This is a genomic window from Bradyrhizobium sp. (assembly GCF_027451485.1).
Lineage (GTDB): Bacteria > Pseudomonadota > Alphaproteobacteria > Rhizobiales > Xanthobacteraceae > Bradyrhizobium.
The window spans coordinates 1-56,771 of sequence record NZ_DAIDJE010000089.1 but is presented as its reverse complement, the minus strand read 5'-3'; the positions used below and the strand labels follow the sequence as shown (position 1 = coordinate 56,771).

Below are 56,771 nucleotides of genomic sequence, written 5' to 3'. Positions count from 1 at the left end.
AACTGCCGCGACGTATAGTCGTTGAAATCCTTGCCCGAGCGCGCCTTGAACATCTCGTTGATGATACCGACCATGGGTCGCTTTTCGGCAAGGTCGAGCGAGAAGCTGCCGCGCGAGATCACGCCTTCCAGCTTGTCGCCGACCGCATCGTAGAGCGCTTTCTCGGAGAAGCCGGCATCCTGCGCCATGATGTTCTTCGGCTTGTAGCCGAGTTCGGCCATGGTCTTGACCAGGAGGATCGCGTCCGTTGTGTAGCTCGAGGGCATCAGCACGTCGGCGTTCGCGGCCTTGAGCTGCTGCACTTCAGCGGTCAGCGATGGCGAGTTTGCGCGATATTTGATGTCCGCAACAATCTTGTATCCGCGCTCGGAAGCAAGCTTGGTCTGGGCGTTGGCCGAATCGGTGCCGAAGATCGTGTCCTCGTGGAACAGCGACAGCGTTTCGATCTTGGTGCCCTTCTTGCGCATGGCATCAAAGAAATCGAACATCGCTTTCGAGAACATCTCGTCATGAGGCGAGGCGCGGAAATAGAATTTCAGGCCGCGGCGATGAAGGCTGGGCGAGGAATTGTCAGCCGACAGGAACGGGATCTGGTAGCGCTCGCAAGTCTGGCTGACGGTTACGGCCACGGCGCTCTGGTAGGTGCCGATCACAGCGCAAACCTTCTCCTGGGTGATCAGGCGCTCGGTCTCGGCGCGTCCCTTCTGCGGGTCGGCCTGGTGGTCGGCGAATACCAGCTTCACCTTGGCGCCGCCCAGCCCTGGCAGGCCCTCGCCCTTGGCGAGCGGCAGCTTGAAATCGTAATTCTTGTTGATGATATCGGCGGCGGTTTCGAACGCCTTCTGCGCATCGACGCCGATCTGGGCACTCGAACCGGAGAGCGGATAGATCACCCCGATCACCACTTCGGAAGTCTGCGCGCGCGCGGCAACCGGCAACAATGCGGCGCTCGCGGTGGCTCCTAACAATACGTCACGGCGGGAGATGCTCATCGTAAAATCCTCGTCTGTCGGCAGCTATCGGTGAAACGATTGACGGTAAAGCCTCAAAGAACGGCATGCGCTGCCTATTACAGCACCGCAAGGTCCCTGTTCTGCAGATCCGTGACCAACATCAGGCCTGGCGCGTGGGTAATGGCAAACGGCACTTTCGCCGCAGCGATCACCGCCTGCGGGGTGACGCCGCAGGCCCAGAAAACCGGAATCTCATCAGACTCCACCGGTACGGCATCGCCGTAATCCGGCTTTGTGATATCGGCGATGCCGATCGAATGCGGGAGACCGAGATGAACCGGCGCGCCATGCACCGAGGGAAAACGCGACGTGATCTGCACGGCGCGGATCGCCTGAGCTGGCTTGAACGGACGCATCGACACCACCATCGGGCCGGCAAACGGTCCGGCGGCAGCGCATTGAATACTGGTGCGGTACATCGGCACGCGAACCTTGTGCTCGATATGGCGGATCGGCAGGCCCTCCGCCATCAGTGCCTCTTCGAACGAGAATGAGCAGCCGAGCACGAATGCGACGAGATCCTCGCGCCAGTGCGCCATGATGTCGGTCGGCTCCTCAATCACCTCGCCGTCGCGCCAGACCCGGTAGCGCGGCACATCGGTGCGGATATCGAGATCAAGGCCAAGTGAGGGAATCCTGGGATCACCGACATCCGACATGCCGATGATGGGGCAAGGCTTGGGATTGAGTTGGCAGAAGCGGTGAAATGATGCGGCGTACTTCTCGGGCAAGATCGCCAGGTTTCCCTGGACGAAGCCATTGGCGAGGCCGGCGGTGGATGCAGCCATCCCGCTGCGGCAGGCAAGTCTCGCCTGCCGGCTGGGAAGTCGATCATCATCCTTTCGAGGAGGCGCAACTGCCGCTGAAATACTCATGATGTCGCCCTGCCTAATATCTCGACATCAGTGAAACCTACACGTACTATAATGTCTAATCGTAGTTTCTAATCAGTTTGGATAATTCTATCTTATTGATCAGGGCGCGCCGAATGGTGGACTTCAAGTCGATCGAAACATTCCTCTGGGTTGTAACGCTCGGCAGTTTCCGAGGCGCCGGCCAACATCTCAACACCACCCAGCCCGCGATCTCGCAGCGGATCGCCCAACTCGAACGCGAGATGGGGGTCAAACTTCTGAACCGCGACCATCGGGCGGTGTCGCCGACGGCGAGTGGCCGGCAGTTGATGCTTTACGCCGAAAAGCTGATCGGCTTGCGCTCGGAGATGATGGCCGAGGTGGGCGATCGCTCGGCCATGCGCGGCGTGCTGCGGCTCGGTGCCGCCGAAACCATCGTTCACACCTGGCTGCCGCGGCTGATCAAGAGCGTCAACAATACCTATCCGAATTTGTCGATCGAGGTCGAAGTCGATATCACGACAAATCTCAGCGCGCGTCTGCTTGCACAGGAGATCGAGCTCGCCTTCGTGCTCGGCCCGCTATCGGACCCAAGTGTCCGCAACCGCGTGCTGCGCGACTACCCTGTCAGCTTCGTCACCAGTCCCTCGCTGGGCCTCGGGGATGGCCCCTTCTCACTTCGCGAGCTGGCCAAATTCCCGATCATCACCTTTGCGCGCAAAACGCAACCTTACGAGACGGTGCGCTCGCTGTTCAACCGCCCTGATCTGCCGCCGATCCGGCTGCACGCCAGCGCTTCGCTTGCCACCGTGATCCACATGGCAATGGAAGGCCTGGGGATTGCCGTCATTCCTGCGGCGATCGTGGAAAACGAGCTTGCAGACGGCCGGCTTGTCGAGCTCAAGACCGATTGCAATATCCAGCCGCTGACCTTTTGTGCAGCCTGGCTCACCTCACCCGAACAAATTGCCGTCGAACGCGTGGCCGATCTGGCCGCCAAGATCGCGCAGGGTCGTGCCGCGGTTATGGATGCGCCTGACATTGACGCGCCGCGGCTGGTGGTTCAATCCTGACATTCGCACCCTTTGCAGCGGGCACTTTGCGAATGTTAGGATTAAAGGGCCACTGGCAAATCCAAGATCTGCAACGGAGTTCAGGATTTGACATTCGCTTTTGCGCGGTTGCGGCCGGGTGGGTAACGAGTGTCAAATCCACGCCGCCAGCGCGCAATCAAAAGCTGCTCACCATCGTTCCCGGACACGCCTCATGACCCAAGTCGCATCCAACCTGCAAATCGATTCCGCAAGACTCTGGGGAACGATCCACGAAACCGCGAAATTCGGCGCCACCCCCAAGGGCGGCGTCCGGCGCCTGACGCTGGGACCCGAGGACAAGCAGGTTCGAGACTGGTTTCGCAAGGCATGCGAGGCTGCCGGCCTTGAAGTACACGTCGACGCCCTCGGCTCGATGTTTGCACTTCGCCGGGGCCGCGACATGTCGAAGCCGCCGATCGGGCTCGGTTCGCACCTCGATACCCAGCCGACCGGCGGCAAATTCGACGGCGTGCTCGGCACGCTGGCTGCACTCGAAGTCGTCCGTACGCTCAACGATGCCGGCATCGAGACAGAAATTCCGCTCTGCATCGTCAACTGGACCAACGAAGAAGGCTCCCGCTTTGCGCCGGCGATGATGGCCTCTGCGGCCTACGTCGGCGACTTCACCACTGAAGACATCTTGTCGCGCAGGGATGCCGACGGCGTTTCAGTTGCCGAGGCACTCGACGGCATCGGCTATCGCGGCGACAAGCCGGTCGGCTTTCAGAAATTGTCCGGATTCATCGAACTCCACATCGAACAAGGGCCCATACTCGAGGCTGAAGGCAAGACCATCGGCGTCGTCGATTCCGGCCAGGGCGTTTTGTGGTACGATGGCAGGATCACGGGCTTTGAAAGCCATGCCGGCTCGACGCCCATGCCACTCCGGCGCGACGCACTGGCAACGCTTGCGGAGATCGTGCTGGCCATGGAAGCGACCGCACGACAGTACGGACCCAAGGCGGTCGGGACTATCGGCGAAGCGGTGATTGCCAATCCCTCGCGCAATGTCATTCCCGGCGAGATCGCCTTCACCGTCGACTGTCGCAGCGCGGATGCCGCGATCATGGACGCGCTCGATTCCGGTTTGCGCGCCGCTATCAAGGAGATCTCGGCGCGCCGCAAGGTCGATGTGAAGCTGGACCTTGTCTGGCGTAAGCCGCCGACGCATTTCGATCCGAAGCTCGTGAATGCCGTGGAAGAGGCCGCCAAGAAACTCGGCTTCTCCCATCGCCGCATCACGTCCGGCGCAGGCCACGACGCCTGCAATCTCAATACGAAGATCCCGGCGGCAATGGTATTCGTGCCCTGCAAGGACGGCATCAGTCACAACGAACTCGAAGATGCCACGCAGGCCGATTGCAGCGCCGGCGCCAACGTGTTGATGCACACCGTTTTGGCGCTCGCAGGCGTCGCATCCTAGGCGCGGCAGGGTTCTCAAAACAAACGGGGAGACTTCGGTGCGCGGTGTTTTTGTCGATGCCAATGGATCGCTCGCCGACGTTTTCGAGCGGCAAAGAAAATCCGGCGACCCGGCCGTGCGGATCAACCGTAATGCCGACATCAAGTCTGAAGATATCCCGGGGCTGCTCGACGGCGCAGAGATCGTGGTGATCGATCACACCGCGTTGCCGACCGACATTGCCAAGCGCTGCACCGGGCTTAAACACGTCGTGTTTTTAGGGACGGGCGCGCGCAGCTACATGAATCCGGAAGAGCTGGCCGATCTCGGCATTGCCGTTCACCTGATCAAGGGCTACGGCGACACAGCAGTCGCCGAATGCGCGATCGCGCTGATGTGGACGGCCGCGCGCGGGATTGCGAAAATGGACCGCGAGATGCGCGCCGGCAATTGGCTGCGCGAAGACGCTATGCAGCTCACCGGCAAGACGCTTGGCCTGATCGGCTTCGGCGGGATTGCCGCGGAAGTCGCCCGGATCGCGCTCGGCAGCGGCATGAAGGTGATCGCCTGGAACCGGTCACCGAAGCAATTCCCCGGCGTCGAATTCGTTTCGATCGATCGATTGCTGGCGCAAAGCGACGTCGCCTCGCTGCACCTTCTGCTCAACGACGAGACACGCGGCTTTCTTTCGCGCGAGCGTATCCAGGTGATGCGGCCCGGCGTCATCCTCATCAACACTGCACGTGGAGCCGTGGTCGATGAAGCGGCCATGATCGAAGCGCTGAAGTCGGCCCATATCCGGCATGCCGGGCTCGATGTCTTCAACACCGAGCCGCTGCCGGTTGACCATCCGCTCACAAATATCCCGAACGTGACGCTGTCCGCACACTCGGCGTTCCGCACACCCGAGGCGAGCGAAAACCTGATCCACGCGGCGTGGGAACATTGCCGGCGGCTTGCGGGGGGCGGATAGCTCCTGTTTTGTCGTCCCGGCCAAAGCCCGACGGGTGGCGCGAATGCGCGCCCGATGACAGGCTCCGCGCGAGCCGGGAGCCCTAACCACCGCCCTCGGTTTCGTTGGGGCTATCCGAGCCCTTCTACCGAAATATTGCGCGGCATGGGTCCCGGCGTGCGCAGGAAGAGATATTCCGGAGAAACAGACCCTACTCGACCATCTCCGCGACCGCCTTGCCGCACGCCGTGGTGTCGGCATTGCCGCCGAGATCGCGGGTGCGCAAGGTCCGTTCGCCGAGCGTGCGCTCGATCGCGGACACGATGGCGCTGGCCGCCTGCTTCTCGCCGAGATGCTCCAGCATCATCGCGCCCGACCAGATCATGCCGATCGGGTTCGCAATGCCCTGCCCCGCAATGTCCGGCGCCGAGCCGTGCACCGGCTCGAACACCGAAGGGTAATCGCCTTCCGGATTGATGTTGCCTGACGGCGCGATGCCGATGGTGCCGGTGCAGGCCGGACCCAGATCGGAGAGAATGTCGCCGAACAGGTTCGAGCCGACCACGACGTCGAACCAGTCGGGATGCAGCACGAAGTTTGCGGTCAGAATATCGATGTGGAACTTGTCCCACTTCACTTTCGGATAGTTCTTCGCCATCGCCTCCACGCGCTCGTCCCAATAGGGCATGGTGATCGATATGCCGTTGGATTTCGTCGCGGAGGTCAGGTGCTTCTTTGGCCGCGAGGCCGCGAGCTCAAACGCGAATTTCAGGATACGATCGACGCCCGTGCGCGTCATCACCGTTTGCTGGGTCACGAACTCGCGATCGGTGTCCGGAAACATCCGCCCGCCGACGGACGAATATTCGCCTTCGGTGTTTTCCCGTACCACCCAGAAATCGATGTCACCGGGTTTTCGGCCGGCAAGAGGCGACGGCACGCCCGGCATCAGCCGCACGGGACGCAGGTTGGCGTATTGATCGAACTCTCGCCGGAATTTGATCAGCGAGCCCCACAAGGAAACGTGGTCGGGGATTTTTGCAGGCCAGCCGACCGCGCCGAAATAGATCGCATCGTGCTTGCCGATCTTGTCCTTCCAGTCGTCCGGCATCATCTGGCCGTGCTTTTCGTAATAGTCGTAGGAGGCGAAATCGAAATGATCGAAATGCACCGCAACCCCGTGTTTTTTCGCCGCTGCCTCGATCACGCGCAATCCCTCCGGCATCACCTCCTTGCCGATCCCGTCGCCGGGAATGACCGCGATCCGGTATTGCTTTGTTCCGCTGCTCATTGAGAAAATCCTTGGAGGGTCAGCCGACCGATGTGTGACGGGATTGCAATGGACCAAACTTCAGCCGCGCGCAACGGTACAGTGAAGGTGCAGTGCAAGATTGACTGCGTCGATCGAGCCGGCCTAATTGACAACCTCCTCGGTTTTTCAAGCACCCTGTTAGCGAGCAGCCCCATGGATCTTCACCTGCGCGGCAAACGCGTTCTCATCACCGGCGCCTCGAAGGGCATTGGCGCGGCCGCCGCCGAAGCCTTTGCCGAGGAAGGCTGCAACCTGCTGCTGGCGGCCCGTAGCGGCGAGCAGTTGAAAGCCCTCGCGCAGCGTCTGCGCTCGGCACATCAGATCGACGCCGCGACCATCGTGACGGACCTGCGAAAGCAGGAAGACATCTCGCGCCTCGTCAAGGAGGCCGCCGACATCGATATTCTCGTCAACAATGCCGGCGACATTCCCGGCGGCTCGATCGACAAGATCGACGAAGCCACTTGGCGCCATGCCTGGGAGCTGAAGGTGTTCGGCTATATCAACATCACCCGCGCTATCTATGCCCGGATGAAAGCGCGCGGCGGCGGCGTGATCGTCAACGATATCGGGGTCGCCGGCGAGAAATTTGACGCCAATTATATCTGCGGCTCGACCGGCAACGCGGCGATCATGTCGTTCACGCGCGCCCTCGGCAGCAAGAGCCTTGCCGACAACATCCGCGTGGTCGGCATCAATCCGGGTCCGGTCGGCACCGATCGCCACGTCACGCTTCTGAAGACCCGCGCCAAAAACCAGTTCGGCGACGAGAACCGCTACACGGAGTTCCAGAAGGGCCTGCCGCTCGGCCGCCCGGCGCATGCGCGCGAGATCGGCGATCTGATGGCATTCCTGGCGTCTGACCGCTCCGCCTATACTTCGGGCGTGATCTTCACGGTCGACGGCGGCATCGCGGCCGGTTGGGGATAGATTGCCATTCGGGGATGGTCCGCAGAACCGGACGCGGAATCTCGATATTCTCGGCTCTTCGCATCTCCGGAATGACGGCTACGCCCGTTCCAGCACCTCGCGGATCATCCTGGTGATCCGCCCGTTAGGCGAAGCCATTTCATCCATGATGGTGAAATGATTGGCACCGGGAATTTCCTCGTAGATCACCGGCAATCCGTGCGCGACGCGGTAGCCGGCGAAATCAGCTGTCTGCCGGCGCAGCAACGGCAATTCCGCGCCGCCGACCGTCAGGGCCATCGGCTTGGCGGGGTGCGTCAGCAACAGCGGCGAATTGCGCCTGGACATTGCTTCATCCAGCCCCAGCTTGACGTTGAGATAGGAATGTCGGATCGGCTCAAGGTCATAGATGCCGCTGATCGCGACGCCGCCCTTGATGTGGGGGTTCAGCATCGCCATCGCCGTCAAATGGCCGCCGGCGGACCAGCCGGAGGCGATCAGCCGGCTGGCATCGGCGCCCAGTTCCGGCAAACGCCCGGCAAGATCATCGATCCCGGCGTGGATTTCAGAAACGATCTGGTCCAGCGTCGCATCGGGCGCAAGCGTATAGCCAATCAGCGCGACATTGATGCCATGCGCCATCGCTGCCGCCGCGAACATCGTAAACGTGTCCTTTGATCGCATCTGCCAGTAACCGCCGTGAATGAAGAGCAGCGTCGGCGCGTTTGCCGCCGGGGTTTTCAGGAAATCGATGCGGTTGCGCTCGCGCGGACCGTAAGGAAGATCAAGATGGGCGCCATGTTGCGCCCGCATCTCCGCCGAGCGCTTCTCCCAGCCGGCCACCATCTCGGCACTGCCGGCCACGGCCGCGGAGTTGTTGAGGCCATTGTCGAGCGCTTGCTGGCTGAGCTTATGCCAATCCGGCGCGGCGAACGGCGAGGTCATGTCTTTTCCCCTGAGGTCATCTCGCGTTTGTTGCTTGTCGTAAGGCGTTTTACAGGGTTACACAATCCAGCATCAGGAAGCGCACTCGCGGGGGAACACTCGATGCCATCGGATCAGGCACTTATTCGATCAACGGCGTGCACAATCGTTGGTCAGCTCAATTCCAGCGAGGTCACGCCGCTCGATCTGCTGGATGCGCTGGAAAAGCGGATCGCCGAGGTCGACCGCAAGACCAACGCGCTGCCGATCCTCTGCTTCGACCGCGCCCGGAGCCACGCCAAGGCGCTGATGCAGAAACCGCCGGGAGAACGCGGCCTGCTCGCTGGTCTGCCGATTCCGATCAAGGACCTCACCAACGTCGCCGGCGTGCGCACCACGCAGGGTTCACCCATCTACAAGGACAACATTCCGGCAAATTCCGACATTCTTGTCGACTTGATCGAAAGTAACGGCGGCGTTGTATTCGCCAAGTCGAACACCCCGGAATTCGGCGCCGGCGCCAACACCTTCAACGAGGTGTTTGGACCGACGCGCAATCCGTGGGACTTGTCGCGGTCGGCCGCAGGCTCCTCCGGTGGCGCAGCCGTTGCGCTCGCAACGGGAATGGCCTGGCTTGCGCACGGCTCCGACATGGGCGGCTCGCTGCGCAATCCCGCAAGCTTCTGCGGCGTCGTCGGCCTGCGCCCCAGCATCGGCCGCGTTCCGCACACGCCCGCAGCCAAGATCGATCGCACCCTCGGTGTGCAAGGACCGATGGCGCGCAACGTCGAGGACCTTGCGCTGTTTCTCGACGCGATGAGCGGCGAACACCCCGCCGATCCGCTGTCGCTGCCGCGTTTGCCGACATCGTTCCTGTCGGCGGCACGCTCGGGCAACAAGCCGAAGCGGATCGCCTATTCCGCCGATCTCGGCATCACGCCGGTCGATCCCGAGGTCGCCGCGATCACGCGCAAGGCGGCCTCGCGTTTCGCCGAGGCCGGCGTCCTCGTCGAGGAAGCCCATCCTGACCTGCGCGAGGCCCATGAATGTTTTCATGTGCTGCGCGCCTTCGATTTTGCCATCTCCAAGGCCGCGCTGTTGCGCAACAAGCGCGAATATCTCAAGCCGGAAGTGATCTGGAACATCGAGGAAGGCTTGAAACTGTCGGTCGAGCAGCTCGAGCGGGCGGAGGCCCAGCGCCTCGCCATGACGACCCGGACACTCGAATTCTTCAAAAACTACGACCTGCTTTTGACACCGGCGACCATCGTTCCGCCCTTCCCGATCGAACATCGCTATGTCGGCGAATGCGCGGGCAAGAAGTTCGACAATTACGTCGAATGGCTTGGCATCGTTTATGCCATCACGCTTGTCTGCTGCCCGGCGCTCTCCCTGCCGTGCGGGTTTACCGCTTCCGGCTTGCCGGTCGGACTGCAGATAGTCGCGCCGTCACGCGGCGAAGCTGCGCTTTTCGCCGGCGCCAAGGTGTTGGAAGACGTTCTGGGCATGCGCCATGCAACGCCGATCGATCCCAGGGGATCGGCGCGATAAATCTGCCATCAGGGCGCTGGTGAACAGCGCGTAGCCCGCTATAATCGCCCCAGGAAAAGAGCGCGTGCGCCGGCTTCAATGGCGCCGGCGGTGGGAGGAGCCTGAATGGCAGGAAAGCTGCGAGTTCGCGTCGACCAGGAGAAATGTCAGGGGCATGCCCGCTGCAGATCGCTCGCTCCGGAGCTTTTCGAACTCGATAGCTTTGGCAATGCCCATGAGGCAGGCGACGGCTCGGTGCCTCCGGGACTGGAAGACAAAGCGTGGCTCGCGCAGTCCAACTGTCCCGAAATGGCGATCGAGGTGATCGAGGAATAATCCGTTCACCGGTCGTTTCACCTTTGCCCGATCCAAGGAGCTGTCTCATGTCCGATCATGCCCCCGTTACCGATTGGGTTCACGACTTCGACCACACTGACCCGCGCTGGACCGAAAACCCCTATCCGATCTGGGAGACGCTTCGTGCAGCAGGCCCGGTGGTCCACACCGAGCGCTTTCTCGGCTGCTACATGCCCACCACCTTCGATGCCGTGAAGCAGGTCGCCTATGACACTGAACATTTTTCCTCACGCCGCGTCGTCGTGCGCGACGTGAGGCCCGAGACCGTTCCGGCGCCGCCGATCACTTCCGATCCGCCGGAACACAAGCCTGCCAAGCAATTGCTGCTGCCCTCCTTCACGCCCGATGCGATCAAGAAGCTTGAGCCGCGGGTTCGCGCCATCTGCAACGAACTGATCGACGGCTTCATCGACGAGCGCGGATGCGACGCCGCGGCCCGCTACAGCCGTCATATCCCTGTTCGCACAATCGCCCACATGCTCGGCATTCCGGAAAGCGACGGCGACCAGTTCATCAAATGGATTCACGAAATCCTGGAACTTGGCATCAAGGAGCAGGCCATCCTGATGAAGGCGGTCCAGGAAATGATCGCCTACTTCGCCGGCCATATCGAACGCCGCAAGAAAGCGCCGACGGACGATCTGATCACGACGCTGATGAACGCGCGGGACAAGGATGGCCAGCCGCTGTCCGACCTCCACGTACAGGGGACGTTGCGGCTGCTGTTGATCGCCGGCATCGATACCACCTGGAGCGCGATCGGCTCCTCGCTCTGGCACCTGGCAAGAATGCCGGCCGACCGCGAGCGCCTGCTCGCCGAACCGGAGCTACTGCCTACCGCCATCGAGGAGTTCCTGCGGGCCTACGCGCCGGTGACGATGGCACGCGAGGTCATGAAGGAGACAGAGATCGGCGGCTGCCCGGTCAAGCCCGGCAATATGCTGCTGCTGTCCTTTCCCGCCGCCAACCGCGACCCGGCCGTGTTTCCCGATGCCGATAAGGTGGTGATCGACCGCAAACAGAACCCGCACGCCGCCTTTGGCCTCGGGATTCACCGCTGCATCGGCTCCAACCTCGCCCGCATGGAAATGACGGTCGCAGTCGAGGAATGGCTCAGGCGAATTCCCGACTTCAGGCTCGATCCGGCCGGCAAGGTCACCTGGTCGGAAGGCACCGTGCGCGGGCCGCGGCAGCTTCCCATGCTGTTCGGAAAAGCCTAAGCAGGCTTCCTTCGTTTTCGAATATCCTTCAGGGGACTCGACGTGACTGAGCAAGCTATAGGCGTGGGCAGCGATCGTCTCGACGCCCGCGATGTCGAGCGCCGGGTGAAAGCCATCTTCATCGGCTCAGTCGGCAATCTGGTCGAGTGGTACGATTTTTACGCCTATACGGCGTTCGCGCTTTATTTCGCACCAGCCTTCTTCCCTAACAGCGATCCGGTGGTGCAGCAGCTCAATGCCGCTGTGCTGTTTGCCGCGACCTTCCTGATGCGCCCCCTCGGAGGATGGCTGTTCGGCTATCTCGCCGACCATTTCGGCCGGCGGTTATCGCTCACGCTATCGGTCGTCTGCATGTGCTTCGGCTCGCTGATCATCGCGGTCACGCCGACCTATGCCTCGATCGGCCTCGCCGCGCCCGCCATCCTCGCTTTGGCGCGCGTCATCGAAGGCCTTAGCCTCGGCGGTGAATACGGCGCCAGCGCAACCTACCTGAGCGAGGTAGCCGATGCCAAACACCGCGGCTTCTATTCGAGCTTCCAATACGTCACGCTGATCGGCGGCCAGCTTACCGCCATCATCGTTCTCCTGCTGTTACAGAAGGTTTTTCTCACACCTGAACAACTGAAGGCGTGGGGCTGGCGCATCCCTTTCGTGATCGGCGCGCTGCTCGCGATTTTTGCCGCGGTGATGCGGCGCGGCCTGCATGAGACTGACGCTTTCGTCCAAGCCAGCAAGACCGTCAAGCCGACCGGCTCGATCCTCGGCCTGTTGCAGTACCCGCGCGAGCTTCTGCTGGTGGTGGGTCTCACTGCCGGCGGCACGGCGGCCTTTTATACCTTCACCACCTACATGCAGACCTTTGTCAAACTGTCGGTCGGCTTGACCGCGGATCAGACAACGCTCGTGGTCTTCGGCTCGCTGGTCTTTGCGACCCTGCTGCAACCGATCTACGGAGCCGTATCGGACCGGATCGGCCGCAAACCGGTCCTTATCTTCTTTGGCCTGGCCGGAACGCTCGCCACCATTCCGATCCTGACGACGCTGAAGGCCACCAAATCGCCGCTGATGGCGTTCCTTCTGATCTGCGCGGCCTGGATCTTCGTTGCGGGCTATACGTCGATCAATGCCGTCGTGAAGGCGGAACTTTTTCCGACCAAGATTCGCGCACTCGGCGTCGGCATTCCCTATTCGATCACGGTCTCGATCTTCGGCGGCACCGCACCTGCGGTGGCGCTCTACTTCAAGACCCTCGGCCATGAAGAATGGTTCTACTATTATTTGTCCGGTATCATCTTTCTGTCGCTGATCATTTATGGGGCGATGCGAGATACCAAGCATGAATCGGCGATGCATCGGCACGAATAGAGATGCCTGCCAAGGCATCACCTCTTCCCAGACAAGGTGACGCCCGTCACGCACGGAGACGACCATGCCCACTGAACGATTTCAATTTCAGGGTTCGGAGGGCCAACAGTTGGCCGCCGCCCTGGACACGCCAGACGGGCCCGTCCGCGCCTACGCGCTGTTTGCTCATTGCTTCACCTGCGGCAAGGACGTGCTGGCGGCCAAGCGGATTGCGGTCGCGCTGGCGGCGAAAGGCCTCGCCGTGCTGCGGTTCGATTTCACGGGTCTGGGGTCGAGCGAGGGCGACTTTGCCAACTCGACCTTTTCCTCGAATGTCGCAGACCTCGTGCGCGCCGCGGATCACCTGCGCGAGGCTTATGCGGCGCCTGCGCTACTGATCGGCCACAGTCTCGGCGGCGCCGCGGTGCTGGCTGCAGCGCATCAGATCGCCGAAGCGAGGGCGGTCGTCACCATCGGCGCACCATCCGATCCCGCGCACGTCACCGGACTGTTTGCCGGCGAGGTCGAAAAGATTCGAGAAGATGGCGAAGCTGGTGTTTCCCTCGCCGGCCGCCCCTTCACGATCAAGCGCGCCTTCCTCGACGATATCGCCGAACACAACCTGATGGAGCACGTCACCAAGCTGCGGAAGGCGCTTCTCATTATGCACGCGCCAACCGACGACACCGTCGGTATCGATAACGCGACACGCATCTTTGTCGCAGCCAAGCATCCCAAGAGCTTCGTGTCGCTTTCCGGAGCGGACCATCTGCTGAGCGACCGCCGGGATTCCGACTATGTCGCCGACGTCATCGTTGCCTGGGCCTCTCGCTACCTCGATGTCAGAAAATCTGACGAATCTTCCGGTGAAAGCGACGCGAATCGCGAGGTCGTAGTGCGGGAGACCCGTAACGGCAAATTCCAGCAAGCTGTCACGGTTGGCCCGCACCAATTGCTCGCGGACGAACCCCGCGCCTCGGGCGGAGATGACACCGGTCTTGCACCCTACGACTTGCTGCTGGCGGGCCTTGGCGCCTGCACGTCGATGACTATGCGCCTTTATGCCGACCGCAAGTCCCTGCCTCTTGAGCGAACGACCGTAACACTCCGGCACAGCAAGATTCATGCAGAAGACTGCGACGAGTGCGAGACCAGGACCGGGATGCTCGACCAGATCGAGCGGGTCATCACCATGGAAGGTCCGCTCGATGCGGAACAGCGAAAGAGGCTGATGGAAATCGCCGACAAATGTCCCGTGCACCGGACGCTGAGTTCGGAGGTCCGCATCCTGAGCCGCGCTACGGATTAAATTCGTTATGCGAGACTCGGGGTCTTTACCGGCGCACGGAGCCGGCCGCCGCTCAATGGCGAAGCCGCACCCTGCCTACGGCCGAAGGATGATGCGATCATGCGAGGACCCCGCCACCGCGATGAACGCGGACCTGGCATCTTCCAGGGGATAGATCGCGCCCGGCTTGATCGCGAACGGCCTGAGGTGTCCGCTGAGAAAACCGGGAACCAGTTCGCGGAGCACAGCTCCTGACGCGACCGATGACAGAGCGAGGGAATCGATGCCGACGTAGGTGTGCTGGCCCCGGTAGAACTCGAGGATATCGAATTGCACGATGCGATCGATGGCGGCGATCAGGATTTGTCGCCCTCGCAGCGCCAGCGACTTGTGTGCTGCCTGGAAGTAGGGATCGCCGACCGTGTTGAACACGATATTAGCGCCCTTCCCGCCTGTCAGTTCGCGAACACGCGCGGCCACTTCGGTGGTCGAGGAATCGATCATTTCGACGGGGCCGTTGGCATGTCCGGGATAGGCCTCATGCTTGCGCGCCACGCCGATCACGCGGGCGCCGCGCCAACTCGCGATCTGCACAGCGGCCTGCCCGACCTTGCCGGTCACACCGAAAATCAGCACGGCCTCCTGCTTCTCCGGCATGCCTGCACGGCGAAAACCCTCAATCGCAGTGACAAAGGGCACACCTAAGCCGGCGGCTTCCGCCCACGACAGGTTTTTCGGCTTGTCCACGACGGCATCTGCCTCGACGGCAAGATGGGTGGCATGCGTGCCATCGCGCCGGATTCCGAGGTCGCCGGAGGAACCGAACACTTCGCGACCGATCATGCCGGGCGGGCCGTCGATCACGACGCCGGCGTAGTCGCGGCCCGAGGTGCGCGGAAACACCGCGTACGGCATCAAACCGGTCGCGGCCTTGATATCGGAAGGATTGACGGCCGCTGCCTTGATTTCGATCAGCACCTGATCGGCGCCACGCGACAGCACATGTCGCTCGACGACGGGCGCCACCTCGGCTGGCGTTGCCGCCTTCGCGTTCAGCCGCACACAGCGTGCTTCGACGGAAGCCAAAGAGCTAGTGGTGGTCTTATTCTCTGACGACATTTGCCGTTCCGGAAATTCAATGAGCTTCGGAGGTCGGCACCGCCGTTGACAGGCCGTCCACTGCACCCCATGACTAACGGACTGATCGTACAGCACAAGAACTTAATTCAGACAGGGCCGCATAGGTCAGGAGACCAGAGTGACCGCCCAGACCACGTTTTCCCCGGAGGAACTTGCCCGCGCCTCTGCCGAGGCGATGTGGAAGGAAGATGGCGCGAGCCAGGGCCTCGGCATGGAGATCGTCCGTGTGAACCCGGGCGAAGCCGTGCTCGCGATGACGATCCGGCCCGACATGGTCAACGGCCACGGCATCGCCCATGGCGGGTTCATTTTCCTGCTCGCCGATTCCGCCTTCGCCTTTGCCTGCAATTCGCGCAACGAGCGCACCGTGGCGGCACAGTGCAACATCGCCTTCATCCGGCCGGGCAAGCTCGGCGACCGCCTGGTCGCGACCGCTCGCGAAATCTCGAAGACCGGCCGCTCAGGCATTTACGACGTGCGCGTCACCGCCAATGATGTTGCGATCGCCGAACTGCGCGGCCATTCCCGCAGCCTTGGCGGCGCCTGGGTGCCGACGGAAAAGGCCGCTCCACCGGCCTGATACTCGAGACCTCTCGCCCAGCCGTGCTTCGAGCCGAGGGACGGGGAAAACGCCGGTTTACTCCTTCGGCCGCTTGTCGATCACACGCTTGGCTTTGCCAAGTGAGCGCTCCAGCGTCTCCGGCGCGACTGCCTTCACGCGTGCCGAAATTCCGATCGTGTTCTTGATATATTGGGTGACGCGATCGGCATGTTCGACCAGGCCGCTGCCATCCCAATGCCCATAGCGCGCTTCGGCGATCACGGTCATTTCGTCCAGCCGCCCCTGGCGCGTCAGCTCGATTACGAAGTGACCGCCGCACCAGTCATTTGCGAGCAGGATTTCCTCGATCTGCGTCGGAAACACGTTGACGCCGCGCAGGATGATCATGTCGTCGGAGCGGCCGGTCACCTTTTCCATCCGCCGCATACCGGGCCGCGCCGTTCCGGGAAAGAGACGCGTGAGATCGCGCGTGCGATAGCGGATGATCGGGAAGGCTTCCTTGGTCAACGAGGTGAATACGAGTTCGCCTTTCTCGCCGTCCGGCAAGACACGGCCGCTCTCCGGATCGATCACCTCGGGATAGAAATGATCCTCCCAGATGTGGAGGCCGTCCTTGCTCTCGATGCATTCCTGCGCGACGCCGGGACCGATCACCTCCGACAAGCCGTAAATATCGGTAGCGTCCATGGCGAACGACTGCTCGATTTCGGCGCGCATCGCATTGGTCCAGGGTTCGGCGCCGAAGATGCCGATTTTAAGCGAAGATTGCCGCGGATCGAGCCCCCTGCGTTTGAACTCATCAAGGATCGCCAGCATGTAGCTCGGCGTCACCGTAATGACATCCGGCCGAAAGTCGTTGATCAGTTGCACCTGACGCTCGGTCATACCGCCGGAAACCGGGACCACCGTGCAGCCGAGTTTTTCAGCACCGTAGTGCACGCCCAGTCCGCCAGTGAAGAGGCCATAGCCGTAGGCGTTATGGACAATCATTCCGCTGCGGCCGCCGGCGGCGCGGATCGAGCGCGCCATCACGGTGGCCCATGTCTCGATATCGGACTGAGTGTATCCAACCACGATCGGTTTGCCGGTGGTGCCGGAAGACGCGTGAACACGCACCAGTTTTTCCCGCGGCACCGCAAACATATTGAAGGGGTAGTTGTCCCGCAGATCAGTCTTGACGGTGAACGGAAAGTTGGCGAGGTCGGCAAGCTGCTTGAAGTCACCGGGATGCACGCCGGCCTTGTCGAACGCTTTTCTGTAGTGGGCCACGTTGTTGTAAGCGTGTGCCAGCGACCAGGCGAGCCGCCGCGTTTGCAACGCAACGATCTCATCGCGTGAGGCCTGCTCGGCCTCGTCCATTTCGGCACGGTAGGACCCGCTATGCTGGTCGATCGAAGCCATTGCGCCTCCGTGGTCGTCGAAATGCCTACACCTGATCGTAGTCCACGACAATACGGCCGGTCACGGGCTTGGCCTGGCAGGTGAGCACAAAACCCTTTTCAAGCTCCCAGGGCTCCAGCGAATAGTTGATGTCCATTTTCGCTTCACCCTCGACGAGCCTGGCACGGCAAGTCGAGCACATGCCGCCCTTGCAGGCGAACGGCAGATCGACGCCAGCGCGCAAGGCAGCATCGAGAATGGCCTCGCCTTCCGCGACTGGCACCTCGCGGCGCTTGCCATCAATAATCAAGGCGGCGAACGCCTTCGGCGGCGCGCTGGCGGGGACGGCCGCCTTCGGCCGCGGCTTACCGCCCAGGCCGGAAACAAAGCGCTCGATATGGATACGATCGGCGGCAATACCGATCTCGCGGCAGGTCGCCTCGATCTCGTCGCTCATTCCGGTCGGACCGCAAATGAAGAGGTGATCGATCGTAGGCGCCGGTACCAGCGAGCCCAAAAGCACCCTCACCTTGTCGCCGTCGAGCCGCCCATGCAGGATCGGAATGTCCTGCTCCTCGCCCGAGATGACGTGAAACACCGAGAACCGGTCGAGGAAGCGGTCCTTGAGCTCCTCCAGCGCCTGGCGGAACAGCATGCCGTCAGCCGAACGGTTGCCGTAGAACAGGAAAAAGCGGCTGTTTGGCTCGCGCGCCAGTACGCCCTTGATGATCGAGAGAATGGGGGTGATGCCGGAGCCGGCTGCAAAGCCGACATGGATGCGCGACGCCTCCGGCGTAGGCGCGACGCCGAAGCGGCCGGTCGGCGTCATGACGTCGATCTCATCTCCGCTTTTCAGCTCGTCCGCAGCCCAACTGGAGAACGCGCCGCCATCGACCTTTTTTACGGCGATGCGCATCTCACCGTCATCCGGCCCGGAGCAGATCGAGTAGGAGCGTCGGACCTCCTCTCCGTCCATCGTCGTGCGCAACGTGAGATATTGGCCCGGCAAGAAGCGGTAATCGTCCTTCAGCTCATCTGGAATCGCAAAGGTCAGCGAGACCGCGTCCCGCGTTTCGCGACGCAAATCCTTGACAGCGAGGCGATGGAAGCGGGGCGCCAGCATCTTCAGTGACACTTGAAATAGTCGAACGGTTCGCGGCAGCTCTTGCAGCGCCACAGCGCCTTGCAGGAGGTCGAACCAAATTCGGAAAGCACTTCGGTTTCGGCCGAGCCGCATTGCGGACAGAGGATCTGCTCGATGCCGAACAGAGCCCGTCGGGAGCTCGAGGCCTGCGGCGGCGCGATGCCGTATTCGCGCAGTTTACGGCGGCCCTCCTCACTCATCCAGTCGGTGGTCCAGGCTGGCGAAAGTACGGTGCGGACCTTCGGATCGCGAAAACCCGCGCGCTCCAGCGCAAGTCCGATTTCGACCGAGATCATGTTCATGGCCGGGCAGCCGGAATAGGTCGGCGTGATCGTCACCTCGACGCGGCCGCCGCTGATATCGACTTCGCGCAACACGCCGAGATCGGCAATCGTCAGCACGGGAATCTCGGGATCGACGACCTCCGCCGCAGCGTCCCAGGCACGCTGCCTCGTCTCGGCGAGCTCGGCCGTATCGATTACCACGACACACCCGGAAAGGTCCGCTGCATGGATTGCAGCTCGCTGAGAAGATGGCCGAGGTGCTCGCTGTGACGGCCGCTGCGTCCGCCCTTTTGCATCCATTTCGTGTCGGGCATCGCAAGCGTCGCCTCGCCGACAATGCCGGAGATGGTCCTGAGCCATTGCGGACGCAAGGCCGCCGGGTCGATCACGACACCGGATTCGACCAGCACGCGCTCGCTTTCATCGGCCTCGAACATCTCGCCGGTAAACGACCACAGGTCATCGATCGCTGCTTGCGCGCGGCCATGGCTCTCTACCGTGCCGTCACCGAGCCGGATCACCCACTCCGATGAGTGTCGCAGATGATAGGCGCTTTCCTTTTCCGACTTGGCTGCGATGGCAGCCAGCGTCGCGTCGGAAGACTTCATCATCGCGCGCCAGTAAGGATCGGCAAACGCCGCATAGAAGAACTGGCGGACGACGGTGTGGGCAAAATCGCCGTTCGGCTGCTCGACCAGCAGGAGATTGCGATACTGCCTGACATCGCGAAGATAGGCGAACTTGTCTTCGTCGTTGCCCTTGGCTTCGGTTTGCGCTGCATACGAATAAAACGCGCGCGCCTGCCCTATGAGATCGAGGCTCATATTGGCGAGTGCCATGTCTTCTTCGAGCATCGGCGCATGGCCACACCATTCCGACAGCCGGTGCCCCAGGATCAGCGCATCGTCGGCGCGGCGCAGCGCGTAGAGCACCAGCGGCGTTTCGACGACGTGAATCGAAGGCGCGGCCATCTACATATGCCCGACTTCGTCGGGCACCTCGTAAAAAGTCGGATGACGGTAGATCTTGGTTTCCGCCGGTTCGAACATCATGCCCTTCTCGGCCGGATCGGATGCCGTAATGGCGCTCGACGGCACCACCCAGATCGACCATCCCTCGCCGCGACGGGTATAGACGTCGCGGGCAGCCTGGAGCGCCAGCGTCGCATCGGTCGCATGGAGGGATCCGACGTGCTTGTGCGCGAGGCCGTTGCGGCTTCGGATGAAGACTTCCCATAGCGGGGTGTTCGGCGTGGCCATGGCGGGTCCTTTCATTCGGCGGCTTGCTGCATGGCGCGTTGCCGGCGCTTTTCCGCGTAGGCCGCGGCGGCTTCGCGCACCCAGGCGCCCTCTTCATGCGCCTTGCGCCGCGCCGCCATGCGGTCGCGGTTGCACGGGCCGTTGCCGGCGAGCACCTGCTTGAATTCGGTCCAGTCGATCGCACTGTATTCCCAGTGGCCGGTCGCTTCGTTCAGCTTCATGCCGGGATCCGGAATTGTCAGGCCCAGATATTGCGCCTGCGGCACCGTGGCATCGACGAATTTCTGACGCAGTTCGTCATTTGAGAAGCGCTTGATCTTCCATCGCGTCGAGGTGTCGCTGTGCTGGCTCGCGCTGTCCGGCGGACCGAACATCATCAGCACCGGCCACCACCAGCGATCAAGCGCGTCCTGGGCCATCGCCTTTTGCTCTTCCGAGCCGCGGCAAAGCGTCAGCATGATCTCAAAGCCTTGGCGCTGGTGAAAGGATTCCTCCTTGCACACCCGGATCATCGCGCGGGCATAGGGGCCATAGGAACAGCGGCACAGTGGGATCTGGTTCATGATCGCAGCGCCGTCGACCAACCAGCCGATCACGCCGATATCCGCCCAGGTCAGCGTCGGATAGTTGAAGATCGAAGAATACTTGGCCTTGCCGGCGAGCATCTGGTCGACGAGTTCTTCGCGGGACGACCCCAGCGTCTCGGCGGCGGCGTAGAGATAAAGGCCGTGACCGCATTCGTCCTGTACCTTGGCCAAGAGCGCGGCCTTGCGGCGCAGCGACGGCGCCCGCGTGATCCAGTTGCCTTCCGGCAGCATGCCGACAATTTCGGAATGCGCGTGCTGGGAAATCTGCCGCGTCAGCGTCTTGCGATAGGCAGCCGGCATCCAGTCGTTCGGCTCGATCCGCTCCTCGGCGTCGATCCGCGTCTGGAACTGCGCCTCTCGCGCTGCGTCCTCGACGATCCGTCCCTCACCTTCCGAGCCATTGAGCGCCTGGGTGTACATGCGCTGCTTCTCCGGCGTTGTTTCCGGCCAATATATAACCGAAAAAACAAACTACAATTCGATTTTGTAACATATTAGCTCCGGAACCGCCGGGCCAGTTCCGCAGCCGCCGCGGGCAAGGCGCCGCTTTCGCTCAGGCCCTGATCATCGAGCCACTGTTCGGAGGCCGGCAGTACCGCGCGATAGATCTCGCCGCACAACTCCCGCGCCGCGTTGCCTGGCCAGTTCCTTGGTAGCAGCGCCGAAGGCAGCAAGGGATCGCGCAGCACCACTCTCCTGTAGTGATGGATCAGCAATATCCGCGCCGTGAAGGCTTCGAGCTCCGAAAGCCTCGCCCGACGACCGAGCCAGCTTCGGAGCGGCTCGAATGTTTTCATGAACTTCAGATAGGCGTCGGCCGTGCGGTCGAGCGGCCAGCTGTCGGAGAGCAGACGCCGGCCGTTCTCGTCCTCCGCCGATACCTCTAGCCGAATAGCAGAGGCGGCCTCGTCCGGGATCGGAACGCCCGATGGGGCCAGCCATACGCCCGGCAGCGGGCTGCCAAATCCGGCATTGCGAAGCGCCTCCCGCGAGGCCTCGCGATCGGCTGCCTTGGTGATCAGAAGCAGCTCAAACCGTCCGCTCCAGTCCGATGGCGGCGGATCATAGATATGCCGCGTCGCCGCCTCGAAAGTCCGACGGCCGCGTGCCGCCAGACGATAGAAGCTGTTGCGGCCGACCTTCTCGCGCTCCAGCCAGCCGTCGGCCGCCAGCCGCGACATCGCCGTCCGCACCACGCTTCCATCGATATCGAGTGCCTGGAAAAATCCCAGCAACGTGCCGAGCCAGACCGAGCCGCCGCGCGGCACGATCGCATCGCCAAACACCGTGATGACGATTGAACCGGTGCGTGAGGGTTCACGCTTGAGCTGAGCGATGATGCGGGCAAGCGCCGGCGGCATCATCAACGCCTGGTCCGATTCCGAACTTCGTAGCATTTTGCGGCGCCACGTTTCGAACTTCGGAATCGAAAAGACACTAGCAAAACCTGTGAATCTAGTGTGGCTAGGCTTCAGAAGGCCGCATGACGAACCTGCGGCACAGATGATGCGGACTTCTCAACCGCCACACTAGCGCGTTTTTTTGCTTCACCACAATGTCCACCCTCGTTTGTCTTGTCCGGGCATAGCCGTTCGAAAACCGGCATCGCTCCCCTCGCTCATGCCGGCCGCCCGTGTCTCTCTAGACAGTGATGCGCTGAAGGCGTGGAGGCCCGGAGCTTGCCGCGCAAAAAAAGAAGGCCCGCAAAGCGGGCCTCCGAACAACACGCGCGACGAAAAGAACGATCAAGCGGTCTTGTTGTAGACCTTCGCGAAGTTGTCCTGCGCGTTCTTCGCGCCTTCGCTGACGAGCTTGCCAAGGTATTCGCTCGACGCCTTGGCGCGCGACACGATCGTCTCGCCCTGGGCGCGGAGCAGATCCGACTGGATCTGGACGGCCTCATTGATCGACTTCGCGGAAGCGAGCTTGTCGACGCCGGCGAAAAACGCCTCGGCATCCTGGTAGATCGCCTGCTGGATCGTGCGGCCGATCTTGGCGACTTCGCTGACCGATCCGGTTACGGCAGACTCGATCACTTCGCTGGCCTTCTCAGAACCGGCGTAGAAATCAGCGGCACGCTCCTTGGCGGTCTCGGCCTGCTTCTTCACGAACTCGCGCGCAGCCTCGGGAACCTCCAGGCTCTGGAAGCTCTTGAAGGCTTCGGTCACGGGGGCAAAGGCTTCTTTGAAGCTGTTCAAAACGGAATTGGTCTCTGTGGTCATCGGGCTCTCCTCATCCTCAGTGTTTGAGCTATGGGCTCACCCCGTCCATACGGCCCGGGGCAAACTCTATATGGCATAGTTAATGGTGCATCGCAACATTTATGGTGCGTCGCGGTATCACGACTTCGTGATTAACTCAATAGGAGGGCGACTTGCCGAACAGTGCTCGGAAGCAGCGGGGTCGGTGAACGGGCGAGGCTTCGCCAATTTTCGGGATTGAAGGTATTCTATTACCTTTAACAATATTTCGCTGTCGTCGTCGAATGCAATCCGGAAGAAGCCGAGGACACCCCCTCCATTTCAAAAATGCGCGAAGGAACTCGGCCTCATCTCGGGCCGCTACGTCGGGATTTGCTCGATGCGCTTCAATGCTATGCAGGTTGCGCCCTGGACCTCGGATTCAATCCGCTTCGGAATCAATACCAGACCAGAAGCGGAGGCCGGGCTTCATTTGGCCTCTCCGCCCCCAGGCGGCGGACGCTTGGTGCGCGGCGGCCGGAGGGCTTGCGAACGTCCGCCGGATGCACCGCGCGATGCGTCCTGAATCTGATGCAGGGTCGCCTTGATGTCGTTCAGTTGGCCCTCGATCGATTGCAACCGCTCGGCCATGTCGACCATCTGCGAGCGACTCGGCAGGTTCATCGAAAGTAGATATTTCTCCATGAGTTCGCCGAGCTGCTTTTGCGCGCCCGCAGTCGCTCCGCCAACCTGATCGACGACCTTGCTGAATTCCGGAGAAGCCATCGTCCGATTGGCGAAGGCGTTAAATCCCTTCTCCATTTCGCCGATCATGTTCCGCCACAGCGCGACCGGATCGTTGCTTTTGTCTGCCATGGGCGTTCTCCAGCATGACCGCGATATCAAGATCGATGGCGTCGACGGATCGACGGCCAAATTCCGCGAAACGGGAAGCCGCCAAATACCACACCTCGTGTAGGGCCGGTCAATCGCACGGCGTCAATTTTGATGCGGCTTATGCGACGCGAAAAAGCATGTCATAAAACGGCGGCACAAAGGCTCCGAACACGCCAAAAGGAAGCGCTTGAGGTGAAACTGTCCGCTCGCCAGCCGCCGCAGATGGCGCGCACCAACGGCATCGAGCTCTGTTACGAGACCTTTGGTGATCCGAACGCGGAACCCCTGATCTTGATCATGGGATTGGGCGCGCAGATGGTGATTTGGTATGACGAATTCTGCGAGCAGCTTGCCGCGCGCGGCTTTTATGTGATCCGCTTTGACAACCGCGACATCGGGCAGTCCAGCAAGCTTACCGGCGGCAAGCCGTTGGGTCCTGTTGAATTGCTCAAGCTGCGCTTCCTCAACATCCCGGTCAAAGCGCCGTACCGGCTGCGCGACATGGCCGAGGATACCGTCGGCCTGATGGACGCGCTTGGCATCGACTCGGCTCATCTGGTCGGCGCATCCATGGGCGGCATGATCGCCCAGGAGATCACGATCTCGTTTCCACAACGGGTGCGGTCGCTGACCTCCATCATGTCGACCACGGGAAATCCGAGGATTCCCGGGCCGACGCGCGAAGCCATGGCCATCCTGATGGCACCGCCGCCGAAATCAAAAGAGGAGTATATCGCGCGGTTCGCCCAGGCCTGGAAATTCCTGCGCGTTGGCTCCTTTCCGGAAGACGAAGCGTACGATCGCGCACTCGCCGAACGCACCTTCGCGCGCGGTCTCAATCCGGCCGGCGTCGGCCGCCAGCTCCGCGCCATTCTCGCCTCCGGCAGCCGCAAGGAAAGGCTGAGCACAGTCAGGACGCCGACCCTCGTCATTCATGGCACCGTCGATCCGTTGGTGCATCCCGCGGGAGGCAAGGACACTGCCGCCGCGATTCCGGGCGCGAAGCTGCTCATGATCGAGCGCATGGGCCATGCATTGCCAATCCCGATGTGGCCGCAGATCATCGATGCGATCGACAGCCATGCGCGTGGCGCATCGGCGACAACGACACAGTAAATCGAACGGGAGAATGCAAATGAGACTGGAAGGCGGATGCTACTGCGGACAAGTGCGTTATGTCGCCGAGGGGGAGCCGCTTTTCAAGGGCCAGTGCCATTGCCGGGAGTGCCAGTACATCTCCGGCGGTGGTCCCAACTTCTTCATGCTGATGCCGATCAAAGGCTTCAGCTACAGCAAGCGTTCTCCCAGGAAATTCAGCCGCCGCGATCTCGAGAACGCCGTCACGCGCGAATTCTGCCCGGACTGCGGCACGCATCTGACGACACATCGCCCGGGACTGCCGGCGGTGATCGTGAAAGCCGGCACGCTCGATGATCCTTCGCTCTACGGCAACCCGCAATCGGCAATCTACACCTGCGACAAGCAGGCATTTCACGTCATTCCCGAGGGAATGCCGAGCTTCGAGAAGTTACCGCCGCAGCGGCAATAGAACCGGTGCCGGCGGACCGCCTCCGCAAAGCGAAGACCGGTTTGCCCTCGTGACAAAGGTGCCGAGCCAGACAATCATTCCCGTCTCCTCGGCGAGTCGGACGAATTCCTTGTCCGGCGCGCGGCCAAGGAGATGCATATTGCCGACCACAGGTTTGGTCGGTGGATGCAGGATCGGGCGCAGCTTCGGCGTATCCGAATCTTCTCTTCGGCATCCTGGAATGTCTGGCTTAGCCAAATCGCTTTCGCCGCCATTCGATCAGCTTGGCACTGACCTCTTCCGGTTTTTCCTGCTGCGTCCAGTGTCCGCTGTCGCGCACAAGATATTTTTCGAGATCAGGCACGATCTTTTCCATGCCGTCGGCGGCCGACGGCGGCAGCACCGCGTCATTTTCCGCCATGATCATCAGCGAGGGCACGCGAACGGTATGATCGAGTTCCGCGGATCGCTGCCAATTGCGCGACATGTTGCGGTACCAGTTGATGCCGCCGGTGAATCCCGTCCTCGTGAAGGTATCGACGAAAACTCTCTTTTCTTCCGCTGACAAAATCGGCGTGCGTGAATCGAATTTGGCATCGTATGCCGCGACCATCTGCGGAAAGGCCAGATTGGTCTTGCTCGACGCCCCGATGCCCGCGGTCGGTTGTTCAGCCGATGCGCCGCTCTGGCGCGGGAGCGGCTTGCGCATGAATGCGTCGAATGTCTGCTCGACGCGGCTGCCGAAAATTCTGTCAGGTTCACGCCCCGGGTCCTGGAACTGGACAATATACATGCTGTCGCCGAACCGCCTGCGGAATATCTCGATCGGATCGGCGGGCGCCCGCGCAGTATGCGGTGTATTGAGTCCGACGACTCCGGCGACCCGACTGGGATGGCGGAGCGCCATCTGCCAGACGACGAAGCCGCCCCAGTCGTGTCCGACAAAGATTGCCTGGTCGATTTTCAAATGGTCGAGCAGGCCGGCGAGATCGCCAGTCAAATGCTCAAGGTCGTAGGCTTCGACGGGCTCGGGCCGTTCGGTGGCGCCATAGCCCCGCTGGTCCGGCGCGATCACGCGAATGCCGGCATTGCTCAGTGCCTTGATCTGATGACGCCAGGAAAACGCGATCTCCGGCCAGCCATGGCACAAGATCATCGGCGGCCGATCGGTCTTCGGACCGGCATCGTAGAAGCCCATTCGAATCCCGTTGACGTCTGCAAATTGCAGCGGAGGCATTTCGATCATGGCTTTTTCCTGGTCGGCGGCGCGCATCATGGGCCAAGGTCCCGCGGACGAAGCGGTCTTGGCGGATGCGTGCCTCGCCGGGCGAGGTCATTTCTTGTCGGGCGCCCGCGGACTGCCAAGACCCGTCATGGCGGCGAACATGTCGCTGAACCGCTCGGCAAATTTCGGGTCGAACGAAAGCCAGCTCTGCATCAACGCTTCGGGCGAGACCTTCTGGATGTTGTCCAGCATCTGGTTCTGGAGCCGCTCCATCACCGCCGTCTGCATTGGCTGTACGTCCGGAAGCCCGAAGAACTGCCTCGCCTCCTGCGGCGTGCAGTCGATTTCAACGTTAACCTTCATGCGCGCTCCCAAATGCATTCGACCCGCACCAGTGTCCGGGCTCTGACATTCGTACCATATCGCCGCGAGTTCCTTTACGAATGTCAGGCCCCAGGGGACACTGGCAAGCCTCGAGTTACAGTGCGGCTTTGGATGCCCAGACTATCGCCGCCGGAGCCATGGGAGCAAGCCGTCCGAACGATGGCAAGGCGGATGCCTAACCGAAGCGCTCGGCGGCAAACGGACGAGGATCGGCAAAGGGCGTTGCGCCCGTCATCATTTCCGCCAGCAGCCGGCCGCTGACGGGACCAAGCGTCAGCCCGTGGTGCTGGTGGCCGAAGTCGAACCAGAGTCCCGCGTGGCGAGGCGCCTGCCCGATGACCGGCAGCATGTCGGGCAGGCACGGCCGTGAGCCCATCCACGGCTTTGCTTCGACCGGCTCGCCCAGCGGAAACAGGGCGCGGGCTCGCGGCAGGGCTTGCTTGATCTGCGTCGGTCTTGGCGGCGCGTCCCGCCGAGCGAACTCCGCGCCCGTGCACAGGCGAATGCCCTGGTTCATCGGCGCGATCAGAAAGCCGAGATCGGAATCCAGAACAGGTTGGTTGAGGACGGCGTTGCCGCCTGCCTTCAGATGCAGATGGTACCCGCGCTTGACTCCCAGCGGGATGGAATAGCCCAGCGGGCGGAAGACCAGATCAGACCAGGGGCCGAGGGCGACCACGACCTCGCGCGCGGATGCACCCTTGATGCGCCAGCCGCCGGCTTCCTGCGCAAGCGTTCGCGCATCCGAGACGACGAAGCGTCCACCGTTGCGGATAAAGAGTGCGGCATACGCCTTGGCGAGCGCGCCGGGATCGGTGATGGATCCCGGAGTCGGGAAATAGACCGCGCCGGCAAAATCGCCCGCCAGGTGCGGCTCGCGCGCGGCAACCGATTTGGCGTCGAGGATCTCGGTAGGGACACCATATTGGCCCGCCCGTTCGGCGTCCTGCACAGCCTTGGCGAGGCTTGCATTCGAACGAAAAAGTTTGAGCCAGCCGGTGCGGCGCAACAGCTCGCCGGCGCCTGCTTCCGCGATCAGCGCTTCATGCTCGACGAGGCTCCGCTGGATCAGCGGCAACACGGCCATCGCGCTGTGCTGGGCCCGCTCCGGCGAGGACGCCAGGTAATAACGCAGGATCCAGGGCAGGAAATCGGCCATGTCGGAAAGGCGGTAGCGCACCGCGGGCGAGCGATTCAGCGCATATTGCAGGACTTGGCCAAGGTCGCGCGGGAACATGTAGGGAAAGACCGAAGCGCATTCGATCACGCCCGCATTGCCGTAGCTGGTCTCCTCGCCAGCGCGCGCATGCCGATCGACCAGAATGACGTCGCGCCCGAGCTTTTGCAGGTGCAGTGCCGCGCCGACGCCGACCATGCCGGCGCCCAGCACAAGAACATCGGCCTTTGCTTGCGGCATCCACCATTCCCCTCAAGTCGGCGCAATCCACGAAGCCGCCACTGTTCAACTTGGTCAGGACCTGTTGGCACAGCGCCGCACCTGTGGTCAATTGCGGCCCCGTCCACCCAACAAGAAGCTCAAGAAGCACGGATCCCATGAGCCACATCAATCCCAACCCCTTCACCACCCGCCCCGAGATCGAGGGCATGTTTGGCGTGGTGACCTCGACCCACTGGATCGCAACTGCGGTAGGCATGGGAATCCTGGAAAAAGGCGGCAACGCTTTCGACGCCGGCGTCGCCACCGCATTCACCCTGCAGGTGGTCGAACCGCATCTGAACGGTCCCGGCGGCGATGTCCCGATCATCGTGCATGATGTCAAGCGCGCGCGCACCGAAGTGATTTGCGGCCAGGGTCCCGCGCCGTCGCGCGCCACCATCGCTCATTATAGGAGCGAGGGACTTGAAATGGTGCCCGGAACCGGGCTGCTCGCGGCCTGCATTCCCGGCACCTTCGAATCCTGGATGCTGCTGTTGCGCGACTACGGCACCATGCGATTGCGCGACGTGCTGGAACCGGCAATCGCTTACGCCCGTGACGGCTATCCGTTTCTGGAACGTGCGGCAGCGACCATCCAGACCGTCGAGCAATTATTCCGGAAATATTGGCACACGTCAGCGGCCGTCTACCTGCCCAACAACGAAGTGCCGAAGCCCGGCGCGCTCTTCACCAACGCCAAGCTTGCTGAAACCTATACGCGCATCCTCAGAGAGGCCGAAAGCGCCGGCGGCAATCGCGAAGCGCAGATCGAGGCCGCGCGCAAAGCGTGGTCGAAAGGTTTCGTCGCCGAAGCCATCGACAGGTTCTGCCGCACCCAGGAAGTGATGGACGTCAGCGGATCGCCGCACCGCGGCGTGTTGTCTGCGGACGACATGGCGCGCTGGCAGCCGACCATCGAGGCGCCGCTGACCTATGACTACGGCAACTACACCGTCTGCAAGGCGGGCGTCTGGAGCCAGGGTCCGGTGATGCTGCAACAGCTCGCGCTGTTGAAAGGTTTTCAGCTCGACGGGCTCGACCCCACCTCGCCGGAATTCATCCACACGCAGATCGAATGCGCCAAGCTGGCCTATGCCGATCGCGAAAAATTCTATGGCGATCCGAAATTCACGGAAGTTCCGATCGCGACGCTCTTGTCGGATGCCTACAACACCGAGCGCCGCAAGCTCATCTCGGACCAGGCTTCGCTCGATTTCATTCCGGGCTCGGTCGAGGGTTTTGGCGGGGTGGTGAAAGTTCGCCGCCAGGAAGGGAGCCGCGAAGCGGTCGGCGCGATGGGCGCGGGCGAACCGACGGTCGGTCGGATGGGCGAAGTCAACGGCGACACCGTGCATTTCGACATCATCGACCATGCCGGCAACATGATTTCAGCGACGCCCTCCGGCGGCTGGCTGCAGTCGTCACCCGTCATTCCCGAACTCGGCTTCTGCCTCGGCAGCCGCGCGCAGATGTTCTGGCTCGAAGAAGGCCACCCCGCTTCGCTCGCGCCGGGCAAGCGCCCCCGAACGACGCTGTCTCCGACCATGGCGCTGCGCGACGGCGAAGCGTACCTGTCGTGGGGCTCGCCCGGCGGCGACCAGCAGGACCAGTGGATCACGCAATTTTTCCTGCGGCACGTTCATGCCGGGATGAATTTGCAGGAGGCGATCGACGCGCCGGCGTGGCACTCCGAGCATTTCCCGATCTCGTTCTGGCCGCGCACCGCGCGCCCCGGCGTGATGGTGGTCGAAAACCGCGTGCCCAGGGCCGCGATCGATAACCTGCGCCAACGCGGCCACATCGTCGAGGTCGGTCCGGCCTGGTCGGAAGGCCGCCTCACCGCGGCCTCGAAGATCGGCCGTCGCCGCCGCGCCGCCGCCAACGCCCGCGGCATGCAGGGTTACGCCGCCGGACGCTGACGCCGGCGCGCTCAACTCAGCGCAACGCCGCCATTGCGAGGAGCGCAGGCGGCGAAGCGATCCAACATCTTCTCCAGCAATCCGGATTGCTTCGAGAAGCCCGTGACCGGGCGCCCTTTCGAGCGACCCGTTGGCTCGCGATGACGGAAGGAAATCAGTCCGGCCGTATCAAACCACCAGCTCCCGACTCACCCGCCGGCAGTCCATCTCGAATTCAAGATCGACCACCGGCGGGCGGGCGAAGTGCCATGTGAGACCCGATCGCGCCGCACCCCGGCGCACGAGTTCTTCCGCCATGACGGGATGGAAGTCATGCACCGTGTAGGCTTGCGACGCGGTCGTGTCCTGCCAGCCAAAGCCGAACTCGGCGAGCCGGCTTTCCATTTCGCGCGCTGTAAAACCCACCTTCTCCTTTAGCCCCTCCGGGCTGAGATCGCGGTAACGCACGATCCGCTCGGGATAGCTACCGGCACCGCTGCGCGCCTCCGCACCGCCGGCAATGACAAAATCGGGCTTCGCGGCGCGGCCTGGTCCCTCGATCGGGCGAACGAACGAGAAAGCGTGGAATGACGGCTCAGCGGGCGGATCGATCTCAGGGCAAACATTGCTGCGCGCAACCGGGTTGCTGATGCCGTCGAAGATGCCCCACTCGGCCAGCGTCTTCACATAATGCTGGTTGAAGGCAAGAAATCCGGCCTCGGTAAACGCCGCCGGCGAGCGCAGCTCGCAAGCGCAGAATGAGGTCAGCTTCTGACCCGCGGCCTGGATATACTTCGACGCCTGCGCGAACCCCTCCGCGAGCGGCAGCAGGCGATCGAAGCGCACGCGCTCGATGTGGAAGCCGGCAAGAGCGCAGACGCCGCTGGAATACTGGAACACGGCCGGAATGAACCGGTAATTGCCGGGGGCAAAATCCCGCGTCATGAACGGCGCTCCTTGAACTTGGAGCGCCATTCCATCATTTCGCAGCCAGCGAGTCCACCGGCCCTCTCAACGGCGGCTCACGTCGGCTTCAGCGCCTTCGCTCCAGGATCGAAATCGGCGATCTCCCTGGCGCGCTCGGATTCGGCACCGGCGCGATGGTCAGTCGCGATCCAGACATAGACCGCCGGCAGCACGAACAGCGTGAACAGCGTGCCGATGGTCATGCCGGCAACGACAACAAGACCAATCGAAAAACGGCTCGCCGCGCCTGCACCGCTTGCGGTGAGCAGCGGCAACAGGCCGGTGACCATCGCTGCCGTCGTCATCAGGATCGGACGAAGCCTGACCCGCGCCGCCATCTCGATCGCGGAACGGCGGTCGAGGCTCTCGTTGAGCTGAAGTTCCTTCGCGAATTCCACCATCAGGATGCCGTGCTTGCTGATCAACCCGACCAGGGTCAACAAGCCGACCTGGGTATAGATGTTTATCGTCGCCACGCCGAAGAACAGCGGAAGCATGGCGCCAACGATCGCCATCGGCACGCTGATCATGATGACGAGGGGATCGCGCAAGCTTTCGAACTGCGCCGCCAGCACCAGGAAGATGATGATCAGCGCGAAACCGAAGGTGATCGCGAGCTGATTGCCTTCCTGCACATATTGCCGGCTGTCGGCGAGGTAATCGTGGCTGAAGCCCGCCGGCAGCTTTTTCGCTTCCCCTTCCAGGAAGTCGACCGCCTGACCGACCGTCACCCCGGGCATCGGCACCGCCTGGAATGTCGCCGAGTTGAGCTGATTATAATGGGTCAGCGCGTTGGGATCGGTCCCGGTCTCGATCGACACCACCGTCGAGAGCGGGATCTGCTGGCCGGTCGGCGTCGACAGATAATAGTTGCCGAGCGACTCCGGAGACAACCGGCTGACGCGCGGCACCTGCGGGATCACCTGGTACGATCGCCCTTCGAGATTGAAGCGGTTCACGTAGTTGCCCCCCAGCATGGTGGCGAGCGTATTGCCGATGCTCTGCATGGTGAGGCCGAGATCGCTGGCTTTCGAGCGATCGACCTTGATCCGCACGACCGGCTGGTTGAAATCCAGATCGCTGTCGGAAACGATGAACAACCCGCTCTTGCGTGCTGCGTCCTTCAGCTTGGCCATCTGTTCATAGACCGACTGGAAGCTGTTGGTCGAAGAGATCACCATCTGCACCGGCAAACCGCCCGGACCTCCCGGCAGTGGCGGCAGGTTGAACGCAAAGGCGTTGATGCCCTCGATCTTGCTGAGCTCCGCCTGCACCAGCGGTTTCAGCTTGATCGATGATCGCTTCCGCTCATCCCAGGGCGTCAGCAACATGCCCGCGATGCCGCCCTGCGGACCGTTGATGCCGTTCAGGACGAAACGCAAATCGGTTTCCGGGAACTTGGCGAAAGCCTTGTCGAGCTTGTCGCTGTAGTAATTGAAATAGTCGATATTGGCGTATTTCGGCGCCTTGGTCACCGCGAACACGATGCCCTGATCCTCTTCCGGTGCGAGTTCCTTGGAGGTGTGCATGTAGAGGAAGCCGACGAGTCCCAGGATCGTGAGCGCGAACAGTCCGGTGATCGGGCGATAATCCAGCGAGCGATCGAGCAGCCGGCCATAACCGCGCGTGACCGCGCCGAAAATCCGGTTCACGAGCCGGGCAAACCGGCCGTCTTCCGCGCTCTTGAGAAAAACCGAACACATCATCGGTGACAGCGTCAAAGCGATCACACCGGATACGATCACCGAACCTGCAAGCGTGAAGGCGAATTCGCGGAACAAAGAACCGGTAAGGCCGCTGAGGAAGCCAATCGGCGCGTACACGGCAGCGAGCGTAATGGTCATGGAGATGACGGGCCCGACGATTTCGCGCGCACCGATCATCGCCGCCTGCACCGGCGGCTTTCCTTCCTCCAGATGGCGGTGGATGTTTTCGACCACGACGATGGCATCGTCGACCACAAGACCGATCGCCAGCACCATCGCAAGCAGCGTCAAGAGATTGAAGCTGAAACCGGCGATCAGCATCAGGCTGCACACACCGATCAGCGACAGCGGAATGGTCACGACCGGGATCAGCACCGACCGGAACGACGCCAGGAACAGGAAAATCACGACGACGACGATGAGGACGGCTTCGCCAAGCGTCTTTTCCACTTCGTCGATCGACGATTGAATGAATTTGGTGGAATCGTAGGCCACCTTCATCTTCATCGAAGGCGGCAGGTTGCGCTGAAGCTCCGGGAACAGCGCGCGCACGCCCTTCACCAGCGTCAGCGGGTTGCCCGTGGGCGTGGCTTGCACGCCGATGAAGATCGCATGTTCGCCGTTGAAGGCGACGCTGGCGTCGGTGCTTTGCGCGGCAAGCTCGACGGTTGCGATATCCTCAATCCGGACGAAGCCGCCGTCCTTGGACTTGACGATCATCTTCTTGAATTGATCGAGATTTTGCAGGTCCGTGTTGGCCGAGACGTTGGAAACGATGAAGTAGCCCTTGGCCTGGCCCGCAGCCGCCTGGAAATTATTGGCGGCAATCGCCGCCTGCACATCGATCGGCGAAACGCCGCGGCCGGCCATGCGAACGGGATCGAGCCACAGCCGCATCGCGAAGGTCTGCCCGCCGAGAATATCGGCCGAGGCGACGCCATCGACCGTCGAGAGCTGGGGCTGCACCACGCGCGTCAGATAGTCGGAGATCGCAGAACCCGACAGCACCTCGGAGGAGAAGCCGAGATACATGACGGCCGTGGTCTGGCCCGTCGTCTTGGTAACGATCGGGTCGTTGGATTCTTTGGGGATCAGGTACTTGACCGAGTTCACCTTGGCGAGAACTTCGGTCAGCGCCTGGTTCGGATCGAAGTTCAGCTTGATGTAGACCTGGATCGTGCTGGTGCCGAGCACCGACGACGACGTCATGTAGTCGACGCCTTCGGCGGAGGCGACCGCCTGCTCGATCGGCGTGGTGATGAAGCCTTGGATCAGATCAGCGGCCGCGCCGGGATACACGGTCGTGATGTTCACCACCGTGTTCGACAGCTTCGGATATTGCCGGATCGGCAACACGGTTGCGGCGCGCAAGCCGATCAAGAGGATCAGCAGGCTGACGACGACCGACAGCACCGGCCGCTTGATGAAAATGTCGGTCCAGATCATCGGACAGCTCCGATCCTTGAATTCGAGGGCGCGCGATGAGTGGCGATCAGTAGCGCGGCGGTTTCGCCGGAATCGGCGGCGGCGGATCGGTCGAGATCGCGACCGCAGCACCGGATTGCAGCTTCAGCTGGCCGACCGCGACCACGCGGTCCCCCGGCTTGAGCCCGTCGAGGATTTCGGCGCGTCCGTCGATACGGTCGCCGGTCCGCACGAAGGTGCGCACCGCGGTCAGGCTGGTCTTGCCGTCATCCTCCTTCTTCTCGGTAATGCGGAAGACGGAATCGCCATAGAGCGTGTAGTCCACCGCGGTCTCGGGCACGGTGATGACCGGCGGCTTGTCCGGCAGCACCACCGTGGTGGTCGTGAACATGCCGGGTTTCAGGATCTTGTCCGGATTGGCGATCGTCGCCTGAACGCGAATGTTGCGCGTATCAGACAGGATCTGCGGCTCGATCGTCGTGACTTTGCCATCGAAGGTGCGGCCCGGATAGGCGTCGACCGAAATCCGCACGGTCTGCCCGACCTGGAGCGCGCCGCTGTCCTTCTCCGGCACCGTAAAGTTGGCATAAAGCATCGACAGATCGGTCAACGTAACGATCTGGGTTCCCGCGCTGAGAAACTGACCGACTTCGACACGGCGGACGCCGAGTTCGCCGTCGAACGGCGCGCGCACCAGCTTTTGCGAAATCAGCGCCTCGGTCTTGGCGATGCCGGCAATGGCCTGGTCGTAGGTCGCCTGGGCGGCGTCGACCGTCGACTGCGGCCCGAACTGGCGGGCAGCCAGTTGCTTGGCGCGATCAAGCGCGAGCTGTGCACCCGTCGCCTGCGCCTTGAAGCTGGCGAGATCGCCCTGCTCGGGCCCGTCGAACAACTGGACCAGCGGAGCTCCGGCCTTTACCGAAGCACCAGGAGTGAACATGATGTCGGTGATGCGGCCGGAGACGTCGGAGGTGACATTGACCTGATGCACGGCAGCGAGATCGCCGACCGCGGTAAGCAGATTCGGAATGACTTCGGACTTCGCCTGAACCGCCGTCACCATGGTCGGCGGCGGCTTGTTGTGGGCGAAGAACTGCTTGATCATCTCGGCGCGGAAATGATTGAACCAGACCAGACCGCCGACGAGGAGCGCCAGCAGGGCGCCGACGATGACAAACCATCGTCCCAGGCGTACCGGACGTGAGTGCGGCTTCTCGCCAATGGGTTTTCCCGAGATATTGCTTTCGGTTACAACGTTCATGTTCATGCACTTTCTGCAATCGCCGGCTCCCCGGAGTCCCAGGCCAGGTCGCGGTCGAGGTAATGGGCAATCGCAGCTTCGTTCAAGCCGATGCCGCGGAGGATAAATTCGCAGAGCTGCCGATCCGACTCGGGGGCGTCGCCGTAGGAAAGGCACGGCGTCGTCGGCAGGCGGGTCAGGGTTGCCATCAATACCGCATGATGAGCGAACCAGAACAGGTTCATGGGCTCGCGGCCCACCGGTCTCGCGTCTCCGGACTGGATGGCGCGGCTTAAAGAAGCGGTGAAGGCCGAGCCGATAAGTCCGCTGATCTTCTCGTAAATCAGCCGGGCGAACTCGCCGTCGTCGAGATGACTAGCCAACATCAGGCGAAGGCGCTGGGCGTCTTCCTGATCGGGCATGGCCTCGACCTCTCGGAAATGCTGAACCATCTCACGGATCAGCGTCACCAACGTCCGCGTCGAAGGCTCAAGCTCGAGCAGGCGATGCAGCGCCGGATCGGCCGCGCACTCCTCGGCAAGAATCTCCGCGTAGAGCGCAGACTTGGTCGGGAAGTGCTTGAACAGCAGCCCCTCAGAAATCGATGCCGCCGCCGCCACGCTCTTGGTCGTCGTGCCTGCAAAGCCATGGCGCGCAAAGCAGCGCTTTGCGGCGCCCAGGATCAATTGCCGGCGCAAATCGCTGGTCATGCGGAGGGTGCTCATTCTTGTGAGTAAGCACTCACCTTTGATCTAAGTCAAGGAAATCTGCTGCAATGCAAAATTCTTGTTTGATACCCACAGGTTGCAGCGCGTCGAGATGCAGCGTCCGCTCGAGGCCGCGGGTGCCTTTAAATCGGGCTAAATCCGAGCGCGCCGCGGATCCGGTTGACGATGAAGGGGCCGTCGCGATTGGCCAAAACGCGCTCCAGGTTGGCGCTGTCGATCTTGACGCTGGCGAAGCGCGGCCCGGCCGCCACGTCCTGCATTGAGGCGGCAAACGCCTTGATCTCGGCAAGCGTCGACATCGCGCGGGAATCGCCGATGCCGCAGGCTTTGGCGACGCCGACAAGGTCGGTATTCGTGCCGGTGTGGCTCGCCTGCCCGCCGGTCTCGCCATAGACCTCGTTGTCGAGCACGATCACGGAGAGGTTTCTCGGCTGTTGCAGGCCGACGGTGGCAAGACTTCCCATGCCCATCAGCAACTCGCCGTCGCCTGTAATCACGACGACCGGCAGCTTCGGCTGGGCAAGTGCAATGCCGAGCCCGATCATGACCGCGCCGCCCATCGCGCCCCACAGATAGAAATTCCGGTCATGATCGCCGGCGGCCGCAATGTCGTAAGTCGAGGCGCCGAGACCGCCGACGACCACCGCATCCTTGCGGCCCTCAAGCAGCGCCGAGACGACGCTGCGGCGTTCGAGAAGATTTGCCCGGCTCATTTCACGAACACCTTTGCGCCAATCAAGCGTTGCGACAACAGAACGGCCGTGGGCGTACAGGCATTGTAGGCCTGCCCCGCCGCGGCCTCGACCACTTCGCGTACCTCGCCGGCATGCGAGGCACGCAAGACCTTGATGCCTGACAGTTCGAACACACCTGCGGTGGTCGAACCCATCGGCACCTGCCAGGGATTGAACTCGCCCCATTCCCCGCGCATCGTCACCAGGGTCAGGAATGGAAAACGCAAGATCTGCGTCAACGAGAACATGTTGATGCAGTTGCCGACCCCGCTCGATTGCATGAGGAGCACGCCGCGCTGACCGCCGGCCCATGCGCCGGCCAGCAGCGCCACACCCTCTTCTTCCGTCGTCAACGGCACCGCCCGCATGGAACGCTCACCCAGCACGCGCTTGATCAATTGCGCATGACCGGCGTCCGGAACGTAAGGCACCTGACGGACATCGAAGCGCTGCAAAATCTCGAAAATGTCCTCCGGCCAGGACGGCACGGTCTCGGCCGGCGATTCGTTAAGGGCGTGCATGTTTCAGTTTTCCGTTCGACATCCGCGAGTCTCTTATTGGCCGATGGACTTTAGAGAGACTGTCGCTTTTCGAAAGACCGAAAATGGCATATCGGTGTTGGCACAAGAGTATGGCAGCATGAATGCGAACGCACGAGAGCTGGCTGATCGTTTCGACCTCGAGAAGCTGACGCCGGAGTTCTACGCGGATCCCTATCCGACCTATCGTGCACTGCGGGAATACGCGCCGGTCAAGCGCATGGCTGGCGGATCCTATTTCCTGACCCGTTATGACGACCTGCTCACCGCCTACAAGAACACCCGCGCCTTCTCGTCGGACAAGAAGAAAGAGTTCGCGCCGAAATACGGCGCCTCCCTGCTCTACGAGCATCACACCACGAGCCTCGTCTTCAACGACCCGCCTGCCCATACAAGAGTGCGACGGCTGATCATGGGAGCGCTGTCGCCGCGCGCCATCGCCGCGATGGAGCCCGGCTTGAGACGGCTCGTCGATCGGCTGCTCGACGAAATGGCGCGCAAAGGCGAGGTCGACCTGATCGCAGACTTCGCTGCTGCGATCCCCATCGAGGTGATCGGCAACCTGCTCGGCGTGCCGCTGGACGAGCGCGAACCGCTGCGCGACTGGTCGCTTGCGATTCTCGGTGCGCTGGAACCGGTGATCGGCCCGGACGCCTTTGCGCGCGGCAACGACGCCGTACGCGAGTTCCTTGCCTATCTCGAAACGCTGGTGGCGCGGCGCCGCGCGAAACCGGGCGACCCTGAACGTGACGTGCTGACCAGGCTGATCCTGGGCGAAACCGACGGCGAGCGCCTCACCGAGAAGGAGCTCCTGCACAATTGCATCTTCCTGCTCAATGCCGGCCACGAGACCACCACCAACCTGATCGGCAATGGGCTCGTGACACTGATCGATCACCCTACGGAAAAGGCGCGCCTGATCGAAAGCCCGGCTCTGATCAGGACCGCGATCGAGGAAATGCTCCGCTACGAGAGCTCCAACCAGCTCGGCAATCGCATGACGACCGAGCGGATCGAACTTGGCGGCGTCGAGCTTCCGCCGGGCACCTCCGTCACGCTTTGCATCGGCGCGGCCAACCGCGACGAAAGGCAGTTCGAGAACGCTGAAACCTTCGACGTGGGCCGCACGCCGAACCGTCATCTCGCCTTTGCCAGCGGCGCGCACCAATGCGCCGGCATGGCGCTGGCGCGCCTCGAAGGCGCGGTCGCAATTTCGGGATTTCTGGCGCGGTTTCCGCGTTACGCGCTGAATGGGCTGCCGGTGCGTGGCGGCCGCGTCCGTTTCCGCGGCTTCTTGAGCGTGCCGTGCCTTACCAATTGAGAGGTACGAGGCCCCAGGCCTGAATCCGGTCGGCGGCAAGGGCCGACAGGACGTAGCTGATCAAACCACAGTGCGATGCCGTTCGATGCAGGTGCGCAGCACTTCATCCATCGGCTTGCCCCACCAGCCTTCCGAAAAAATCTCGATTTCCGAATAGCCGGCAAACCCTTGCGCTTCGACGGCACGGCGCAGCGACCTGATGTCGATCACGCCGTCGCCCATCATGCCGCGGTCGTTGAGGATGTCCTTGGTCGGCACCAGCCAGTCGCAAACGTGAAACGCCAGCAGGCGATCCTTGCCCGCGCGGGCGATTTGCGACAGCACCTCCGGGTCCCACCAGATGTGATAGACGTCGAGCGCGACACCGAGCGCGCCGGTACGGCCGGGATCGAGACGATCACAGATGTCGAGCGCCTGTTTTGTCGTATTGACGCAGGCGCGGTCTGCTGCATAGGCCGGATGCAGCGGCTCGATTGCGAGCGGTAGCTTGGCGTCACGCGCATATTCCATCATCTCGGCGATGGCATCTTCGATCTGCGCCCGCGCGGCGAGGATATCCTTCGACGGCGCGCTTCCCGGCCGCGAATATTGCGGCAGGCCGCCGACCACGAGCACAATGCAGGACGCGCGAAGCGCCTTGGCTTCATCGACCGCACGCCGGTTGTCGTCGCGCACGTCAATCCGGTGAGCGGCGTCCGAGGTGAACATGCCGCCGCGGCAATAGCCGGAAAGCTCGAGTCCGGCCTCGCGCACGGCACGAGCCGCCCGTTCAAGACCGACCGCGGCGACCTGGTCGCGCCAGGGATCGATCGCGCGGATACCATGGCGGACGCAGGCGTCGATGATCTCAAGGAGATCACCCTGCTTGCGGACGGTGGCCGTATTGAGCGACAGCCAGCGATGGTCGGCCGAGAAATCCCGCATCAGCTTTCCACGCCGCGTAACGCGAGCACGGTTTTCATGCGTCGCGTCGCCAGTTCAGGATTGGCGAGCAATCCCGCCTGATCCGCCAGCCGGAACAGCTCGGCGAGATGCAGCGTCGAGCGCGCGCTCTCCTGCCCGCCGACCATGGTGAAATGGTCCTGGTGACCGTTCAGATACGCCATGAACACCACGCCGGTCTTGTAGAACCGCGTCGGCGCCCTGAAGATGTGGCGCGACAGCGGGACGGTCGGGCCGAGCACATCATGGAAACCTTGCGCGTCGGACGCCGCAAGTCGTGTCAGCGCATAGGACGCCGCCGGCGCGATGGCGTCGAAAATGCCGAGCAGCGCGTGCGAGTAGCCCTTGTCGTCGCCGGCGATCAGCTCGGCATAGTTGAAATCATCGCCGGTATACATCTTGACGCCATCGGCCACGCGCCGGCGCATGTCGATTTCGCGCTGCTTGTCGAGCAGCGAAATCTTGACGCCGTCGATCTTTCCGGCATGGGCGTTGATGATGGCGACCGCCGTATCCATCGCCCTGCCGAGATCGGCCGATCCCCAATAACCTGACAGCGCCGGATCGAACATGTCACCGAGCCAGTGGATGATCACGGGCTCAGCCACCTGCGAAAGCACGCGGCCATAGACCTGCACATAATCATCCGGGCTGCAGGCGATCCTGGCAAGCGCGCGCGAAGCCATCAGGATGATCCGTCCTCCGGCCTTCTCGATCGCCGCGACCTGATGCTCATAAGCCCGGATGACGTCATCAAGGCTCCTGGCATCCTCCACCGCGAGATGATCGGTGCCCGCGCCGGAGAATACCAGCGCATTGCCTCTTGCCTTTGCCGCCCGGACCGAGCGCTGGATCAATTCGAGCGAGGTCGGCCAATCGAGCCCCATGCCGCGCTGCGCCGTATCCATCGCCTCGGCGACGCCGAGGCCGAGATCCCAGACATGCTCCCGAAACGCAATCGTCCTGTCCCAGTCGACCGCGGCCGTGAGCCACGGATCGACATCGGCGAGCGGATTCGCGACGACATGCGCGGCCGAGAACGCGACGCGGTTCAGCGTGCCCTCGAGCCTCGCAGGAAAGCTCCGCGACGCCGCCAGACGATAGGTCATTAGCGAACCGTCGGCGCTCGGCAGCTTCAACGACAGCGACGAGGCGGGCATCACCGGCTTGTTCATGCGCCTCTCCTCTAGACCTTGATCGGGGCGACGTCGATCCAGCGCTTCTCGCGCCAGCTCTGCAGCGCGCACTCCGCCAGCTGCACGCCCTTGGCGCCTTCCAGGAGCGTATATTTATACGGCGCGTCTTCGCAGACGTGACGGATGAACATCTCCCACTGCTCTTTGAAGCCGTTGTCGTAGGTCACGTTCTCCGGCAGCTTCTGCCAATCGGCGTAGAAATCATGCAGGCGCTTCTCGTCCGGATTCCAGACCGGCCGCGGCGTCATCTGCCGCGCCTGGATCATGCAGTCGGTCAGTCCTGCGACGGCCGAACCATGCGTGCCATCGACCTGGAAGGTGACGAGATCATCGCGGTAAACGCGCGTCACCCAGCTCATGTTGATATGCGCGATCACGCCGCCCTTGAGGCGGAAGGTGGCGTAGGCTGAATCGTCGGCGGTCGCCTCGTATTTCCTGCCTCTCTCGTCCCAGCGCTCGGGAATATCGGTATTGCCGATGCAGACCACGCTTTCGACTTCGCCGAAGAGATTGTCCAGCACGTAGCGCCAATGGCAGACCATGTCGAGAATGATGCCGCCCCCGTCTTCGCTCCGGTAATTCCACGACGGCCGCTGCGCTTCCTGCCAGTCTCCCTCGAACACCCAGTAGCCGAACTCGCCCCGCACTGAGAGCATCCGGCCGAAGAAGCCGGAATCGCGCAGGAAGGCGAGCTTCTTCAGCCCGGGCAGGAACAGTTTGTCCTGCACGACGCCGTGTTTGAGACCCTTGCCGTTGCCGAGCTTCACGATCGCAACGGCTTCTTCGAGATTGGTTGCGGTCGGCTTTTCGCAGTAGACGTGCTTGCCGGCGTTGAACGCCCTCGCCAGCAAGCCCGGGCGGGCCTGCGTGGTCGCAGCGTCGAAGAACACCGCGTCCTTCTTGTCGGCGAGCGCCGCATCGAGGTCGGTGGTCCAGCGCTCCACACCAAAGCGCCTGGCGAGCGCCTCGATCTTTTCCGCACTTCGCCCGACCAGGATCGGATCGGGCATCACACGATCGCCGTTCGAGAGTTTTACGCCACCCTGGTCGCGGATCGCGATGATCGAGCGGATCAGGTGCTGGTTGAGCCCCATGCGGCCGGTGACACCGTTCATGATCACGCCGAGGCGTTGCGTCGTCATATCGTCTGCTCCTGCAATGTTCTTGCTTTTGGCTGTCGGAATGCCTGCATCGCAGGCCAGTGTGGATGGACGCCGGTGGCAAAGCCCGGCGCCGTCAGCGATGCCGTCAACAGATCGCCGTCATGGATCGCAAGCCGCACCTTGCCGCCGGCGCGGGCATAAAGACCGGGATGCGCGGCGAGAAACGCGTCGGCCTCCTCGATCGGCGTATCGGCAAAGCCGTCGACATAGTGATGACCGTTGCGCTCCATATGCGTCATGCCGATCAGCGCTCCGAGTGCGAGATCCTGCTGCACGGCGAGTCCGGCCTGACAGGTCAGGTCTTCACCCGTGACAAAGAACCTTTCCCCTTCCGCGCTCCATTTGGCTGCGCGCGTCGCATTGATCACGGACTTGTAGAGGCCCTTGCAGGATTTTGACGAGATGCCGCGATAGCCGAGCGACCGCGCGGCAACGAACGCATGATAGGAATCATCGGCTTCATCGATGATGAAATCGTAAGCGTTGACGCCTTCGAGCGGAGAGGTGCGAGTCACCTCGCGCGGCATCGGCTGCTCGATATAAAGAAGCCGGCCTGCGATCGGGGCCAGCGCAGCATCGCACCTCAGGCGATCGACCAGGCCGCGTAAATCTTTCAGGTCTGCATATTGCTCGTTGGCATCGAGCGTGACGTGATAGGAACGAGGCAGCCTGGCGAGCTCGCGGCCGATGCGAACCAGCCGGGCGACGTCAGCGTCCGGATTGCCCGCAAGCTTGAGCTTGAAATAACGCGCGCCGGAATTCTCGGCCGGATCGGCGACCCCGCCCTCCCCTTCAACCTTGTCGTCGAGACCGACAGTATGGCGGATCGCGACGCGGTCGCCGCGGCGGCAGCCGCGCAAGAACTGCGTGATGTCCTCGCTGCCAAGATCGGGCGACAGCCGCGCATCGATGCCGGCGATATTGGCCGCCATCCCGTCAAAGAAATCGGCGTCCGCGCCGCGCAGCAGCGCATCGAGAATGGCCTTGTCGATTTCGGCCGCACCGAAGATCGCCGCGAGCGGCGGAATATCGTGCTTCGCGCAGCTTTCGACCTGCGCCGCGATCCATGAGGCGTGATGACCGAATGCGGTATCGAAGTCTGAGCCCTTGCAATAGAGATCGCGCGCGATCGTGAGCGAACGCCGCAATTCATCGGCGGTCTGGTCGGGCGAAAGATGGGCGCGCTTGTCGAACCATTTCGGCACCATCATTTCGGCACTGGCGCCGACCGAACGGCCCTTGCCCTCGATCTCGATCTCGACGCGCACGAACGCCTGCGCCGCCGCCTCGACGACGACCGCGCCGAACCGAAACGGCCGCGCAAAGCGCACCGCTCGCTCGAAAAGTGCGATATCCCGCACGGCCAGCCGCAGCGGCATCGACCTACACCTCTAATCCAGCGCGCTTTGCGTGAAAAAATGCTTGCGGATGCGTTGCACCAGTTCCGAGAAAACCGGATCGGTCATGACGTCGAGCGAGCGCGGGCGTGGCAGCGGCACATCGTAGATCGCGGCAATCGCACCGGGCCGCTCGGTCATCACCAACACGCGATCGGCAAGGAACACCGCTTCCGGGATCGAATGGGTGATCAGCAGCACGGTCTTGCCGGTCTCGCGCTGGATGCGCATCAGTTCGACGTTCATGCGCTCGCGCGTCATGGCATCGAGGGCTCCGAACGGCTCGTCCATCAGCACGATCTTCGGATCGTGCACCAGCGCCCGGCAGATCGAGGCGCGCTGCTGCATGCCGCCCGAGAGCTGCCAGGGCAACTTCCTTTCAAACCCTTCGAGACCGACGAGTTTTAGCAGCGCTTTCGCGCGCGGCAGGAACTCTTCGCGGGGCAGCCGCTTCATGTCGATCGGCAGCATCACGTTGTTGAGGATGTTGCGCCAGGGCAAGAGCAGCGCGTTCTGAAACACGATGCCGACATTGCCATGCGGTTTGTCGACCTTCTCGCCCTCGACGAAAATCTCGCCTGTCGACGGCGGCAGAAGCCCTGAGATCATTTTCAGGAGCGTGGACTTGCCGCAGCCGGACGGCCCGACCACGACGAAAAATTCGCCGGCGTTGATGTGAAAATCGAGTGGCTGCAGCGACGGCACATCACCGTCGCGCGACCGATAGGTTTTCGACACGGCCGACAGCCGAATGCCGGCCTTCTGCGAGGCGCCGCGATCGCCCACCACACGTAAGTGCGCGGGCGGCGGGCTGGCTCCAGTCTTGTTCAGGGCGGTCATTGGTAGTCCATTCGACAAACGAGCCATCATCGCGAGCCACCGGGTCTGCGCAAAGCGCGGCCCGATGACAAGCACCGCGAAGCAATCCAGGCTTCTTTCAAGCTGTCATTCCGGGGCGCGAGCGAAACGAGCGAGCTATGAGTGCAATTGCACATCAGAGAATCCATGGGTGCCGCACGAGTGTCGGGAGGAATGGATTCAGGGCCTGCGCCTTACGGCGCATCCCGGAATGACAAAGGCGGGATTGCCTCGTTGCGTTCGCTGCTCGCAACGACGAGCGGTCACTTCGGCAAGTACTCATTGGTGTAAAACGCCTTGGGATTATCCTTCGCCTTGGCATCAAGCCCGCCATATTCGACCATCAGATCGACGGTATCCTTCATGTTCTGGTCGGTGACCTGGAACGGCCGCTTGTTCCTGGTCTCCGGCGTGCGGTAGAGCGGAATCGTCAGTTCAAAGCCTTCAGTGAGCGTGCCGATCTTGCCGCCCTTGGGGTTGGCATCGAGGATCGACTGCGCCGCGGCCCTGGGGTCCTTTTCAGCCGCCTCCACTGCCTTAGTGGTGGCATCCATGAAACGCCTGACCACATCGGCGTTGGCCTTGACGTAATCGGTGTTCGCCACAAGGCCGGACGACACCATGTTGATGCCGTAGTCGGCGAACTTGATCGGATAGACGTCCTTGCCGGTCGCGTCCTTGATCTTCATCGACTGGTCCATGACGTAGCCGAGCAGAAGATCGGCCCGGCCGTTGATGACGGCTTGGAGCTTGGTCTGGGCGTCGCCGGCGACGGTGGTGAAATCGCTCTCCTTCAATCCGGTCTTTTTCAGGAACAGCGGCCAGATCTGCGTCATGGAATCGGCCGGCGTGATCGCAACCGTCTTGCCCTTGATGTCCTCGGGCTTCCTGATGTTCTTCTCGGCAAGGCCCATCACCGACATCGGGCTGGTCTGGAGCAGCACGCCGGTTGCGATGATCGGCGCGCCCTTGACCGCCGCGCGCATCATGGTCGGCACGTCGACATAACCGAAATTCGCGGTCTTGGCCGCCACGGCCTGCGTCGTCGCCGCCGAGCCGCGGCCTTCCTGGATCTCGAGATCGATGCCGTCGGCGGCGTAGATGCCCTTGGCTTTGCCGTAATAGAACGGCGCGTGCTCACCATAGACGTACCAGTTGAGCATCAGCACCACCTTGTCGGCGGCGCGTGCCGGCAGCGCGGTCAACGCTGAAAAGATTAGCGCGGCCGAAACTGCCGCGATGCACCTCAACATTCGATCTTCCTCCCGTAGCTTTTTAATCTCGTCATTGCGAGCCAAGCGACGCAATCCATCCTTTGTCATTCCGGGATGCGCCGTCGCGACAAAATAGCGAGGCTATTTTGCGCGCAAGACGCCGGCCCGGAATCCATTCCTACTGATCCTCGTGCGGCTCCATGGATTCCGGATTCGCTCGTTTCACTCGCGCTCCGGAATGACAGCGGAAAACCTGGTTGCTTCGCTCGCAATGACAACGCTTTCTATTTAAACCTCACGCGGCAACGATAATCTCCTCGCGCTGGCTGACGTGCCAGGGCACCACCAGCCGTTCGATCCGGTCGACGATCCAGAACAGGATGACGCCGAGCAGCGCCAGGATCACGAGTGCGGCAAACATCGTCGGCAAATCGAAGGTGCCGATCGAGCGCTGCATGACATAGCCGATGCCCGAATTGGAGCCGACGAATTCGCCGACCACTGCGCCAACCACCGCGAGTGTGACAGAAACCTTCAGGCCTGAAAAAATCGCCGGCATGGCGTGCGGCAAGTTGACGGCGCGAAAGACGTGAAAACGGCTGCCCTGCATCGCCCGCGCCAGATCGACCATGTCGGGATCGACTGACTTGAACCCCTGTACCGCAGACACCACGACCGGAAAAAATCCGAGCAGGAATGCCGAGATGATTTTCGGCAGGATACCGAAGCCGAACCAGACGACGAACAGCGGCGCGATCGCGATCTTCGGCACCGACTGCGAGAACACAAGCAGCGGATAGACATAGCTCTCCACCGTCTTCGATCCTGCGATCAGCATCGCGACGGGAATTCCGAACAGCGCCGACAGCACAAACCCCCAGATCGTCGCATAGGTGGTCGGCCAGGATTGCCGTGCCAGCTCGGGCCAATCGTGCCACAGCACCGCGACGACATCGGCCGGCGCCGGAATTTGGTAGGCCGGAATCCTGAACAGGCGGATCGACAGGTCCCAGACCACGACGATGAAGATCAGGAACAGAAACGGCCGCACCCAAGCGGCGTTGAACGCCTTCGACAGCCTGGTTGGCGTTTTCGGTTCAGCCAAGTTTCGCTCCCTTGCGCGACGATCTTGCGGTTCGATTTTGATCGAAATTAACCCGATGGATAAATACTGTCCAGCGCTTTTGGTCGGCTGGTTCGGCGCCTCCAAGCCAGCCATGCAGCCCTCCTAAACAGAATTTTAGGTAGCAGCATCGGCGCGGGTTCCGCTCTCGCGCGTTAACCCGCCGCCAGCCGAACGACGCCGGCGAAAGGCGTCCCTTGTTCTGGTTGCGATAGGTCCGGCGGTGGCGTTCCGCATGCGGCCGGCGGACAAAGGAGAATAGCTATGACAAAGCTCAAATTGATTGGCGCCGTAGCGCTTGCATTGACGATTTCGGGACCGGCCATGGCGAGGGTGTACGTACCCGGAAGATTTCTGCCCTCCGGTGAGAATTACCACGGACGGGTCATGACCGCCCAGGATTTCGATCACTTCGACTTCGGCGTCGCTGAGCCGACCTACCCGTCCGGATGGGGCGGCCCCTATGGCGATGGCCAGTATCCGGGATCAGTCGACCGCAATATGGGCCCGCCTTATTGGTCGCGCTATTAGCATGATCCAAACGACGCGTGTTTGGTCTAACGAAAAAAGAGGTGGTGAGCCCGCCTCTTTTTTCGTGCGCTGGAGTTTGCAAGGCGACCAGCGTCGGCTCGTTGCATTTAATTGCCGGCGCTTTTTCTTCGCATGCCAAATCATAGCACCGGATCGCGATCGAGATTGTATTTGCGTTCCGGCTGATTTGCACCGGCTGTCCAGCCCCGCAATCGAAAATTTTCCGCTTGGCCGCCTGGTAGACGCAGCAATAGACCTCCAGCCATCCCGCCCGACCAAGGGGCGTTTCGCGATCGTCACGAACGCGGGCGGGATGCGATGGACGCGAGTGGCGCTGCTGACGAGGGCGCTTGGCTCGCGGACGGCAAAGCCGTGTGGTCCCGACACCCCGACGCTGGTGTCAAGTTGGCGACGATGCTGACGCATCGCGCTGGCGATGGTGGCAAGAAAGCCCGGTTCACCAGGGAGAGCGCGGAGGAAACCGTTAAAACCAATCGCGCGGGGAATGCCGGGTGTTTCCGGCGACCTGCGGTGACTAACTTGCGCGCTTTTTGCTTTGCGCGCGAGGCTGCGGGTGCGCATGGCGCGCCCGGCATTCCCTGCGCCCTTCGAGTGAAAGGGCAGGAGCTGACGAGAAACTTCGCGCGGATTTTCGCGGCGAGAGCGCGAAGTTGTGTCTGCGGCAGACAGGGCTGTTTGACAGGTGAACACCAGCAGCGGTGCGTCGAGAGGCGCTTGCCCCCTATCCCTCCCCGACAAGCGGCGAGGGAGTGGGCTCTGCATGGACGATGGCCCGAGGCGCCGGCGCCGTTTTCTTCGCAAAGGCGGCAAGCGATTTCCCGGTCAGCGCCGCCAGCACCAGCGCCACCATGTGATCGAGGCGCTCATCCCTCGCCTCTTCGCTGAGCAGATCGCGGCCGAAGATCACGCTCAAGGTTGCGCTGTTCGACAGATAGAAGAAGCACAATGCGGCGATGGAAATATAAAGCTGCACCGGATCGATCGCGACGACGAAGTCGCCGCTCGCAACCCCGCGGCGCACCACCGTGCGGATCATCTCGACGAACGGCGAGTGCATCGATTTCACCTTGGCGGAGCGCTTGAGATGCCGCGCCTTGGCGAGATTCTCGGTGTTGAGCAGCGCCAGGAATTCGGGATTCCTGAGGAAATAATTCCAGGTGAACTCGATCAGCCGCCTGATCGCCTCCGGCGGATCGAGCTGTTCGAGATCGAGCCCACGCTCCTCGACCCTGATCTTCTCGTAGGCGCCTTCGAGCACCGTGAGGTAAAGCTCTTCCTTCTTGCCGACGTGATAATAAAGCATGCGCTTGTTGGCGCCGGCCTTGGCAGCGATACGGTCGACCCGCGCCCCGGCGAGGCCGTGGGCGGCAAATTCTTCCTTCGCGGCCTCGAGAATGCGAAGCCGCATCCCTTCCGGGTCACGCTGCCACTTCTGATTTCGTTTCGATCTCGCCAAGGCGCTTCCTAAGGCTCTTCCCGAGGCTCTTCCAGGGCTGGCCGCCCATTGCCGAATAACACGCATGTAGCACGGGCGGCACGGAACCCAAAACAACCGCTGTCGTTGGGTCAGGCCTCGCGAGCAGACAAGCACTGGACGGCAGACACCCCAATTGTTAGCTGAGCCCTCGGGACAACGGCGGAAGGGCAGTTTTTGCGTATAATTTCGGCGATCGCCCTGCCTGACGGATGCTAGTGTACGCCGCCGGCCGATCTCACCCTTCAACCCATGACGGGCAACGCATGCAGGCTCTCTTCATCGGACAGACCTATATCGACGTCACCTTCATCACCGACCACATGCCGACCGGGGATGAGAAGCATGTCGCTTCGGCCTATGCGGTTTCGTTTGGCGGCAACGCCGTCACGGCAGCGTTCTGCTGCGCCAAGCTCGGGGTCGTGCCGGACCTGATCGCGACCGTCGCCAACGACTGGCTGGGACGGATGTTCCAGGACATGTGCGCGAAGTACGGCATCTCGATCCATCCGCGCAAGGTCGCCACGTCCTCGCTGTCGTTCATCATGCCCAAGGACGGCAAGCGTGCCATCGTGCGCTGCCGCGATGACGAGCACATTCATCCTTTCCCGCTTTTGAATCTGAAGGGATGCCGCGCCCTGCACATCGATGGTCATCAACCGGATGCCGCGATCCATTACGCCAGGCATTGCCGCGAGGCCGGCATTCTCACCTCGCTCGACGGCGGCGGCTTGCGCTCCAACACCCATGAAGTCCTCGAGTTCATCGATGTCGCGATCGTTGCCGAACGTCTTTGCGAACAGATGAACCTGTCGCCGAAAGAGATGCTCGATTATCTCAAGGGCCGCGGCTGCCGCATCGGCGGGGTGACGATGGGCGAGCGAGGCCTGTTCTGGTACGACGAGAGCGGCACGACGCGCATCATGCCGGCGCTGCCGATCCCGCGCCAGCGCGTGATCGATACCAACGGCGCCGGCGACGTGTTCCACGGCGCTTACGTCTATTCCTATCTCGCGCATCCGGACAAAAGCTGGAGCGATCATTTCGAGTTCGCGCGCGCCGCCTCAACCCACAAGATCCAGCGGCTCGGCAACGAGGCCGGATTGCCGAGCGTCGCTGATATCGAAACCGTGCAGAAGGAATTTGCGATCAGCGCTTGAAGTAGCAAACTACGCAAGCGCTGCTTTCAGGTCGAAGCCGGGGTCGGCGGCCTTTTCTGGCTCGATCGAGCGGTTCATGCCGAGGATCTTGCGGCCGAACACGTGATCGGCGGCGCGGTTGACCGATTCAATGCCGACCAGTTGCCGCTGCTTGTAGCAGAATGCCGAAAACGAGCGCGCTTCACGATCACCGCGCACGATGACCTGATCGTACCCGGTCGTGAGGCCCGCGATCTGGAGCTTGTCGTCGCCCTGATCGCTCCAGAACCACGGCAGGCCGTCGTAAGCCTTGTCATCGCCGGTCAGCCGCGCCGCCACGCAGCGCGCCTGATCGGTGGCGTTCTGCACGGACTCGAGGCGGAGCGAACCGCCGAAACGCGGGCTTTCGAACAGCGCGCAGTCACCGATCGCCGAAATATTCGGATCGGCGGTCAGAAGGTGGGCGTCGACGATGATGCCCGACGCGACCGGCAGGCCGGCCTCGGCCGCGATCTCGACGTTGGGCAGCACACCGACGCCGACCACGATGAGATCGGCCGGAATGCGCCGCCCGTCGCTGAGGCTGAGGCCGGCGACCTTGTCGCCGGCGCTCTCGATACTGGTCGCTTGCACGCCGAGGTGAATGCGAATGCCCGCCGAGGTGTGCCGTGCCTGGAAAAAGTCCGAGATTTCCGCCGTAACGGCGCGCGCCATCACCCGCGACCCAAGCTCGATTACATCGACTTCGAGCCCCTTGGCCCGGGCGGTCGCGGCAAATTCCAAACCGATGAAGCCGGCACCGATCACCGCGACGTGTCGCGCGATGCCGATCCGCTGCCGCAGCGCCTCGCTCTCGTCGAGGATGCGCAGGTAGCGAACGTCAGCAAGCGTGGCGTTGGGCAAATCGAGCAGGCGATTGCGCGCGCCGGTCGCCAGCACGAGGTGGCCATAATCAAGGAACGTGCCGGAAGCGAGGACGACGCGATGCGCCGCGCGATCAATGAAGGCAGCGCGGTCCGCGATCAATTCGATCTTCTGGTCGTGATAGAACTTTTCGGGCCGGAACATCAGGCTATCGGGTTTTCCCTCGCCCTTGAGATAGGCCTTGGACAACGGCGGCCGTTGATACGGCAGATGCGCCTCATCGTTGATCAGGCAAATGCGTTCGGCAAAGCCGTGCTGGCGCAACGAGGCGGCAACCTGGTAGCCGGCATGGCCGGCGCCGACGATGATAACGGATTTCTGGGTCATGCTGTCAGACAGTCGTAAGGCGAAGCGGAAGGGTGTCGAAGCCACGCAACGTGTTGTTCAGTCGGCGCACCGGTTGGGCAGTCAATTCAAGCGATTTGACGCTTTTTGCAAGTGCGCCCAGCACTGCCTCCGTCTCCAGCCGGGCCACGGCCTGGCCGACGCAGCCGTGAATGCCGGTACCAAAGGTCATGTGCCCGGCCGCGCGCCGGCTGACGTCGAATGCATCCGGCCGTTCCCACCGGCGCGGATCGCGGTTGGCGGCCGCCAGAAACAGCAGCACCTTCTCCCCCTCGCCGAGCTGCACGCCGCCGACTTCGACCGGTTTCGTGGTGGTGCGGAAGAACGTCTGAACCGGAGCCTCGAAGCGCAAGACCTCTTCGAAGGCGTTACGGATCAGGCTCGGATTCTGGCGGAGCACTTGCCATTGCTCAGGGTAGCGCGCCATGCAGTAAAGCGCGTTGCCGAGGCCGTAGACCGTCGTATCGATTCCCGCCGACAGGAACGAGCGCACCAGCATGCCCGCTTCATCTTCGGACAGTTCTCCGGCATCGACGGCTTGGAAGATCTGCATGCCGAGTCCATCGGGCGCCAGCGCGGCGCGGCTGCATTTCGACATGATCCACTCGCGAACCGGACCCGCATTCGCCATGGCCTCCTGAAACAGATCGTTGCGCGGGCCGAAGGAATTGAAAACCATACTGCCGTAAGGCAGCAGGTTTTCGCGACCGTCTTCGGAAATCCCGACCGCGTCCGGGAATACCTTCAGTGGATAGGCTTCAGCCAGATCGGCGATGCCGTCGAACTCGCGCCGCGCGGCGAGCGTCGCAACCAGGCGGTCCGCCTCCTGCTCGAACCTTTCGCGCAGCACCTTGATCGCCATCGGCGACAGGATGCGCGTCAGCACCGCGCGAGTGCGCGTATGCAGCGGCGGATCGGCTTCGAGGATGATGCTCGGTGGCCGCCAGGGCGGTTCCTTTCGGAAATCGCTGAGTCCCACGCCCGCCGACGAGCAATAGGTCTGCCAGTCGGTCAGGGCATCGCGAACCTGCTCGTGCCGCGCCATCGCCCAGATGCCATATTGGTCGAGCCACACTGCGGGACCGGCTTCGCGCAGCGCCTCATGATGCGGATAGGGATCGCTGAGAAAGCCCCGCGAAAAGGGATCGGCCGTCGAAACCGGCCGGCTCAACATTGCCTGAATGCCCACGACGCCTGCTCCCTGTTCCTTACCTCAGCGTCTTGCGGCATCTTGCAGGCTTCATGCGGGATTGTCACCTCTTCTCGCTTCGATTTAAATGCGCCCGATCTCTTCATGCGGAGGTTTCCCGATGGCTGCGCTCCCTGACCAGACCGCCGATCCGGCGCTGCTCGCGATCGACGGCCCGATTGCGACAATCACCCTCAACCGCCCCGCGAGCTTCAACGCGATCGATCTTGCGATCGCAAAAAGGCTGGAACAGATCGCCGCCGAGGTCGAGGGATCGGACGAGGTCAAGGTGCTGTTGATCGAAGGCGCGGGCCGCGCATTCTGCGCCGGTGGCGACCTCCAGACGATCGGCGCTGCTGCGGCTTCGGACACCATCGCACCCGTCGTCGGTGAAATGCTGCAACACTACCACGCCTTCATCACGGCGCTGCAGCGCATGCCCAAGATCGTGGTTTCGAGCGTGCACGGCTCGGCGGCCGGCGCCGGCCTCTCGCTTGCCTTCATGGCCGATCTCTGTATCGCCGCGGAAGACGCCCGTTTCATGCCGGCTTACGCGAAGATCGGCGTGTCGCCCGACGGCGGGGGAACCGTCGGGGTCACCGCAGCGGTCGGCCCGCGGCGGGCGTTGCAGATCTTTCTTGCCGAAGACAGCTTTTCCGCATCACAGGCGATGCAATGGGGCCTGGTCGTCAAGCTGGTGCCGGCGACCGAGCTGAAGGCCGCGACGCGCGAACTCGCGCACCGCCTCGCGCAAAATACACCGGCTGCGATCGCCGCCACCAAGATGCTGATCCAGCGGGCGCCCTTGAGCCCGATCGCACAGCAGCTCGACGCCGAGCGCGACGCCATCATCGACTGCATGCATACCGACGAGGCGCGCGCCGCGATCGAGAAATTCGCCCGAAAGGGCAAGTGACGTCAACCATTCGGGCAGATATACCCGGTTCCCGCGGGCGACTTGAAGCAGCCGACCGATTCCGGGATCACGTGCTTGGGCAGCCATAGCACCACCTTCGGGAAGTAGATGGTGAAGGTGATCGTCAGCAGGAACACAATATAGATCGGCAACGCCGCGCGGAGCGCCTTGGAAAACGGCACGCCGACGAACTTCGACGCCATCAGCAGCACCAGCCCGTACGGCGGCGTGATCATCCCGAACGCCAGCGTCGCAATCAGCACCACGCCCATGTGGACGCCATTGATGTCACCTGCCTGAGTCAAGGTCGTCACCAGCGGCATGAAGATGATGATGGTCGGCACCGGCTCGATGAAATCGCCGACCACGGTGAACAGCGCGACGAGCAGCAGCATCATGTATTGCGGATTGTTGCCCGCGATCGAAGTGATCCAATCCGCGATCACGATCGCCCCGCGCAAGTAGGCCAGCATCCAGCCGAAAGCATTGGCTGCGCCGATCGTGATCAACGGCAAGGAGAAGATCAGTCCGGCCAGACAGAAGTCGTAAGGTATTTTCCGGATATGCTTGCGATTGAGCGCAGGGATCACGACCGCGATGATCCAGATCACCGCAACCACACCCGCTTCCGTCGGCGTGAACCAGCCGGTAAGAATGCCGCCGAGCAGGATCACCGGAATCATCAGAGGCAGCGCGGCGTCACCCGTCGCAAACACCACCTGGCGGAAGGAGGCGCGCGGCTTGCGTGCGCCGACCGGACCGAACAAATAGCAATAGATCATCAGTCCGAAGCCGATCATCAGGCCCGGCACGACGCCGGCCATGAACAGGCCCGCGATCGAAACGTTACCGACCGCGCCATAAACCACCGCAGTGATGCTGGGCGGCACCAAGGCGGCGATGGTGGAAGCGGCGGCGATGATCGCGGCGATGAAATCGGGACTGTAGCCCTCGCGCCGCATCGGCGTCCCCAGCGCGCGGCTCATCACCGCGACATCGGCCGTCGTCGATCCCGACATTTCAGAAAAGAACATGCTGAAGACGACGACGACCTGCGACAGGCCGCCTTTGATATGGCCGACCAGCGACAGCGACAGGTTCGCGATCCGCACCACCACATTGGCCGAACTCATGAGTTCGCCAACCAGAAGGAAAAACGGAATCGCCAACAGCGCTTCCGAGTCGACGCCGTCGAAAATCTTCTGAACGATCGCGGCGAACGACACGTCGGTCAGGAATGCACCAACGAACACGCCCGCCATCAACGAGAACGGCACCGGCACGCCGAGATAACCGAAAAACAGGAAACAGAACGACATCAACGCAAGCACAAGCGGCGGGCTCACGGCCGTCTCCCCTGGTCCAGCGATATTTCAACCGGCGGGATGATCAACTCCTCTTCCGGCTCGGGATGGTCGAAACCATTACGGATGCCGTTGACAAGCTGTTCGATGGTGAACAGTGCAATCAGGATCGCGGAAAGCGGGATCACCGCGTAAAGCGAGGCAATCGGCGTGCCGGACGGCAGGCGGAAACTGCCGAATCCACGGAGATAGTTGATGTAGCCGAACCAGATCAGGCAAAGCGCCACCGCCAGCACCACCAGGCGAACGAGGACCTCGACAATCGTCCGCGGCGTACCGTGCAGCGATTCCGAGATCGCGGCCAGATAGAGATGGTCGTTACGGCGGGTCGCAGCCGCGGCCCCGATGAAGATCGCGTAGATGAACAAGGTCGACGTGACTTCCTGCAACCAGAGCCAGGGATGGCCGATGGTGCGGGTGACGATGTCGAACGTCACGGACAACGAGAAGCCGAAGCACAGCACGCCGCAAATCATCATCAGCACGAGTTCGAGCCAGTCGAGGGCGCGCCATTTCAGATGATGCTGCCGCTGCAGGACCAGTCTGTCGGATATAGCCATGGGGCTCTCCTCGATCTCTCCATTCTCCGTCATGGCCGGACTTGACCCGGCCATCCGCGTCTTCGGCGCTGCCGAAGGAAAGATGTGAATGCCTGGCACAAGGCCGGGCACGAGGAATGGCGATCGCTAGTTGATCGCTCTGATCAGGTCCTTGATCTTCTCGGCGTGCGGGCCGAGATCCTTGGCCAGCTTGTCGAGATACGGATCGGCGATCTTCTGGAAACCTGTCTTGTCGACATCCGTCACGATCTTGACGCCCATCTTTTGCAGCTTGGCGGCTGCCGCCCGCTCCAGGTCAAACGCCCGTTTCGGTTCCTGAAGGCTGACGTCGCGCGCCGCAGCCATCACCCAGCCCCGCTGCTCAGCATTAAGGCTCTGCCACAGCTTGTCGCTGATCCATAGAATGGCGTTATTGGCTTCGTGCTCGGTCATCGACAGCACGGGTGCAACTTCATAGTGCCGATTGATCAGGTAGACATTGACGGCATTCTCGGCGAAATCCACCACGCCGGTTTGCAGCGAAGTATAGACGCTGCCGAACGGCATATGCACGGTCTGCGCGCCATAAGCCGGGAACATGGTGTCTTCGGTCGCGGTCGCCTGCACACGCACTTTGAATCCCTTGAGGTCTTCCACCTTGCGCACTTCCCGCTTGCCATACATGTGCCGAAAACCCTGGGTGCCGAGGCCGATCGCATGAATACCCGTCACCGTCTGGTCGACCATGTCGTGGACGGCTTCGAACACCTTCTGGTCGCCGAGCGCCTTGACGTTATGATCCTCGTTGCGGAACAGGAAGTGTAACGACATCACGCCGGCCTGCGGCGAGATCGTCGACGTGTTGGCCGAGGAAACGATGGCGAAATCGATGTCACCGGAGCGGACTAGTTGCAGGATTTGCGGCTCCTGGCCGAGCTGCGCGCCTGGATACTGATCGACCAGCATCGTGCCCTTGCTCAACTCCTTCAGCCTGGCTGAGAAAATGTCATAGGCGATGCTGTAGCCGGAATTGAGCTGCTGGTCGTGGGCGAAGCGATAGTGCCTGACTTCCTGCGCATGCGCCGAACCGGCGAACAGCGCGGCTGTCAGAAAAATCACGAGGCACAATATTCTTCCTTGATGGTGCAACGCTTATTCCTCCCCTTGGTGTTCCGCGATATCAATCGACCGCGCGGATCAGGTCCTTGATTTTCTCGGCATGCGGACCGAGTTTCTTGGCGAGTGTGTCGAGATACGGATCGGCGATGGCGGTAAAGCCGGACTTGTCGACATCGGTCACGACCTTCACGCCCATCGATTTCAGCTTTTCAGCCGACTGGTGCTCGAGTGCGAACGCTTTCGCCGGCTGCGTGCGATTGACCTCGTCGGCGGCGGCCTGTACCCAGCCCTGCTGCTCGGGCGTGAGACTGTTCCAGAGTTTGTCGCTGACCCAGAGCAGGCTATTGTTCGCCTCGTGTTCGGTCAGCGACAGAACCGGCGCGACTTCGTAATGCTTGTTGGCGAGATAGACGTTGATGCCGTTCTCGCCGACATCCACTACGCCGGTCTGGAGCGAAGTATAAACGCTGCCGAATGGCATGTGCACGATCTGCGCGCCATAGGCCGGGAACATGGTGTCCTCGGTTGGCGTCGCCTGCACGCGAACCTTAAG

General features: G+C 62.1%; 54 protein-coding genes (1 of these 54 running past the window's edge). 17 read left to right on the top strand and 37 right to left on the bottom strand.

What is annotated here, in order from left to right; translation table 11 throughout:
• Both NEZ08_RS11885 and NEZ08_RS11880 read right to left on the bottom strand, forming a co-directional pair.
• Positions 1-992: the 5' portion of an ABC transporter substrate-binding protein gene (locus tag NEZ08_RS11885; RefSeq protein WP_298107036.1), read on the bottom strand. Its footprint begins 259 nt before the window's first position; only the first 992 of its 1,251 coding nucleotides appear in the window; its start codon is at positions 990-992; its stop codon lies off the left edge, out of view.
• Between the two features lie 77 nt (positions 993-1,069).
• Entirely contained in the window at positions 1,070-1,888 is an 819-nt protein-coding gene (locus NEZ08_RS11880) for a putative hydro-lyase (protein ID WP_298107035.1), read from the bottom strand.
• 113 nt (positions 1,889-2,001) lie between these two features.
• Here NEZ08_RS11880 and NEZ08_RS11875 point away from each other — a divergent pair, with 113 nt between their 5' ends.
• The 3 genes from NEZ08_RS11875 to NEZ08_RS11865 all read left to right on the top strand — a co-directional run bounded on the left by NEZ08_RS11875 (position 2,002) and on the right by NEZ08_RS11865 (position 5,336).
• The gene (locus NEZ08_RS11875; RefSeq protein ID WP_298107033.1) at positions 2,002-2,940 is read left to right on the top strand and encodes a LysR family transcriptional regulator; all 939 of its coding nucleotides are present in this window, start codon (positions 2,002-2,004) and stop codon (positions 2,938-2,940) included.
• A gap of 193 nt (positions 2,941-3,133) precedes the next feature.
• Entirely contained in the window at positions 3,134-4,384 is a 1,251-nt protein-coding gene (locus tag NEZ08_RS11870; protein WP_298107032.1) for a Zn-dependent hydrolase, read from the top strand.
• A gap of 37 nt (positions 4,385-4,421) precedes the next feature.
• Entirely contained in the window at positions 4,422-5,336 is a 915-nt protein-coding gene (locus NEZ08_RS11865) for an NAD(P)-dependent oxidoreductase (protein ID WP_298107030.1), read from the top strand.
• Positions 5,337-5,526: 190 nt separating this feature from the next.
• Here NEZ08_RS11865 and NEZ08_RS11860 read toward each other — a convergent pair whose 3' ends face one another.
• Positions 5,527-6,606 (bottom strand): tartrate dehydrogenase, encoded by a 1,080-nt coding sequence (locus tag NEZ08_RS11860; protein WP_298107028.1) that lies wholly within the window; start codon positions 6,604-6,606, stop codon positions 5,527-5,529.
• A gap of 174 nt (positions 6,607-6,780) precedes the next feature.
• On the opposite strand from NEZ08_RS11860, the gene NEZ08_RS11855 reads away from it, so the two are divergent.
• Complete coding sequence (locus NEZ08_RS11855) at positions 6,781-7,557, top strand: SDR family oxidoreductase (RefSeq protein ID WP_298107027.1); 777 nt, start codon at positions 6,781-6,783, stop codon at positions 7,555-7,557.
• Positions 7,558-7,635: 78 nt separating this feature from the next.
• Here NEZ08_RS11855 and NEZ08_RS11850 read toward each other — a convergent pair whose 3' ends face one another.
• Positions 7,636-8,481 carry an alpha/beta hydrolase gene (locus NEZ08_RS11850; RefSeq protein ID WP_298107025.1) on the bottom strand — a complete coding sequence of 282 codons (846 nt, stop codon included), beginning with the start codon at positions 8,479-8,481 and terminating at the stop codon, positions 7,636-7,638.
• A 102-nt stretch (positions 8,482-8,583) separates the two neighbouring features.
• On the opposite strand from NEZ08_RS11850, the gene NEZ08_RS11845 reads away from it, so the two are divergent.
• The 5 genes from NEZ08_RS11845 (at position 8,584) to NEZ08_RS11825 (ending at position 14,220) form a co-directional block, all read left to right on the top strand.
• Positions 8,584-10,011, top strand: a complete 1,428-nt coding sequence (locus tag NEZ08_RS11845; RefSeq protein ID WP_298107023.1) for an amidase — start codon at positions 8,584-8,586, stop codon at positions 10,009-10,011.
• Between the two features lie 105 nt (positions 10,012-10,116).
• Complete coding sequence (locus tag NEZ08_RS11840) at positions 10,117-10,326, top strand: ferredoxin (protein ID WP_298107021.1); 210 nt, start codon at positions 10,117-10,119, stop codon at positions 10,324-10,326.
• A gap of 47 nt (positions 10,327-10,373) precedes the next feature.
• Positions 10,374-11,567, top strand: a complete 1,194-nt coding sequence (locus NEZ08_RS11835) for a cytochrome P450 (protein ID WP_298107019.1) — start codon at positions 10,374-10,376, stop codon at positions 11,565-11,567.
• A gap of 42 nt (positions 11,568-11,609) precedes the next feature.
• Positions 11,610-12,932 carry an MFS transporter gene (locus NEZ08_RS11830; protein WP_298107017.1) on the top strand — a complete coding sequence of 441 codons (1,323 nt, stop codon included), beginning with the start codon at positions 11,610-11,612 and terminating at the stop codon, positions 12,930-12,932.
• A 64-nt stretch (positions 12,933-12,996) separates the two neighbouring features.
• The gene (locus NEZ08_RS11825; RefSeq protein WP_298107016.1) at positions 12,997-14,220 is read left to right on the top strand and encodes a bifunctional alpha/beta hydrolase/OsmC family protein; all 1,224 of its coding nucleotides are present in this window, start codon (positions 12,997-12,999) and stop codon (positions 14,218-14,220) included.
• Between the two features lie 75 nt (positions 14,221-14,295).
• On the opposite strand, the gene NEZ08_RS11820 is transcribed toward NEZ08_RS11825, so the two are convergent.
• A complete protein-coding gene (locus NEZ08_RS11820) occupies positions 14,296-15,318 on the bottom strand; it encodes a zinc-binding alcohol dehydrogenase family protein (RefSeq protein ID WP_298107014.1) in 1,023 nt (340 codons plus the stop codon).
• Positions 15,319-15,514: 196 nt separating this feature from the next.
• On the opposite strand from NEZ08_RS11820, the gene paaI reads away from it, so the two are divergent.
• A complete protein-coding gene (paaI, locus tag NEZ08_RS11815; protein WP_298107060.1) occupies positions 15,515-15,919 on the top strand; it encodes a hydroxyphenylacetyl-CoA thioesterase PaaI in 405 nt (134 codons plus the stop codon).
• A gap of 57 nt (positions 15,920-15,976) precedes the next feature.
• On the opposite strand, the gene paaK is transcribed toward paaI, so the two are convergent.
• The 9 genes from paaK to NEZ08_RS11770 all read right to left on the bottom strand — a co-directional run bounded on the left by paaK (position 15,977) and on the right by NEZ08_RS11770 (position 23,611).
• Positions 15,977-17,302: a phenylacetate--CoA ligase PaaK gene (paaK, locus tag NEZ08_RS11810; protein ID WP_298107012.1), complete on the bottom strand. Its 1,326-nt coding sequence runs from the start codon at positions 17,300-17,302 to the stop codon at positions 15,977-15,979.
• Between the two features lie 25 nt (positions 17,303-17,327).
• The gene (gene paaE, locus NEZ08_RS11805) at positions 17,328-18,404 is read right to left on the bottom strand and encodes a 1,2-phenylacetyl-CoA epoxidase subunit PaaE (RefSeq protein ID WP_298107059.1); all 1,077 of its coding nucleotides are present in this window, start codon (positions 18,402-18,404) and stop codon (positions 17,328-17,330) included.
• 2 nt (positions 18,405-18,406) lie between these two features.
• Entirely contained in the window at positions 18,407-18,910 is a 504-nt protein-coding gene (gene paaD / locus NEZ08_RS11800; RefSeq protein ID WP_298107010.1) for a 1,2-phenylacetyl-CoA epoxidase subunit PaaD, read from the bottom strand.
• Positions 18,904-19,680, bottom strand: a complete 777-nt coding sequence (paaC, locus tag NEZ08_RS11795; protein WP_298107008.1) for a 1,2-phenylacetyl-CoA epoxidase subunit PaaC — start codon at positions 19,678-19,680, stop codon at positions 18,904-18,906. The genes paaD and paaC overlap by 7 nt, the downstream gene beginning before the upstream one ends.
• Entirely contained in the window at positions 19,681-19,968 is a 288-nt protein-coding gene (gene paaB, locus NEZ08_RS11790) for a 1,2-phenylacetyl-CoA epoxidase subunit PaaB (protein WP_298107005.1), read from the bottom strand. It abuts the gene before it with no gap.
• Between the two features lie 11 nt (positions 19,969-19,979).
• Positions 19,980-20,975 (bottom strand): 1,2-phenylacetyl-CoA epoxidase subunit PaaA, encoded by a 996-nt coding sequence (gene paaA / locus NEZ08_RS11785; RefSeq protein ID WP_298107003.1) that lies wholly within the window; start codon positions 20,973-20,975, stop codon positions 19,980-19,982.
• Positions 20,976-21,049: 74 nt separating this feature from the next.
• Complete coding sequence (paaX, locus tag NEZ08_RS11780) at positions 21,050-21,916, bottom strand: phenylacetic acid degradation operon negative regulatory protein PaaX (RefSeq protein ID WP_298107057.1); 867 nt, start codon at positions 21,914-21,916, stop codon at positions 21,050-21,052.
• 384 nt (positions 21,917-22,300) lie between these two features.
• On the bottom strand, positions 22,301-22,777 hold the full coding sequence (locus tag NEZ08_RS11775) for a phasin (protein ID WP_298107001.1): 477 nt from the start codon (positions 22,775-22,777) through the stop codon (positions 22,301-22,303).
• 447 nt (positions 22,778-23,224) lie between these two features.
• Complete coding sequence (locus NEZ08_RS11770) at positions 23,225-23,611, bottom strand: poly(R)-hydroxyalkanoic acid synthase subunit PhaE (protein ID WP_298106999.1); 387 nt, start codon at positions 23,609-23,611, stop codon at positions 23,225-23,227.
• Positions 23,612-23,830: 219 nt separating this feature from the next.
• Here NEZ08_RS11770 and NEZ08_RS11765 point away from each other — a divergent pair, with 219 nt between their 5' ends.
• Positions 23,831-24,748: an alpha/beta hydrolase gene (locus tag NEZ08_RS11765; protein WP_298107055.1), complete on the top strand. Its 918-nt coding sequence runs from the start codon at positions 23,831-23,833 to the stop codon at positions 24,746-24,748.
• A gap of 19 nt (positions 24,749-24,767) precedes the next feature.
• Positions 24,768-25,181 (top strand): GFA family protein, encoded by a 414-nt coding sequence (locus NEZ08_RS11760; RefSeq protein ID WP_298106997.1) that lies wholly within the window; start codon positions 24,768-24,770, stop codon positions 25,179-25,181.
• Positions 25,182-25,410: 229 nt separating this feature from the next.
• On the opposite strand, the gene NEZ08_RS11755 is transcribed toward NEZ08_RS11760, so the two are convergent.
• The 3 genes from NEZ08_RS11755 to NEZ08_RS11745 form a co-directional block, all read right to left on the bottom strand.
• Positions 25,411-26,406: an alpha/beta fold hydrolase gene (locus tag NEZ08_RS11755; protein ID WP_298106995.1), complete on the bottom strand. Its 996-nt coding sequence runs from the start codon at positions 26,404-26,406 to the stop codon at positions 25,411-25,413.
• A gap of 87 nt (positions 26,407-26,493) precedes the next feature.
• Positions 26,494-26,748, bottom strand: a complete 255-nt coding sequence (locus tag NEZ08_RS11750; RefSeq protein ID WP_298106993.1) for a DUF6489 family protein — start codon at positions 26,746-26,748, stop codon at positions 26,494-26,496.
• A 196-nt stretch (positions 26,749-26,944) separates the two neighbouring features.
• Complete coding sequence (locus NEZ08_RS11745) at positions 26,945-28,186, bottom strand: FAD-binding oxidoreductase (protein WP_298106991.1); 1,242 nt, start codon at positions 28,184-28,186, stop codon at positions 26,945-26,947.
• Positions 28,187-28,323: 137 nt separating this feature from the next.
• Between NEZ08_RS11745 and NEZ08_RS11740 the strand changes: the two genes are divergently transcribed.
• Positions 28,324-30,126, top strand: coding sequence for a gamma-glutamyltransferase family protein (locus tag NEZ08_RS11740; RefSeq protein WP_298106989.1), 1,803 nt, complete (start codon positions 28,324-28,326; stop codon positions 30,124-30,126).
• 168 nt (positions 30,127-30,294) lie between these two features.
• Here the strand turns inward: NEZ08_RS11740 and NEZ08_RS11735 are convergent, their stop codons facing one another.
• The 6 genes from NEZ08_RS11735 to NEZ08_RS11710 form a co-directional block, all read right to left on the bottom strand.
• Positions 30,295-31,050, bottom strand: a complete 756-nt coding sequence (locus tag NEZ08_RS11735; RefSeq protein WP_298106987.1) for a hypothetical protein — start codon at positions 31,048-31,050, stop codon at positions 30,295-30,297.
• Positions 31,051-31,127: 77 nt separating this feature from the next.
• On the bottom strand, positions 31,128-34,223 hold the full coding sequence (locus NEZ08_RS11730; protein ID WP_298106984.1) for a multidrug efflux RND transporter permease subunit: 3,096 nt from the start codon (positions 34,221-34,223) through the stop codon (positions 31,128-31,130).
• Between the two features lie 46 nt (positions 34,224-34,269).
• On the bottom strand, positions 34,270-35,463 hold the full coding sequence (locus NEZ08_RS11725; RefSeq protein ID WP_298106982.1) for an efflux RND transporter periplasmic adaptor subunit: 1,194 nt from the start codon (positions 35,461-35,463) through the stop codon (positions 34,270-34,272).
• Between the two features lie 2 nt (positions 35,464-35,465).
• Positions 35,466-36,167, bottom strand: a complete 702-nt coding sequence (locus tag NEZ08_RS11720) for a TetR/AcrR family transcriptional regulator (protein ID WP_298106980.1) — start codon at positions 36,165-36,167, stop codon at positions 35,466-35,468.
• A 125-nt stretch (positions 36,168-36,292) separates the two neighbouring features.
• Positions 36,293-36,883: a thiamine pyrophosphate-dependent enzyme gene (locus tag NEZ08_RS11715; RefSeq protein WP_298106978.1), complete on the bottom strand. Its 591-nt coding sequence runs from the start codon at positions 36,881-36,883 to the stop codon at positions 36,293-36,295.
• Positions 36,880-37,425 (bottom strand): phosphonopyruvate decarboxylase, encoded by a 546-nt coding sequence (locus NEZ08_RS11710; protein WP_298106976.1) that lies wholly within the window; start codon positions 37,423-37,425, stop codon positions 36,880-36,882. The genes NEZ08_RS11715 and NEZ08_RS11710 overlap by 4 nt, the downstream gene beginning before the upstream one ends.
• Before the next feature lie 118 nt (positions 37,426-37,543).
• On the opposite strand from NEZ08_RS11710, the gene NEZ08_RS11705 reads away from it, so the two are divergent.
• The gene (locus NEZ08_RS11705) at positions 37,544-38,764 is read left to right on the top strand and encodes a cytochrome P450 (RefSeq protein WP_298106974.1); all 1,221 of its coding nucleotides are present in this window, start codon (positions 37,544-37,546) and stop codon (positions 38,762-38,764) included.
• Between the two features lie 60 nt (positions 38,765-38,824).
• On the opposite strand, the gene NEZ08_RS11700 is transcribed toward NEZ08_RS11705, so the two are convergent.
• From NEZ08_RS11700 to NEZ08_RS11670, 7 genes are all read right to left on the bottom strand, one after another.
• Positions 38,825-39,688 carry a sugar phosphate isomerase/epimerase gene (locus NEZ08_RS11700; protein WP_298106972.1) on the bottom strand — a complete coding sequence of 288 codons (864 nt, stop codon included), beginning with the start codon at positions 39,686-39,688 and terminating at the stop codon, positions 38,825-38,827.
• Positions 39,688-40,881 (bottom strand): dihydrodipicolinate synthase family protein, encoded by a 1,194-nt coding sequence (locus NEZ08_RS11695; RefSeq protein ID WP_298106970.1) that lies wholly within the window; start codon positions 40,879-40,881, stop codon positions 39,688-39,690. The genes NEZ08_RS11700 and NEZ08_RS11695 overlap by 1 nt, the downstream gene beginning before the upstream one ends.
• 11 nt (positions 40,882-40,892) lie before the next feature.
• Positions 40,893-42,044, bottom strand: a complete 1,152-nt coding sequence (locus NEZ08_RS11690; RefSeq protein ID WP_298106967.1) for a Gfo/Idh/MocA family oxidoreductase — start codon at positions 42,042-42,044, stop codon at positions 40,893-40,895.
• Positions 42,041-43,444: a hypothetical protein gene (locus NEZ08_RS11685; RefSeq protein ID WP_298106965.1), complete on the bottom strand. Its 1,404-nt coding sequence runs from the start codon at positions 43,442-43,444 to the stop codon at positions 42,041-42,043. Before NEZ08_RS11685 ends, NEZ08_RS11690 begins: the two co-directional genes overlap by 4 nt.
• Positions 43,445-43,456: 12 nt before the next feature.
• Complete coding sequence (locus NEZ08_RS11680) at positions 43,457-44,302, bottom strand: ABC transporter ATP-binding protein (RefSeq protein ID WP_298106964.1); 846 nt, start codon at positions 44,300-44,302, stop codon at positions 43,457-43,459.
• 281 nt (positions 44,303-44,583) lie between these two features.
• Positions 44,584-45,573, bottom strand: a complete 990-nt coding sequence (locus NEZ08_RS11675; protein ID WP_298106962.1) for an ABC transporter substrate-binding protein — start codon at positions 45,571-45,573, stop codon at positions 44,584-44,586.
• Between the two features lie 256 nt (positions 45,574-45,829).
• A complete protein-coding gene (locus NEZ08_RS11670) occupies positions 45,830-46,639 on the bottom strand; it encodes an ABC transporter permease (RefSeq protein ID WP_298106960.1) in 810 nt (269 codons plus the stop codon).
• A gap of 282 nt (positions 46,640-46,921) precedes the next feature.
• Here NEZ08_RS11670 and NEZ08_RS11665 point away from each other — a divergent pair, with 282 nt between their 5' ends.
• Positions 46,922-47,188, top strand: a complete 267-nt coding sequence (locus NEZ08_RS11665) for a hypothetical protein (RefSeq protein WP_298106958.1) — start codon at positions 46,922-46,924, stop codon at positions 47,186-47,188.
• Between the two features lie 742 nt (positions 47,189-47,930).
• On the opposite strand, the gene NEZ08_RS11660 is transcribed toward NEZ08_RS11665, so the two are convergent.
• Positions 47,931-48,665 carry a TetR/AcrR family transcriptional regulator gene (locus NEZ08_RS11660; RefSeq protein ID WP_367278409.1) on the bottom strand — a complete coding sequence of 245 codons (735 nt, stop codon included), beginning with the start codon at positions 48,663-48,665 and terminating at the stop codon, positions 47,931-47,933.
• Between the two features lie 284 nt (positions 48,666-48,949).
• Here NEZ08_RS11660 and NEZ08_RS11655 point away from each other — a divergent pair, with 284 nt between their 5' ends.
• On the top strand, positions 48,950-49,843 hold the full coding sequence (locus NEZ08_RS11655; protein ID WP_298106954.1) for a sugar kinase: 894 nt from the start codon (positions 48,950-48,952) through the stop codon (positions 49,841-49,843).
• 9 nt (positions 49,844-49,852) lie between these two features.
• On the opposite strand, the gene NEZ08_RS11650 is transcribed toward NEZ08_RS11655, so the two are convergent.
• Positions 49,853-51,073, bottom strand: a complete 1,221-nt coding sequence (locus tag NEZ08_RS11650; RefSeq protein ID WP_298106953.1) for an FAD-dependent oxidoreductase — start codon at positions 51,071-51,073, stop codon at positions 49,853-49,855.
• A gap of 4 nt (positions 51,074-51,077) precedes the next feature.
• The gene (locus NEZ08_RS11645) at positions 51,078-52,265 is read right to left on the bottom strand and encodes a cytochrome P450 (RefSeq protein WP_298107053.1); all 1,188 of its coding nucleotides are present in this window, start codon (positions 52,263-52,265) and stop codon (positions 51,078-51,080) included.
• A 136-nt stretch (positions 52,266-52,401) separates the two neighbouring features.
• Between NEZ08_RS11645 and NEZ08_RS11640 the strand changes: the two genes are divergently transcribed.
• Complete coding sequence (locus NEZ08_RS11640; RefSeq protein ID WP_298106952.1) at positions 52,402-53,196, top strand: enoyl-CoA hydratase-related protein; 795 nt, start codon at positions 52,402-52,404, stop codon at positions 53,194-53,196.
• A gap of 2 nt (positions 53,197-53,198) precedes the next feature.
• Here NEZ08_RS11640 and NEZ08_RS11635 read toward each other — a convergent pair whose 3' ends face one another.
• The 4 genes from NEZ08_RS11635 to dctP all read right to left on the bottom strand — a co-directional run.
• Positions 53,199-54,542: a TRAP transporter large permease gene (locus NEZ08_RS11635; RefSeq protein WP_298106951.1), complete on the bottom strand. Its 1,344-nt coding sequence runs from the start codon at positions 54,540-54,542 to the stop codon at positions 53,199-53,201.
• Positions 54,539-55,120 carry a TRAP transporter small permease gene (locus tag NEZ08_RS11630; protein ID WP_298106949.1) on the bottom strand — a complete coding sequence of 194 codons (582 nt, stop codon included), beginning with the start codon at positions 55,118-55,120 and terminating at the stop codon, positions 54,539-54,541. Before NEZ08_RS11630 ends, NEZ08_RS11635 begins: the two co-directional genes overlap by 4 nt.
• 126 nt (positions 55,121-55,246) lie before the next feature.
• Entirely contained in the window at positions 55,247-56,218 is a 972-nt protein-coding gene (locus NEZ08_RS11625) for a TRAP transporter substrate-binding protein (RefSeq protein WP_298106947.1), read from the bottom strand.
• 61 nt (positions 56,219-56,279) lie between these two features.
• On the bottom strand, positions 56,280-56,771 hold a 492-nt coding region (gene dctP / locus NEZ08_RS11620; RefSeq protein ID WP_298106945.1), incomplete at its 5' end, for a TRAP transporter substrate-binding protein DctP.

Coding starts and splice junctions, on each gene's coding strand:
- paaE (WP_298107059.1), bottom strand. CDS start 18,404: ATGCTGGCGCCCCGCTTCCATCGCCTCGCTGTCAAGGATTTGCGTCGC.
- NEZ08_RS11725 (WP_298106982.1), bottom strand. CDS start 35,463: ATGAACGTTGTAACCGAAAGCAATATCTCGGGAAAACCCATTGGCGAG.
- NEZ08_RS11705 (WP_298106974.1), top strand. CDS start 37,544: ATGAATGCGAACGCACGAGAGCTGGCTGATCGTTTCGACCTCGAGAAG.
- NEZ08_RS11720 (WP_298106980.1), bottom strand. CDS start 36,167: ATGAGCACCCTCCGCATGACCAGCGATTTGCGCCGGCAATTGATCCTG.
- NEZ08_RS11755 (WP_298106995.1), bottom strand. CDS start 26,406: ATGATCGAAATGCCTCCGCTGCAATTTGCAGACGTCAACGGGATTCGA.
- NEZ08_RS11850 (WP_298107025.1), bottom strand. CDS start 8,481: ATGACCTCGCCGTTCGCCGCGCCGGATTGGCATAAGCTCAGCCAGCAA.
- paaC (WP_298107008.1), bottom strand. CDS start 19,680: ATGGCCGCGCCTTCGATTCACGTCGTCGAAACGCCGCTGGTGCTCTAC.
- NEZ08_RS11845 (WP_298107023.1), top strand. CDS start 8,584: ATGCCATCGGATCAGGCACTTATTCGATCAACGGCGTGCACAATCGTT.
- NEZ08_RS11715 (WP_298106978.1), bottom strand. CDS start 36,883: ATGAGCCGGGCAAATCTTCTCGAACGCCGCAGCGTCGTCTCGGCGCTG.
- NEZ08_RS11745 (WP_298106991.1), bottom strand. CDS start 28,186: ATGCCGCAAGCAAAGGCCGATGTTCTTGTGCTGGGCGCCGGCATGGTC.
- NEZ08_RS11630 (WP_298106949.1), bottom strand. CDS start 55,120: ATGGCTATATCCGACAGACTGGTCCTGCAGCGGCAGCATCATCTGAAA.
- NEZ08_RS11770 (WP_298106999.1), bottom strand. CDS start 23,611: ATGGCAGACAAAAGCAACGATCCGGTCGCGCTGTGGCGGAACATGATC.
- NEZ08_RS11645 (WP_298107053.1), bottom strand. CDS start 52,265: ATGTTGAGCCGGCCGGTTTCGACGGCCGATCCCTTTTCGCGGGGCTTT.
- NEZ08_RS11820 (WP_298107014.1), bottom strand. CDS start 15,318: ATGTCGTCAGAGAATAAGACCACCACTAGCTCTTTGGCTTCCGTCGAA.
- paaI (WP_298107060.1), top strand. CDS start 15,515: ATGTGGAAGGAAGATGGCGCGAGCCAGGGCCTCGGCATGGAGATCGTC.
- NEZ08_RS11775 (WP_298107001.1), bottom strand. CDS start 22,777: ATGACCACAGAGACCAATTCCGTTTTGAACAGCTTCAAAGAAGCCTTT.
- NEZ08_RS11710 (WP_298106976.1), bottom strand. CDS start 37,425: ATGCACGCCCTTAACGAATCGCCGGCCGAGACCGTGCCGTCCTGGCCG.
- NEZ08_RS11690 (WP_298106967.1), bottom strand. CDS start 42,044: ATGACGACGCAACGCCTCGGCGTGATCATGAACGGTGTCACCGGCCGC.
- NEZ08_RS11650 (WP_298106953.1), bottom strand. CDS start 51,073: ATGACCCAGAAATCCGTTATCATCGTCGGCGCCGGCCATGCCGGCTAC.
- NEZ08_RS11665 (WP_298106958.1), top strand. CDS start 46,922: ATGACAAAGCTCAAATTGATTGGCGCCGTAGCGCTTGCATTGACGATT.
- paaB (WP_298107005.1), bottom strand. CDS start 19,968: ATGGCCACGCCGAACACCCCGCTATGGGAAGTCTTCATCCGAAGCCGC.
- NEZ08_RS11880 (WP_298107035.1), bottom strand. CDS start 1,888: ATGAGTATTTCAGCGGCAGTTGCGCCTCCTCGAAAGGATGATGATCGA.
- NEZ08_RS11640 (WP_298106952.1), top strand. CDS start 52,402: ATGGCTGCGCTCCCTGACCAGACCGCCGATCCGGCGCTGCTCGCGATC.
- NEZ08_RS11825 (WP_298107016.1), top strand. CDS start 12,997: ATGCCCACTGAACGATTTCAATTTCAGGGTTCGGAGGGCCAACAGTTG.
- paaA (WP_298107003.1), bottom strand. CDS start 20,975: ATGTACACCCAGGCGCTCAATGGCTCGGAAGGTGAGGGACGGATCGTC.
- NEZ08_RS11860 (WP_298107028.1), bottom strand. CDS start 6,606: ATGAGCAGCGGAACAAAGCAATACCGGATCGCGGTCATTCCCGGCGAC.
- NEZ08_RS11735 (WP_298106987.1), bottom strand. CDS start 31,050: ATGACGCGGGATTTTGCCCCCGGCAATTACCGGTTCATTCCGGCCGTG.
- NEZ08_RS11875 (WP_298107033.1), top strand. CDS start 2,002: ATGGTGGACTTCAAGTCGATCGAAACATTCCTCTGGGTTGTAACGCTC.
- paaK (WP_298107012.1), bottom strand. CDS start 17,302: ATGGCTTCGATCGACCAGCATAGCGGGTCCTACCGTGCCGAAATGGAC.
- NEZ08_RS11870 (WP_298107032.1), top strand. CDS start 3,134: ATGACCCAAGTCGCATCCAACCTGCAAATCGATTCCGCAAGACTCTGG.
- NEZ08_RS11695 (WP_298106970.1), bottom strand. CDS start 40,881: ATGAACAAGCCGGTGATGCCCGCCTCGTCGCTGTCGTTGAAGCTGCCG.
- NEZ08_RS11760 (WP_298106997.1), top strand. CDS start 24,768: ATGAGACTGGAAGGCGGATGCTACTGCGGACAAGTGCGTTATGTCGCC.
- NEZ08_RS11750 (WP_298106993.1), bottom strand. CDS start 26,748: ATGAAGGTTAACGTTGAAATCGACTGCACGCCGCAGGAGGCGAGGCAG.
- NEZ08_RS11655 (WP_298106954.1), top strand. CDS start 48,950: ATGCAGGCTCTCTTCATCGGACAGACCTATATCGACGTCACCTTCATC.
- NEZ08_RS11835 (WP_298107019.1), top strand. CDS start 10,374: ATGTCCGATCATGCCCCCGTTACCGATTGGGTTCACGACTTCGACCAC.
- NEZ08_RS11685 (WP_298106965.1), bottom strand. CDS start 43,444: ATGCCGCTGCGGCTGGCCGTGCGGGATATCGCACTTTTCGAGCGAGCG.
- NEZ08_RS11680 (WP_298106964.1), bottom strand. CDS start 44,302: ATGACCGCCCTGAACAAGACTGGAGCCAGCCCGCCGCCCGCGCACTTA.
- NEZ08_RS11700 (WP_298106972.1), bottom strand. CDS start 39,688: ATGCGGGATTTCTCGGCCGACCATCGCTGGCTGTCGCTCAATACGGCC.
- NEZ08_RS11730 (WP_298106984.1), bottom strand. CDS start 34,223: ATGATCTGGACCGACATTTTCATCAAGCGGCCGGTGCTGTCGGTCGTC.
- NEZ08_RS11740 (WP_298106989.1), top strand. CDS start 28,324: ATGAGCCACATCAATCCCAACCCCTTCACCACCCGCCCCGAGATCGAG.
- paaX (WP_298107057.1), bottom strand. CDS start 21,916: ATGCCGCCGGCGCTTGCCCGCATCATCGCTCAGCTCAAGCGTGAACCC.
- NEZ08_RS11840 (WP_298107021.1), top strand. CDS start 10,117: ATGGCAGGAAAGCTGCGAGTTCGCGTCGACCAGGAGAAATGTCAGGGG.
- NEZ08_RS11675 (WP_298106962.1), bottom strand. CDS start 45,573: ATGTTGAGGTGCATCGCGGCAGTTTCGGCCGCGCTAATCTTTTCAGCG.
- NEZ08_RS11855 (WP_298107027.1), top strand. CDS start 6,781: ATGGATCTTCACCTGCGCGGCAAACGCGTTCTCATCACCGGCGCCTCG.